Genomic DNA, 47,947 nt, shown 5'->3' with positions numbered 1-47,947 from the left:
CCCGGACCGATGGTGAGCCACCGACCTGAACCGGTGGCGAGCGGTATCCGGAACGCGCCCGGTGGCCTCGGCGCCACCGGGTGCGTTTCTTCATGGACTCTCCCTGGGCCGGGCGCGGCGGGCCGGGAAGGCGCAGGCGGAGATCCGGGCCGGGGATTAGTGGTGTCGCTTTACCGTTGAGCCGATACTCGAAAAGCCGACTCTCTAGAGTGGTCGCATGGTCGACGATCTCATGACCGGCGCCGCGCCGGACGCCTCCCCGTACGAGGAGCCCGCCGGTCCGCCCGGGGAGCCCAAGGATCTCAAGGAGGCCGGGGAGCCCGGGCCCACCGGCACCTGCCTGCTGGAGGGCTGCGGCAACCCGCTGCCGCCGCCGCGGCGCGACGAGCACGGCCGGCGCACCGGGGGACGTCCGGCCAAGTACTGCAGCGCCGCCCACAAGGACGCCGCGGCCAGGGCCCGGCGTGAACAGCAGGCCGCCGCAGTGGCCGAACCCCTGGCCGCCGCCCTCACCCTGGCCGAGACCGTGCTTCCGGCCGCCGACCGGCTCGGCACGGTGCTGGCCGAGCTGGGCACCCGCCTGCGGGAGGCCGAGAACGGCGCGCTGGCCCGCATCGACGCCGCCGAGGCAGAGGCGGAGACCGCCCGCGACGAGGCGGCCCAGGCCGTCCAGCGCGCCGAGATCGCCGAGCAGCGCCGCCGGGAGGCCCTGGCCGCCGCCCGCACCGACGCCGAGGCCCGCGGCCGTGCCGAGCGCCAGGCCGCCCGGGCCCAGACCGAGGCGGAGGCCGTACGGCGCCAGGCCTGGGAGGAGGTGGCACGGCACGAGCGCGCCCGGGGTCAGGCCGAGGCCGCCCGCACCGCCGCGCAGGCGGCCCACGACGCGCTGGCCGCGCAACTGCACACCGCCCACGACGACCTGCAGGCCCTGCGCACCGCCCACCAGCGCCAGGCCGACCAACTCGACGCCGCCCGCACCGGCGCGGACCGGGCCCAGGCCGAGGCCGCCGCGCTGCGCGAGCAGCTCACCTCGGTGAGGGAGCGCCTTCAGGCGGCCGAGACCGCCCGCGACCAGGTCCGGGCCGACGCCGAAGCCGCCCGTGACCGGGCCCGTACCGACGCCGAGGCCGCCCGCGACCAGGCTCGCGCCGCCCTGGACGCCGCCCGTGCCGAAGCCGAGGCCGCCCGGCGTGAGACCGACCGGGTACGGACCTCCCTGCAGCACCGCGACGAGCAGCTCGCACAGGCCCGTGACGATCTCACCGCCGCGCAGATCCGCGCCGCCGAAGCCGAGGCCGCCCGGCACAGCGCCCACGCCCGCGCCGAGGAGCTGCGCGCCGCCCTGGCCTCGGCCGAAGCCCGCGCGGTGCGGCTGGAGGAGCTCCTCTCCCGCCTGGCCCCGGAGCGGTGACATGACGTGGAAGGGGCTCCGGCCCGCCGCCGGTGATCGGCGGCTCGGGGTCGGAGCGCTGACGCGTGCCGTGGCCGGCTATTTCTGGTGGATCTGGATCCGGTGGCCGTCCGGGCCGTCCACATGCGCATATGTGCCCCACGGCTCTTCGGTCGGATCCGTGACCGTGACCCCCGCGTTCCGCAGTCCGTCGACCGTCACCTGGATGTCGTCGCAGGTGAAGGTGAGGTACGCCCCCTCTCCGGGCTGCTTCCCGGACGCCGCGGCATCGTGGATGGCGATGGATGTCTGGCCGTTGGGCGGAGTCACCTCGATCCAGCGCATTCCCTCGAACATCTCCGCGTCGACGGTCTTCTTGAAACCGAGCTTTTCGACATAGAAGTCCACGGACTCCTGCTGATCGCTGACGTAGAGCACGGCCACACCGATATGCGTTATCACGGCGACTCCCGAAGTCGAGATCTTCAGAGGCGCTGCCAGCGTACGACATCCATCGGTTCCGGGCAGTCTTCCCACGAGGGCTCTTCCGGCGTGGAACGCGGGCCTTTCGGCCCTGGGAGGGCTGTCGCCCCGCGCGCACACTGGCGGCATGAGGACATGGGGCGCGGGACACGGCGTACGACGCGGCCCGTCCCGCCGCCGGGCGGGGCCGGTGACCGGGCCTTCCCCGCTCTCCGGCGGATCGCGGGTCATCCAGCGGGCCTCGCCGAGTGACCTCATGGCGCGCTCCATCAGCGCCCGCGGACGTGTCCCGCAGCAGATGGGAGCCGTCCTGATCCTGGACGGCCACGGGTTCGACCCGGCGGCGGCCGAGCGCCTGCTGGCCGTACGGGCCCTCGGCATCCCCCGCCTGCGCCAGCGGCTCCGGCCGGTCCCGCCCGGATGCGGCCGCCCGATCTGGATCCACGACCCCGGATTCGACGCCCGCCGCCACGTCACGCACGTGACCTGCCCCGCGCCTGGCGACGAGCGGGCACTGCTCGGCGTCGCCGTCGAGGCGGTGACCCGGCCGCTGCCGCCGTCCGGTCCGCTGTGGTCGGCGGTCTTCGTCACCGGCCTGGCCGGGGACACGGTGGCGCTGATCCTCGTCGTCGACCACGTGCTGGCCGACGGCCTGGGCGGACTGGCCATCCTCGCGGGCCTGCTGGACGACCGGGACACCGCCGGCGGTCCCCCGCGCGCCGTACCCGATCCGCCCTCCAGCGCCCCCGGCCGATCCCCGCTCGCCGTACCCGGATCAGCCGCCGACGCTCCCGATCCGCCCGCACCCACCCTCCCCGAGCTGGCCGCCGACGCCTTCCGGGCGCGGCTGCGGGCGGTGGCGCGGCTGCCCGGATTCCTTCGGGATCTGCGGGCTGCGGCGCGTGCGCCCGGCGGGCTCCGTCCGGCGCCCGCCCAGGGATGTTCGTTGTTGCGGCCGACGGGACCCGAGCGCGGCGTGGACGTCGTACGGGTCGAGCTGGCCGGGCTGAAGGCCGCCGCGCACCGGTACGGCGGCACGCTCAACGACGCCGTGCTCACGGTTGTGACCGGTGCTCTGCACACCCTGCTCTCGGCGCGCGGGGAGTCCGTCGAGGAGATCTCCGTCGCCATCCCGATGACCCTGCGGCGCGCCGCGGACATCGGGCATCTGGGCAACGAGATCACTCCGGTGACCGTCCGTCTGCCGGCCGCCGGCGACCCCGGCCGGCGGCTGCGGCGCATCTCCGCCGTCGTCGGGGAGCAGAAGGCCTCCCTCTCGCATCCGTCGCCGATCGCCCTGCTGGGCCCGCTCTTCCGCCTGGCGGCCCGGTTCGGGCTCCACCGCCGGTGGATGACCCGGCAGCGGTTCATGCACACCCTGGTCTCCAACGTCCCCGGTCCCGATCGGACCATGGCGCTCGGCGGGTCCGCCGTCCGGCAGGTCATCCCTCTTCCGGTCTCGGAGAACGGCAACATGCCCGTCACCTTCGCGGTGCTGTCCTACGCCGGAACCGTGGTGATCAGCACCGTCTTCGATCCGGCCACCCTGCCCGACGCGCCGGTGCTGGCCGCCGCCCTGCGCGAGGAGCTCGCCGCCCTCGGCGAGCCCCGCGTCGTCGTCGCCCGTCCGTCGTCCGGCCCGCTCCCGCGGGAGGCGGCCGGGGTCAGGAGCGCTTCGGCTCGAAGTGGAACACGGTGATCCCGCAGTCGAACGGCCGGGCGGTGACCAGGCGCAGCCGGTGGTAGGCGCCGCTGTCGGGGAAGACCGGCATCCCGCCGCCGAGCGCGACCGGGTTGACGAACAGGTGGAGCTCGTCCAGCAGCCCCGCGGCGATCAGGTTCGACACCAGCGTGCCGCCTCCGTAGGCGATCAGGTCCCCGCCCGGCTGGGACTTGAGGCGGTTCACGGTCTCGGTCAGGTCGCCGCCGGCGACGACGGCGTTCTTCCACGGCGACTCGGTGAGGCTGTTGGAGATCACGACCTTGGGCGTGTTGTTCATCCAGTCGATGGACTCCCGGTCCTCGCCCTCGGGGCCGGACTCCCAGGCCGGGATGAAGCCCTCGGCGAGCCTGCGGCCCAGCACGATGCAGTCGACCGGCTTGGTGATCTCCGTGATGTAGGCGCCGATGTCGTCGGTCCAGGGGAAGGTCATCCAGTCCATCTCGCCGTTCGGACCGGCCATGTAGCCGTCGACGCTGACCTGGACCTGGAGCTTGAACCTGCGCATGAGTTGCTTCCTCTCGGGTTCGGATTCGGGTTCGGGGAGGCGGCGGGGCCGTTGCCGGTCCGCCGTTCCGCTTGTGTCCCCAGACTCTCGTGGTGCTCTTACGGGATGCTTAAGGTTCCCTTCCGGGGGCGGGCGGAGGCGCCGTAGGGACTCCGGCACCGCGGTCATCATCAAGGCGGACTCCGGAACCCTGACCCGCGGCGCGGGGGCGGCCGTCGCCCTGCCGCCCCGGGCCGGCCGGATCTCGGGGACCGCCGACGGGAGCCGTCTCCTGGCCGAACGGCCGAGACGCGCGGCTTCTTGATCGTCTTGATGGCCGATGCGGGCCGTACGGCACGGCCGCGACGCTGACCTCCATGAGAAAGATCTCCATGGCGGCCGTCGCCGCCGTTGCGCTGCTCGCCTCACCCGGATGCGCGAGCGCCCTGGCCGCCTCCGGACCCCGGCCCTCCGGCCCGGACGGCGGGCTCTCCCGGTTCGAGCAGCAGAAGATCACCTGGAACGACTGCCGGACCGGCCCCGGCGACGAAATCGGCGCTCAGCTGCACGCCGCCGGAGCGCGCTGCGCCGAGGTCACGGTCCCGCTGGACTACGCCCGCCCCGACGGGCCCACCGTCAAGGTCGCCGTCTCCCGGCTGCAGGCCGCCGACCCCGGACGCCGGCGCGGAGCGCTGCTGATCAATCCCGGCGGTCCCGGCGACCCGGGAAGGGTCTACGCGCCGCTGCTCAAGGAAGCCGAGCCCGCGCTGGCGGCCCGCTACGACGTGATCGGGATGGACCCCCGGTTCACCGGGCGCAGCACCCCGCTGAACTGCCACTGGCCCATCGGCGACTACGTGCGCTCGACCGGTCACGACCGGCGCGGCTTCGAGCGGATCGCGGCCGAGGCCCGGGACCTGGCCTCCCGCTGCGCGGGGCTGCGGGAGAGGCTGCCGCACGCCTCGGCCCGCGCCACCGCCCGCGACATGGACGTGATCCGCGCCGCTCTGGGCGAGCCGCGGCTGTCCTATCTCGGCGGGTCGTACGGCACCTACCTGGGCGCGGTCTACATGCAGCTGTTCCCCCGCCGTGTCGACCGGTTCGTCCTCGACAGCGCCCTGGACCCCGCGGCCGCCGGGCCCGGCTACGCCCGCCCGATGGGACCGTACCTGGCCGCGGCCCTGAAGAAGTGGGCCGGCTGGGCCGCCCGCCACCACGACCGCTATCGCCTGGGCTCCACCACCGCCCGGGTCCTGGCCACCGTGAACCGGATCGACCGGGTCGCCGCCCGCGACCCGCTGCGGATCGGCCGCCACCGGGTCGACACCCACGTCTTTCCGGCGATCCTGCTGCTCAGCCTGGGCAGGGACGGCGAACAGGCCTACGCCGCTCTGGCCGCCGACCTCAAGGTCCTCAACGACGCCGCCCACGGAGCCGAGATCACCTCGGCCCCATCCCTGGAGGAAGGGCTGGCCTACCTGTCCTCGCCGGAGACCGACGGGGCCGGCAGCGCGCGGATGGCGATCACCTGCGCGGACGGACCGGCCTCCCGCGATGTCGGCGACCACTACCGCGACATCCAGGCCCACCGCGCCGACGAGCCCCTGTTCGGCCCGCTGACCCGCGCGATGAACCTCCCCTGCGCGTTCTGGCCGGCCTCCCCCGCCGAGCCCCCGACCTTGATCCGCAACGACGTCCCGGCCCTGATCGTCGGGGCCTCCGGCGACCCCAAGACCCCCTATCCGGGACAGCGGGCGATGCACCGGGCCCTGAGCGGCTCCCGCATGGTCACCGTGCGCGGCGCCTTCCGTCATCTGGTCTCCCGGGTGTTCACCGCCACCCCCGACGCCTGCGTCGACGCCGCCGTCGGCCGCTACCTGCTCGACGGAGCCCTGCCCGCCACCGACACCACCTGCTCCGGCACCCCCGCCCGGTAACCGTCCGCCCGATGTGGGCGGGCATCGGGTCGATGGTGATCGGGCGTCACCTGTTCGACATGACCGACGGCTGGGAGGGCTCACCGCCGGCGGGCGAGCACGTGGTCGTGGTGTCGCACCGGCCCAAGCCCGAGGGGTGGCACCCCGAGGCGTCCTACCTCTTCGTCGACGATGTGGCGAAGGCGGTCGCCAAGGCCGGGGAACTCGCCGGGGAGCGGATCGTCGCCGTGGCGGCGGGCGACGTCGGCGGGCAGGCCTTCGCCCTGGGCCTGGTGGACGAGGTGGCGATGGACGTGGTGCCGGTGGTCTTCGGCTCGGGCAAGCGGTACTTCGGATCGGTCGACGCCCAGCACCTGCTCGAGGACCCGCACACGGTGATCCGGGGCGACAGAGTGCTGCACCTGCGCTTCCGCGTCCGCCGCCAGCCGTCGGGGTTTCCACCCCTCACGGAGGAATGAGAGCGACCCACCTGGAATGGCGGCCCGAGCTGACGGCCGGACGTCGACGGGCCGTCTTGGGGTGATTTCTGGCGGTGGTCCTGTTCACGCTCATGACGCGTGGAGGCGGTGCGCGTCGGTGATGACCATGTCGGCGAAGGCGAGGACGTCACGGCGGCGGGCCTGCGGTGTCCGATACAGCGACCGCCGCTCACCCGCCCGTCCGGAGGGCACGAACTCGGCCAGGCCCGTGATGAGTCCGGAGGCCGTGGGCCGGGCCCGGTCCGCTCGCCGGATGCGCAGGGCCTCATCGATCACGCGATGCCATCGCGCGGGAAACGTCTCCAGCGCGTGGCGACCCGCGCCCTCCTTGGAGGTGATGTCGCCGGTGGCCAGGGTGTAGTGCAGGCGGGAGACGCCGGTGACGACCCAGACGACGGCGTACGGGCTCAGGGCGGCCGGCCTCCACAGGCTGAACGGGCGGCCGGCGCGGTCGCAGAGGCGGCGCCAGTACTGGTCGAGGTTGCCGTCGGTCCAGGCCGCCAGGGCCTGCGGATCACGCCAGAGGCCCACTTCGACGAGTTCGGGGCCGCGGCAGGCCACGCCGTGACGCGCCAGAGTGTGCCAGATGACCGGACTGTCCGGGGTGGTGGCGGCCTGGAGACGGCCTTCGTGGCTGGTGGGCCGCGGGCCGATGCCGGCGGGACCACGTCGCAGGTCGTCCCATGTCAGATAGACGCCGTCGAAGAACGGGCGAGGGCGGCGGGCGCGCAGGTGCGCGTGCACGCGTTGCAGGGCGGTCAGGGCGGCGCCGTGCGGCGGGGCGGCGGTGACGGCCACGAAGTCGACGTCGCTGGTGTGCGGGCGGAACTCGCCCAGAGCCACCGATCCCTCCAGATACAGTCCCTCGACGAGGCCACGGGCCTCGGCGTCGATCGCCTGGAGATAGTCGGCCACGAGGTCGTCGACGGGGGCGGGCGGTGTCATACGACGGCAGTCTGCCGGATCATGACGGCCGAGACGACGGGAGAGCGATCCCCGGGCTCGACGGTGACAGCGCAGGCAGGCCCCGTATTCAGCGGGATGTCAGCCCGGCCGGCGCCTCCTCACGCCGGTTCACACTGGCGAACGTGATTCGGTTTCGGCCATAGTGGGCCACATGCGCGCGGTGGTATGCGAGGAACTGGGCTCCGTGGTGGTGACCGAGACCAAGCCGGTGGAACCCGGTCCGGGTCAGGTGGTCATCGCCGTCGAGGCGGCCGGGGTCAACTACGTGGACGGGCTGTTCGTCCGGGGCCGCTACCAGATCAAGCCGCCGCTGCCGTTCGTCCCCGGCGGCGAGGTGGCCGGTACGGTGGCCGCGGTGGGCGCCGGGATCGCCGAGCCGGCCGTGGGCGCCCGGGTGGTCGCGATGTGCGGCCTCGGCGGCTTCGCCTCCCGGGTGGCGGTGCCCGCGGCGGCGGCCGTACCGATTCCGGACCGGCTCGACGCGGCGCGGGCGGCGACCTTCGTCCAGAGCTACAGCACCGCCATGTTCGCCCTGCGGAACCGGGGCGCCCTCGCCGCCGGCGAGACCGTCCTGGTCCTCGGCGCCGGTGGCGGCGTGGGCCTGGCCGCCGTCCAGGTCGCGACGGCCCTGGGCGCCCGCGTGCTCGCCGCGGCGTCCTCGCCGGAGAAGCTGGCCGCCGCCCGCGCGGCAGGCGCGCACGAGATCGCCGACACCTCCGAACTCACGCCCGCCGACCTGAAGGAGTTCGCCCGCCGGTGGTCGGACGGCGGAGTCGATCTCGTCTACGACCCCGTCGGCGGGGAGATCGCCGGGCAGGCGCTGCGCGCGCTCGGCAACCACGGCCGCTATCTGGTCATCGGCTTCGCCTCCGGCACGATCCCGGCCCTGCCGCTCAACCAGGTCCTGCTGCGCAACCGGTCGGTGGTCGGCGTCGACTGGGGCGCCTGGTCGCTCACCGGCCCCCTGAAGCAGCGCGCCCTCCTGGAGGAACTGCTCGAACTCGTCACCTCCGGCCGCCTGGAGCCCGTCCCGCCGCGCACCGCGCCCCTCGACGCCGCCGCCGACGTCATGGACGACCTCCTCCACCGCCGGGTCGTCGGCAAGATCGCGCTCATCCCATAGCGAGACCTCCGGCAGCGAGTCCTCCAGCCGGCGGGTCCGGTGCCCGCCGGACTGGAAGACCGCTCATCCGGCGCCGCCCCGGTGCGGGTCTCGGCCGTCTCACCGCCGGCGGTCCACCGCATGGCGGTTCAGGACGCGGGACCGTACAGCCGGGCGACATCGGGCGAGTCGAGCCAGCCGCTGTAGGTCGGCGCCTGCGGCCAGCCCTCCGGGGAGTCCTGCCACTCCTCCTGCCGCCCGTACGGCAGCACATCGGCCAGAGCGAAGGTGTACGTTAGCTGTTCGACGCCGCGGCCCGTGGTGTGCCAGGTGCGGTAGACGGTCTCGCCGTCGCGCAGGAAGACGTTCATCGCGAACCCGCCGCCGGGAGGTGCGTCGACGTCGGCCCCGAACGGGCTGTCCGCGGTGGAGTACCACGTCATCGTGTTGCCGACGCGTTCGGCGTAGGCGAGGGCCTCCTCGATCGGGCCCTGGGTCACGATCACGAATCGCGCGTCGTAGTTGTCGAGGAAGCCCAGCCGGGTGAACGACGAGGTGAAGCCGGTGCACCCGCTGCACTGCCACTCGGCGCCCGGTTCCCACATGTGGTTGTAGACGATCAACTGCGACTTGCCCTCGAAGATGTCGACGAGCCGGACCGGTCCCCCGGCCCCGGCCAGGGTGTATTCGGGCATGCGCACCATGGGCAGCCTCCGCCGCTGCGCGGCGATCGCGTCGAGTTCCCTGGTGGCCGCCTTCTCGCGGGCGCGCAGCTCCTCCAGCTCCTTGCGCCAGGTCGCGTGATCGACAACGGGTGGCAGTGCCATGATCGACATCCCCTTCGTTCACCTTCATCTACAGTTACCCGCTCCATCGTGGATTTCCTGGACAGAACGGCCATTCGCCGGATCAGGCAGGATCGGCGCGCTGCGGCGGCCGGCTCGGCTGCTAGAGATGACCGAGCTCGCCGAGCGGTTTCGTCCAGTGGTCCAGGTCCCGGTCCTGCTCGCAGGAGGGCCCGTCGTCGGCCTCGCCGCCGAGGAAGGCGTCCGGGCCGGGGGCGGGGTGGCCGGGATCGACCGCGACGCGCAGGATCCGGTTGAAAGCCTTGAATGCCTCGTCGTCGCCGACGCGCATCCGCCCGCTGTTCAGGAGCCCGTACCAGTACTTCTGCTCGGCCTCGATGCGGGGCAGCAACTGGTTGCGGCTCAGAGTGCGGGCCTCCTCGACGGTGAGGCGCTCGAAGCGTGGCATGCGGCGATTGTCGCACCGATACGGCGGCGCGGCCCATAGCGTCGGCGGGCTCCGTCTTTGGTCGGCGGGCCGGCGCCTTTGGTCCGGACGGAGATCGCCCAAAGTTCGATGTGCGCTCCGGGCTGCGTTCCTAGCATCGAGCCCATGGTCCAGACTTCGGTACCGGCGTCCAGGCGCGTCCACGAGATCGACGCCGTGCGGGGCTTCGCCCTGGGCGGCATCCTGATCGCCAACATCGGCTTCTTCGCCGATCCCGGATACGCCGTCGGCAACGGGACCCTTCCCATCAGCGAGGGCCCCGTCGCCCTGGTGGTCAGCACGCTGGTGCTGACGAAGTTCTACGTCATCTTCTCGTTCCTGTTCGGCTACTCCTTCACCCTGCAGATGCGCTCGTGGGGTGAGAAGGTCAAGCCCCGCATGCTCCGGCGCTGTCTCGCGCTGTTCGTCCTGGGCGTGCTGCACGGGTTCCTGCTGTGGATCGGCGACATCCTCACCCTGTACGCCACCCTCGGCGTCCTGCTGCTGGCCATGCGCAACATCCGGCCCAGGACCGCCGTCAAGGCCGGCTGCTGGATCATCGGGGTGATGTCGGTGATCTGGCTCCTGCTGGCCGGGCTCGTCCTGCTCGATCCGGGCAGCGTGACGGCCTCGGCCTCCGACGCGGCGGCCGCCGCGAGGGCCGAGGCGATGGTCACCGACGGGCCGCTGGGCTTCCTGCGATTCCAGGCCGAGACCTACCCGATGATCGCGCTGCTGGTGTGGATCGGCCAGGGTCCGATGGCGATGGCGCTGTTCCTGTTCGGCCTGGCGGCGGGCAAGTCGCGGCTGCTGGAGGAGCCGGAGCGCTGGGCCCACCTGGTGCCCCGGATCCTGTGGGTGGGGTACGGCGTCGGCCTGCCCGCCGCGCTCTTCTTCACCTGGTCGTCCCAGGCCGGGGACGCCATGCAACTGGCCGGGCTGGGGATCAACAACGTGACCTCCCTGCTGCTGGCGGCCGCCTACGTGGTCACCCTGCTCCAGCTGATCAGGCGGGTCCCGGCGGTCGGCGGCGCGCTGGCCCCGGCGGGCCGGGTCGCGGCCTCCAACTACATCGGCCAGTCGGTGCTGGCCTGCCTGGTCTTCACCGGGTACGGCCTGGCGCTGGCGGGCCGGCTGGAGCCGATCGCGGTGATGGGCGTGGCCGTGGTGATCTACGTGGTCCTGCTGGCGCTGAGCGCCTGGTGGCTGCGTCACCACCGGCAGGGTCCGGTGGAGTGGGCGCTGCGGCGCTTCACCCTGCTGTCCGGGTCCCGGCCGGAGCCCCCGCGCCCGGCCGGGACCGCCTGAGAGGAGCCCCGCACCCGGGCGGGGCGCTGGGAGCGGCGGGGCCACTACAGCGTGGCCGCGACTCTGGCGACGCCCGGCCCGGACAGCGCGGCGAGCCCCGCGGCCCGTCCGGTGGCCAGCAGGAGCAGGTCGCCCACCGGCCCCCGGATGAGGTCCGGGCCCTGTCCGGCCGACCACTCCGCGTCGGTGGCGACCAGCCTCGTACCGCGGAACCGCTTGCGGGCGCCGTAGAAGACACTGGTGCGGACATGTTCGAGCGCCGCGATCGCCGGCTCGGCGGGCATCTCGCGCACGTACCCGAGCGGCCGGGCGATGTCCTGCCCGTGCACCAGGATGTCGACCAGCGGGTCGAGCGGGCCGGCGCCGGGCGCGCGGCGGGCCGATCCCGCCATCTCGCGGATCTGCGCGACGAGCTCGGCCCGCCCGAACCGCGCCGCCCGCTCCGTGGCCTCGGCGGCGACCATCCGGTTGAAGTCGCCGCGGGCCCGGATCGCCCCCCGGATCGTGCCGAGGAGCGTGGTGCGCGTGGCCGTCGTCACGTGGGCGGCCACGTCGTGCACCGTCCAGCCGGGGCACAGGGAGTCCGCCCGCCATTCGTGGTCGTCGAGTCCTTCGAGGAAGCCGGCGAGACCGAGTCGCTCGGCCTTCACCCAGGCAAGGATGGTGTCATTTCCCACGGTCGTCTCCTCAGGGTGCATGTCTTCGTGCGGAATCAGATGGATGCTGCGAAGCCGTACAGGACGGATCCGTACAGATGACTACGGGTGCCGCGTGCGCCGGGCGCCGTACGGGCGAGAGGTCACCGGCGCCCTGCGGGAGGACCCCCTCACGCTCCGTCCGGGCCGGGGGTCCCGATCGATTCGAGCCTGCGCAGCAGGTGGACGCGCTCGGGCTCGGTGCCCGCCAGATCCAGCGCCTCCCGGTAGGCCGCCGCGGCCTCGGGGAGCCGGCCGAGCCGGTGCAGCAGGTCCGCCCGGGCGGTCGGATAGGGGGCGTAGCCGCGCAGCCGCGGCTCGTCGGCCAGTTCCTCCAGCAGCGCCAGGCCCGCCTGCGGGCCGTCCCGCATCGCCACCGCCACGGCCCGGTTCAGCGCGATGACCGGGGACGGCGCGAGAGCGAGCAGGACGTCGTAGAGCGCCACGATCTGCGGCCAGTCGGTGGTCGTGACGTCGGCGGCCTCGTCGTGCAGGGCGGCGATCGCGGCCTGCACGCCGTACAGGCCGGGCGGGCCGCCGGTCAGCGCGGCCACCACCAGGGCGCTGCCCTCCTCGATCATCGTACGGTCCCAGCGTCCGCGGTCCTGGTCCTCCAGCAGCACGATCGCGCCGTCCGGGCCCGTGCGGGCCTCGCGCCGGGCGTGGATGAGCAGCATCAGCGCGAGCAGTCCCGCGATCTCCCGCTCGGCGGGCAGCAGCCGGCGCAGGATCCGCCCCAGCCTGATGGCCTCCTCGGACAGGTCGAGCCGTTGCAGCTGCGGGCCCGAGCTGGCCGCGTAGCCCTCGGTGAAGATCGAGTACAGGACCTGCAGCACTCCCGGCAGCCGCTCGGGCAGCTCGTCGGCGCCCGGCACGCGGAACGGGATGCGCGCCTGGCGGATCTTCTTCTTGGCCCGCACGATCCGCTGGGCCATCGTCGCGGGCGGGACCAGGAAGGCCCGCGCGACCTCGGGTGTCGTCAGCCCCGCCAGGCAGCGCAGGGTCAGCGCCACGCGGTCCTCGGCCGGCAGGGCCGGGTGGGCGCAGGTGAAGAACAGCTGCAGCCGCTCGTCGGGCAGGTCGCCGTCGGCGTCCGCGGGCGGGACGGGGCCGGCGCGGTCCGCCTCCACCTGCAGGATGGCCAGCCGGGCGGCGTAGGCCTGGTCCCGCCGCAGCCGGTCGACGGCCTTGCGCCGCGCCGTCGTCAGCAGCCAGGCGCCGGGCTTGGCCGGGACGCCGTCGACCGGCCAGTGCACCAGCGCCGCCTCGATCGCCTCCGAGGCGACCTCCTCGGCCAGGTCGAGGTCGCCGAAGCGGCGTACGAGGGAGGCCAGCAGCCGGCCGCGCTCCTCGCGGAACATCGACTCCACCGACGCCTCGGCGAGGCTCCCGGCGTCGGCGGCCCACTCGTCCGCCAAGGCCGGCTCGTCCGTCGCGGCCGGCTCGTCCATCCCGGCCCGCTCGTCCACCGCCGTCAGATTCCGAAGTCGGCGATCGGCCGCACCACGACGGTTCCGCCGTCCCGGGCGCCGGGGCAGCGCGCGGCCCAGTCGAGCGCGGTCTCGAGATCCGGCACGTCGATGACGTCGTAGCCGCCCAAGATCTCACGGGACTCGGCGAACGGCCCGTCGGTGACGGTCCGCTCACCGTCGGGACCGACCCGGACGGCCGTGGCGGTGGTCAGGTCCGCCAGCGGGTACCCGGAGACCCAGATCCCCGCCTCCTTCATCGCCTTGCCGTAAGCCATCCAGTCCTCGACGCTGCACCCCTCGGCCGCCTCGGCGGTGGTGTTGATCAGCAGCATGTACTTCACGGCCCGTCCTTCCACGTCCTGTCATTCCCCCGCCCGTTCCCTCTCACGGCGGGGTTGCCGTACATGATGACGACGAACGGGAGCCGGCCGTATCGACAGGCTCCGGAAACTTTTTCGAGCGGCCGGGCCGCCCTCGCACCCCTCACATCAAAACGAACAAATCATCATAAATCACTCTTTATAGGAGAAGCGGGAACTTCGCAGAGACGTCGGCAAGCGCTTGCCCTAGAGTGTGGCCGACGTTTTCGGACAAACCGGAAATTCGAAACAAGCCTTACTAAAGGGTGTAATGATGACTTTATCCAGGTTCATCCACCGAACGCGGCTCGCCGCGTCCGGCGCGGCGATCCTCACCGGCGCCCTCATCGGCGCACTGACCGCGGGCACCGCGACGGCGTCGGCCGCCGCGGCCCCGGCCGCCGGATCCTACGTCCTGGTCAACGCCGCCAGCGGCCTGTGCCTGGACGTGTCGGGCAAGAGCACCGCCGACGGCGCGGCCCTGGTGCAGAACACCTGCAACGGCGCGACCAGCCAGACCTGGAGGCTGTCGGACGTCTCCGGCGGCCGGCGCCTGACCGCCGCCCACAGCGGCAAGTGCGCCGGAATCTCGGGCGACAGCACCTCGGCGGGCAAGGCCGCCCTCCAGCAGACCTGCACCACCGGCGCCTTCCACACCTGGCGGCCGGAGACGGTCTCCGGCTCCGCCTACCGCCTGGTCAACCTCGGCAGCGCCAAGTGCCTCAACACCAAGGCCTCCTCGGCCGGCGCCGCCGTCCAGCAGAACTCCTGCGACAGCGCCTCCAGCAAGCGCTGGACGCTCAAGGCCGCGACCGGCGGGTCCGCCCCGGCCCCCACCCCGACACCCACCGTGAAGCCCACGGTGACCCCGACGCCCGCCCCCACCTCGACCGGCTCGCCGCCGCCCGGCTGGCCCACGGCCAAGGGGCGGCAGCCGGTGACCGCCACCATCGCCGTCTCCGGCACCTATGACGGCGGGCTCAAGCGCTTCTACGGCTCCGGCGCGCTGGGCGGCGACGGCCAGGACGAGGGCCAGGACCCGATCTTCAAGCTGGCCGACGGCGCCGTCCTGCAGAACGTGATCATCGGTGCGCCCGCCGCCGACGGCGTCCACTGCACCGGCACCTGCACGCTCAAGAACGTCTGGTGGGAGGACGTCGGCGAGGACGCCGCCACCTTCAAGGGCACCTCCGCCTCCCAGACGATGACCGTCGACGGCGGCGGCGCCCGCAAGGCCTCGGACAAGACCTTCCAGCACAACGGCCCGGGCACCTTCGTCATCAAGGACTTCCAGATCCAGGACTTCGGCAAGCTGTACCGCTCCTGCGGCAACTGCTCCAAGCAGTACGCGCGCCACGTCGTGGTCTCCAACGTGCTCGTGACCGCCCCGGGCAAGTCCCTGGTGGGCATCAACGCCAACTACGGCGACACCGCGAAGCTGTCGGCGATCACCATCGTCGGCGACTCCGGCAAGAAGATCGCCATCTGTGACAGGTACAAGGGCGTCACCAGCGGCGAGCCCGCCAGGACCGGCACCGGCGCCGACGGCGTGAGCTGCGTCTACTCCGCCTCCGCCATCACCTACAAGTAGCCCGGTCCGCGCGGCGGACCGGCGGCCCTTCTGATCGGCGGGGGCGTCCGTGCCGGAATGTTAACGCTCACTTCTGGAAGCCGGACCGCCGCCGCCCACCGGCCCGCCGTGCGGCCCGCGCCCCCGCGGCCGTCCCACCGGTCGCGGGGGCGACAACCGACACGCCTCAATATGCGTCATAAAGAGCAAAGCCCCCATTCACCTAACCCGTACCCGGGGCGGAAGGCGGTTGTGATGATCCGGCGGCTGCTGTCGATCCTGAGGCCCGTCCCGGCGGCCCCCGCACCGTCATGCCCCACGCCGCCCAAGCTCGTCTGGGCGGCCCCGACGGCGCACCAGGACGTCGCCATCTCCCGGCAGGAGGAGCTCGCCCTGCTGCGCGTCGAGGCCCTGTACGACATGACGATCGACAGGGAGGCCTACCGCCGGCGCAAGGCCCTCGACCAGGAGGTCGTACGGCAGCTGCGCCGGTTGCGGCCCCAGGACCCCGAAGCGATGGCCACCGACCTGGAGCACACGCTCCAGCAGGCCAAGCGCCGCTACAGCCGCCGCGACTACGAGGCCCTGCTGACCCAGGCCGGGCCGCTGCTCGAACGCCTCAGCCTCAGGAGCCGGGCCCACCTGCGGGTCGTGGACAACCGGACGAGTACGACCTGAAGCCTGGAGCCGGTACGGCGGCGCGCACCGATCTCGGCTCGTGCCGCGATCTCAGGGACGGAGCACCCGAGAGAAGGACCGCCTGCCGGACGGGCCGTCTATCCGCCGGTACGGCCGCCGCGCAGGGCGGCCAGTGAAGTGCGGCACCGCTCCCGGGTCCGGTCCAGGACGCTCTGCGCCTCCTCGATCTGCTGGAGCCGTTTCTCCAGCAGCCGCATGCGGTACGCGGCCTGTCCGCGCAGGTGACGGGAGTAGGTCAGAACCTCCTTCAGAGAGATGCGGCCGGAGGCGGCCGCCGGGGACGACGGCGGAACCTGCGCAACCGGCCGCGGCCTGCGCGCGAGGTGCGCGGAGGACCGGACGGACGCCAGGCCGCGCAGGCTCGGCGCGTGCCGGCGGTCGATCACTGCATGCGGCGGCACGTCATCGGGGTCGAGTCCCGCCGCGGCCAGCGCCTCGACCAGGCTCGCGTACACGTGCAGCGGAGGCACCGACCACCCGTTCGTCAAGGCGATCAGGCGGTGCAGCGCGGAGTCCGCCTCGGCGACGACCAGCCGGCCTCCCTTGCCGTACAGGCTCCTGTTCACCGCGTTGAGCTGCCGCACTCCGGTCACGTCGCAGAACCGCAGCCTCCCGGCCGCGGCCACCACGTGGGTGACATCGGCGACGATCAGCGGCTGCAGCATGGCCTCCAGCACGGGCGCGGTGGCGGCGTCCAGCTCCCCCTCCATGGTGATCATCATGACGGTGTCCGTCAGAGGGGTGAGGTGGAGCGAAAGATGCATGATCCCGACCTCTTCGCGTGCTCGCCGAACCGGGGCGGCGAAGCAGTGGATCAGCGATGTCCGACTGCTCCCGGTCCACACCGACCAGTACTCCCCCGGGCCGGGCCGGGCTAACGTCCGCCGGGCCTCACGCCCGTCCCCCGGGCGGCCCGGGCGATGAGTGCGGCGGTCAGGCCGCCGCGCCGGTAGGGGAAGGTGTGCGCGCCCGGCACGGTCAGCGACCGTCCCTGCGGCGCCAGGGCCGCCAGCCGGTCGGTCCACCACTGCGGGGCGAGCGTATCGTGCCGGCCGCGCGCCGCTATGACGGGACAGCCGATCCCGGTGACCAGCCGCTCGGGCTCCTCACGCTGCGCGGAACGCACGTAGCGCGCCAGCCGCGGCACGCCGTCGTACAGGTAGTACGGCACCGCCACCCTCAGCAGGGCGGGCGACTCGCGGGACAGGTCACGCAGGACCGGTGCGAGCAGCGCCGCCGGCCGCCGCAGATGCGGCGGGAACACCGGCCCCAGGAGCGCGAGCCCCCGCACCCGGTCGGGACGCGCCGCGGCCACCCGCAGGGCGAGCTGGGCTCCGGTGGAGTGCCCGGCCAGCACGACCGGCCCGTCCGGCAGCGCGTCCAGCCACGCCGAGACCGTACCGGCCAGCGCGGGGACCTCGACCGGGCACGCCCCCGGCCCGTCGCCGCCGGGGACGTCCAGCAGGAACGATCTGGCCCAGGCGCCGCAGCCCGCCAGGGTGTCCTGGAGATACCCCAGCACGCCGAGTCCCGGCAGGATCACGACGAGCGGTCCCCCGGAGCGCTCCTCGCCGGCCTCCAGGCTCCGCACCCGCCGCCCCGCCGCCTCGTCCCATCTCTCCCGGCCGAACGCGGGACGCGGTCGCGGGGTCAGCGGCGCAGGGGGGTGACGACGGACAGGTCGGCCACGGCCGGTGTGACGGAGGAGATCACGAAGCCGTCGGCCGGGCGCGCGGGGACGCGCCGCAGGGAGATGTCCATGTCCTGGGCCGGGACGTCGTAGTCCAGCTGCGCCAGCCGTACCACCAGGGCCCGCAGCAGCGCGACGGTGACGGCCTCGCCGGGGCACCGGTGGCCGCCTGCGGTGTCGCCGCCGCCCTGGGGGATCAGGTCGTAGGGGCCGATCTCGCGACCGGCGAACCGCTGCGGGTCGAAGGTGTAGGGGTCCGGCCACAGCTGCGGATCGTGGTTCTGGCCGTAGATGTCGAGCAGCACCAGGGAACCGGCGGGGATGTGCTCGCCCTGCCAGGTCAGGTCCTTGACCGCCCTGCCGCCGACGAACGGCGCGAACGGGTAGAAGCGGCGGACCTCGTGCGCGAACGCCTCGGCGAAGGAGACGTCTCCCCCGCGCAGCGTGGCGCGGTGCTGCGGCCACCGGTGCAGGGCGTGGGCGGAGAACGCCATGAACCAGGCCACGGCCGTGGTCGGGCGGATGACGTTGAGCAGCTCCACCGCGGCCACACGGGGATCGAGCAGCTCACCGCCGGCGTCCCGGTGATGGGCGACCGCGGCGAGCGCCGAGCCCTCCGGGGCGGTGACGGCGCCCTCGCGCACCTGCCGGACCAGCCGGCCCAGCCACTCCTCGCGGCGCCCGCGGGCACCGCGCGCCCGCCAGTGCCGGGGGCCGACGGTGGCGAACCCGTCGACCATGGCCACCAGGTCGGCGGCCAGGGCGGGAACCTCGGCGTCGTCCAGGGGAATGCCGGCCCACCGGGACACACCCCGGGCCAGGATCTCTGCGGCCCCGTCGAAGAGCGTCACACTCCGCCCATCGGCCCAGGAGGCGACCGCCTCGTCCCAGGCCCGGGTGGTGTGCCCGACGAGGTCGTCGACGCCCTCGCCGTTCAGCACCGACACGAACATGGCCTTGCGCACGCGGTGGTCGGCGCCGTCCAGGGTGTGCACGGCGCCCTGCCCGAACAGGGTGTTCTTGACCAGGCCCGGCAGGGCGGTGCGGCGTTCGACGTGGTTCTCGTCGTAGAAGAAGCGCACGGCGTCCGGCCCGCACAGGCCCGCGGCGCGCCGGCCCATCACCCGGGTGTGCGCGACCGGGCCCTCGGCCTCCCGGCGGCGCTCCGGCAGCCAGGCATAACCTTCCAGCAGCAGAAAAAGTGTGTGGTCCAGCATGCGCTGTTGCCTGCCCGCCGGCCACCCGGTGAAACTGCGGCCCGCGCCGCCGGGTCCGCACGATGTCCCCCCGCGAAGTCCCCCGCGAAGACTCTGTGAAGGCTCCGTGCGGAGGCTCTATGCGGAGGGCCGGTACGGCGTCCGCCTCGTGCGGAGGCCGTACCGGTTGCCCGAGGGCGCCGGTACGGCCCGTCACTCGAAGTCGTCGGGATTCAGGTCCTCCGGCCGGCTGCGGGAACCGCCCGCCGTGTCGGCGTCGTCGGGATCCGCGGCGTCGGCGGGCGGGGTGGCCGCCGGAGTGCCCGCGGGGCGCCCGGAGGTCTCCTCCTCGGTGTCCCCCTGCTCGACCGAGGAACGCCCTTCCTGTCCAGGATTGCCACTCATGTCCCCTCCTACGGGTTCGTCGGCGAGATCGCAGGCCTCCTACCCGGGAACGGGGCGTTCACGTGGCGCGGGCACCGGCGTCGTCCGGGCTTTCCGCAGGATTTACCCCGCTCACCCGGCGGCGGGCACCGCCAGGCGGGCCGGAGGAATGACGTGGCCGAGGGCGAAGACGTTCTCGGGGTCGTAGGCGGCCTTGATCCGGCTCAGGCGCCGGTGGTCCTCGCGGGTGTAGGCGGTGGCGGTCCTGGTGGTGTCGTGCAGGAAGTTGAGGAACGAGCCGCCGGTGGCGTGCGGGCGCAGGGCCGCGGCCAGGCCGGGAACGCCGGCGTCGACCACCACCGACAGCGGGGTACGGCGGTTGCCGACCGGACCGGCGTCGGGACCGGCCTCGGCCATCGCGCCGCCCCAGTGCCTGACCTCCACGGTCGCCGGCCCGCCGACCCCCACCAGGGCGTCGATGACCGGGTCGGGCAGGTCGTCGAACAGCTCGACGTGGGCGGGGCCGGTGCCCCCCATCTCCGCGCGGGCGTAGCCCACCGAACGCAGGTCCTCGGCCAGCGGGCCGCCCGCGGCCAGCCACAGCGGGCGCAGCAGCCGGCGCGCGTCACCGGGCAGCCCGGTGGACATGACCTTGATCGCCACCACGCGCCTGCCGCGCACCGGCGCCGGGACGTCGGGGGCGTCGGGGGCCGTGGTCAGCAGGACGGCCGTGCTCAGCTCGTCCGGCACGTCGTGGATCCACCGGCGATAGCGGGTCAGCAGGTCGGCCGCCCCCTCGATCGGGAAGTACGCCGTACCGGCGTAGACCTGCTCGACCGGGTGCAGCGCGAACTCCAGAGCGGTCACCACGCCGAAGGAGCCGCCTCCGCCGCGCAACGCCCACCACAGGTCGGCGTGCTCGCCGTAGGCGTCGGCGGTGACCATCCGCCCGTCGGCGGTGACCACCTGGGCGCGCAGGACGCTGTCGGCGGCGAAGCCGTACCTGCGGGCCAGCCAGCCCACCCCGCCGCCGAGGGTGTATCCGGTCACGCCGACCGAGGAGTGCGAGCCGGACAGCGGCGCCAGGCCGAACGGGGCGGCCGCGGCCAGCACCTGGCTCCAGCAGGCGCCGGGGCCCACCCGCGCCAGCCGCCGGTCCGGGTCGACCATCACATCGGACATCCGCGAGGTCCGCAGCAGCAGGCCGCCGTCGGCCGGGTCGTGCGTGCCGTGCCCGGTGGCCTGCACCGCCAGCGGCATCCCGTGCTCGCGGGCGACGGTGACGGCGGCGCGCACGTCCCCGGCGTCCGCGGCCTGGACGACCAGGGCGGGACGGGGGTCGATCGGTGCGTACAGCGGCCGGCGCTGCTCGTCGTAGCCCGGCTCACCCGGCAGGTGGACGGGGCCGGTGAAGACGCCGCGCAGGCGGAGCGCGGCGGAGGAGATGGGCGTGTGGGTGGTCATGTCGGCTTCCTCCTTCCGCCGGGCGGATCCCCCGGCTGATTCCACAATATAGTCACAGAACTTGATAGTCAAGATTCGTGACTATATTTCGGCGCGGGCCGCCTTCCGTGGAAGGCTCACGCGGCGCTCTGCGGCGTCCCCGGCTCCGGCGCCCCGGCCACCCGGATCTGGTTGCGGCCGCCGTGCTTGGCCGCGTACAGCGCCTGGTCGGCGGCGTGCAGCAGGTCGTCGGCGCTGATCCCCGGCGTCGCGGTGGCCACCCCGGCGCTGAAGGTGACGGTCAGCGGGTGCCCGCCGGCCTCCACCGGCCGGCCGGCGAGCCGTTCGCGCAGCGCGTCCATACGGGCCCGGGCCTGTTCGGCGTTCGCGCCGGCGAACACCACCACGAACTCCTCCCCGCCGTAGCGGGCCACGAGGTCACTGCGGCGCACCTGCCGCCCGAGCAGCTCGGCGAAGGCGACCAGGACCTCGTCACCGGCGCGGTGGCCGTAGCGGTCGTTGACCTGCTTGAAGTGATCGATGTCCAGCAGGGCCAGGCTCAGCGGCCGGTCGTCGTCGGCCTCGGTCATCGCCGAGGTCAGATGCCGCATCAGGTGACGGCGGTTGTGCAGGCCGGTCAGCGCGTCCCGGGCCGCCTGCTCGGCCAGGTCGGCGCGGAGCAGCTCGATGGTGCGCAGCTGCACGCGCAGCCGGGCGTTTCCGCTTTCCAGCTCCTCCTGCTTGTCGCGCAACCGGGTGTTGGTCCGCTCCAGCTCGTCCTGCTTGTCGTGCAACCGGGCGTTGGCCTCCTTCAGCTCGCCGCGCTGCGCGCGCAGCCGGGCGTTGGCCCGCTCCAGCTCGCGCCGTTGCCGGTTCAGGGCGGTGACGTCCCTGGTGATCACGGCCCAGCCCGCGTGACCTCCCCGGCGGTCGTACAGGACGCTGGAGTGCACCTCCAGATCGACCTCGCAGCCCGCGGCGTCGGTGAAGGTCACCTCGCTCTGGCCGCCTTCGGGAGACGGCAGCGTACCGAGCAGGTCCACCATCGACAGCCCGGCCAGCCGCTCGGGAAGGCCCGGCCGCAGCCGGCGCAGCATGCGCTCGGCGGCGGCGTTCAGGTCCAGGATGCGGCCGGCGGCGTCGACGGTGACCACCGTGTCGCCGATCATGTCGAAGACCCGGTCGCGCGCCACCGGCACCAGTTCGGGCAGGGATCGGCGCACCAGCGCCCAGTAGATGATGACCGTGGTGAGCGAGAAGCCGACCGAGGTCAGCCCGGTGACGGGCACCAGTCCGGTCAGGCTGGCGGCGTTGGCCGCGATCGGCGCCAGGGCACCGGCCAGGACGCTGGCGTACAGCTTGCGCTGGGCGGCGGGGCCGATGATCGACGCCCGCACCAGCTGCGCCATGGCGGCGGCCATCAGCAGGTAGCTGTAGGCGGTGTGGACCCAGAACAGCGGGCCGACCGCGGGCGTGACCACGCCCAGCGGATCGGCCGTGTCCGTGGCCCGGAAGAAGCCGTGATGCCACGGGCCGGTGAGGATCGCGATCTGGACCAGGACCGGCTCGACGGCCAGCAGCGCCACGGTACGGCTCCTGGGGTGCCACCGGCGGTCGGCCACGGCCAGCGCCAGGCACAGCAGCCCCGCCGGGACCAGGCTCACGGCCAGGAACTTCGCCGCCTGCAGCATGCGGGCCGTACCGGCGTCGACCGTCATGACGACGATCCCGTCCATCGCCGACCATCCGGCGATGGAGGCCGCCACGAACGCCAGCGCGCCGACCGCCGACGCCGACCCGCGGCGCCGCCACCCGACGGCGGCCACCCAGGCGGCCACCACCGCGGAGATCACGAACAGCAACGCCAGCAACGGCCGCCCCGCCATCCCGAGTCCTCCGTCGTGTGTCCGGTGATTCCCCACCCCATCGGCGAGTCACGTTCGGATATGAGGCATTCAGCGGCATTCATCCGACGGCACAACGGAAAAGGCGTCCGAGGCCACGGAACGCCTCGGTCTCCTCGGCGTTCCGGCTCCGGGATTCGGGCCGGAGCCGGAACGCCGGAATCCGGCCTCCCTAGAGGGCGGCCCGCTGGAGGAGAGGCAGGCGGGGGCCGGACAGCGGGCGCAGGGCCACCCGCAACAGGGCCAGGGCGTTGTCGTCCCCGGCGATGCGGTTGGCGCTGAGCTCGCCGCAGGCCAGGCAGTGGTGGATGATCACCCACTCCCCGTCCCCCCGTACCTCCACACCCAGCGCCGTCATCCGGCCCCGGCAGGTCGAGCGCCGGTCGCCGGGCACCCGGCGGTCGACGTGCAGGCTGGTCAGGCAGGTCGGGCAGTGGTTGCGGTGGGCGGTGCCCGGGGCGGCCAGCGGCACCTCCAGGCGGCAGCCGACGCAGCGGAAGGCGTCGCCCTGCCCGCCGCCGGGCCCGGGCCGTACCTCCTTGCGCCGTTGCGGTCTGTGCTGATGCGGCTTACGTCGCGGCATGGCGGTGCCCCACCTCCTCCTCGTCCGTGCTCACAGGTCACCGAACCCTTCCAGCGGGAACGGCGGCTGCGCGAGCGGCCGTACGGCCAGCCGCATGAGCAGGAGCTGGTTGTCGTCGCCGCTGAGCGGGCTGGAGGTCAGCTCGCCGCAGCGCACGCAGCGGTGGATGAGCATCCAGTCGCCGTTGCGCGGCACCGCGATGGAGATCGGGGTCATCCGCGAACGGCACTCGGACGGCCCGCCCTCGACATGGTCGAGGATGTGCCGGGAGTGCAGGCAGCTCGGGCAGTGGTTGCGCCGCCTGCCGTCCGGGGCCAGCGCGGTCACGGTGAGGCCGCAGCGCACGCAGGCGAAGGTCTCGGTCCGCAGTACAGAGCGGGAACCGGTGTCGGTCATCTCGGGTGGCTCCTTGCCGGATTCGTCGTTCAGGGCAGCAAGGGAGCGCCGAGCGCGTCTCGTGAGACGGTGGTCACGGCCTGTCCCGCCCGCGCGGCGCGCGGGCGGGACAGGCCGTCACGGCGGAGGTCAGGCCGGTACGGAGCGACGCGTACGAAGTGACGCGTGCATGTGATGCGTCAGCGGCGGGATCCGACCGCGGTGCCACGAGGCACGCCGGGCGCTGGCCAGGACCGGGGCATTGACCGCTACTTTCCAGGGCACGGGGCCCAGGGTCGTCCCGGAACGTGGAGGCCCGGGATCCGCCGACAGGACGTCACGGAGGCTAACAGCGCCCCGCCTCCGACCGCGAACGATTTTCCGGCGGCACCCGGGCCCAGGTGTGATCGTGAACGGCTCGCCGCAGGTGCCCGTCTCGGATCGGGCTCATGAGCTGTCACCCGCGCCCGTCTCGGCTCAGGGCCGGTTCGCGAAGCCGTCCAGCGCGGCCAGAACCTCGTTGCCCATGGTCGGGCTGCCGGTGTGCCCGGAGTCCTCCACCACCACCAGGCGCGCGTCGGGCCAGGCACGGGCCAGCTGCCAGGCGTTCTCCAGCGGCCCGCCCAGGTCGAAGCGGCCGTGGATGAGCACCCCCGGGATGCCCGCCAGCCGGTGCGCCTCGCGCAGCAGGACGCCTTCCTCCAGCCAGGCGGCGTTGGAGAAATAGTGGCTGCAGATGCGGACCATGGCCTGCAGCGCGGCCGGCGGGCGGTCGCTGTAGGCGTCCGGCTTGCCGTTGACCTCAAGGGAGATCACCGCGTCCTCCCAGGCCGTCCAGTCCCGGGCGGCCCTGGCGCGCACCTCGGGGTCGGGGTCGGAGACCAGCCGGGCGTAGGCGGCCAGCAGGCCGAAGATGTCGTCGTCGCCTTCGAAGCCGGGCGCTCCCGCGCGGAAGCGTTCCCACTGCTCGGGGAAGAACCGCCCGACCCCCTGGTAGAGCCATTCGATCTCGGAACGCCGGGTCATGGTGACGCCGCAGACGACCATCTCCGAGACCCGCTCGGGGTGGGCCTCGGCATAGGCGAGCATCAGCGTGGAACCCCACGATCCGCCGTACAGCAGCCAGCGCTCGACGCCGAGGTGCTCGCGCAGCCGTTCCATGTCGGCGACCAGGTGATGGGTGGTGTTGGCGCTCAGGTCGGTGGCCGGGTCGGCGGCGTGGGGCAGGCTCCGGCCGCAGTTGCGCTGGTCGAACAGGATGACGCGGTAGCGCTCGGGATCGAAACCGCGGCGCTGGTTCACGCCGCAGCCCGAGCCGGGACCACCGTGGACGACGAGCGCCGGCTTGCCGTCGGGGTTGCCGCAGACCTCCCAGTAGATGAGGTTGCCGTCACCGGTGTCGAGGTGGCCGTGGTCGTAGGGCTCGATCGGAGGATACGGAGAGGACATCGTCCCAAAATACAACAGCGCTGTCATAAATGAGCCGTCCGGCCGTCCGGCCGTCGGGGCGGGTGCGGGCGGCCGGCGCGGGGAGCGGACCCGGCAAGGCGGGACGGGGGAACACGGGCTGCGGACTAGGGAAAACCCCTGGGCGGAACCGGGACAGCCAGGATCCGCCCGGCCCCCCGTGGGAGACATCGTTGAGCTCGGCACACCGCCCGACGAACGGAAGGAAGAACACCATGGGACACATCCACCGCGCCGTGCTCGGCCTGACCGCCACCGCGACCGTGGCGACCGGCCTCGCGCTCACCTCCCCCGCCGAGGCCGCCTCCACGCCCCCGGCCTCCCCCGCCGTATCCCAGACGGCCCCGTGCGGCGGCGGGATCGCCGTCAGCGGCCGCATCGGTACCCGCTGGAACCGGCTGGGCGGGCAGGACAGCGCCCTCGGCTGCCCCGTCACCCCCTCACGCGACGTCTACCTCAACGGAGTGTGGGCGGGGCGCAGGCAGTGGTTCGATCGAGGCTCGATCACCTGGTCGCCCCGCCAGGGGACCGACATGACGGTGTCGGCCTGGAGCTCCGGCGGATACTCCTACTTCGACTGGGGCTCCACCGCGCCCTACTCCTACGACCGCTTCCTGGTCCGCTGGTACAGCGCGGCGGACCCGGGCGGGGAGCAGCGCGAGTTCGGCGGCGGCACCGGCGGGCGCATCCGGGTGCGACAGTCCACCACCGGCGCCTACCGGTTCATCGTCGAAGGCTGCGACAACGGGGTCACCGGCTCCTCCTGCCGGCAGGGCTGGACGCTGTCGGCCTCCACCCGGTGATCCCGGGCGGCCCGCCGGACGACGCCAGCCGGACGAGGAACGAGACGGCCCCCGAGACCCGGATGCGCTGCAGGTGCGCCGGTACCAGCCCCTGGGCGATCCCGGCCGTCAGGCCGCCGGCGTCGGGGAGCAGGACCACGGCCTGCCCGCCGGGCGCCAGGACCCGGCGCAGCTCCGCCCACCAGCGCGAGGGCGCGGCGGCCAGCAGCCCGCCCGCCGTGACCTGTCCTCCCCACGGCGGGTTGCACAGCACCCGGTCGACGGCGCCGTCCGGTACCGGCAGCCGGCCGGCGTCGGCCCGGCCGACGGTCACGTGCGTGCCCGCGGCGTTCTCCCCCGCCGCGCGCAGCGCCTCCCACGCCAGGTCGAAGCCGTACAGGCGGGCCTGCGGCTGCCGCCCGGCCGCCTCGATCAGCAGCGTCCCCGCGCCGCAGCAGGGATCGAGGACCCGGTGGCCGGGGCGGATGCCGGCCATGCGCGCCATGGCCGCCGCCAGCGGAGGATGCAGGGTCCCCGGGATCGAGCACCGCTTGTAGCCGCGGCGGTGCAGGGGCCGTCCGGCGACCCGCAGCATCAGGGTGGCGTGCACGCCGTCGAGGGTCACCCGCCACCCGCTGTGGCCGGCCGGGGGTGCCGTACCCGACCGCCGCGAGTGGTAGCCGGTCCCCAGCCGCCGGGCCAGGGCACGGCCGACGGCGTCCTCCGCGTCGTGGCGGTTGAAGTTGCGCCCGCCCACGAACGACGCCGACACCTCCACACCGGTGAAGGCGCCCGGACCCCCGTGCTCGCCGCGCAGCCGCAGCAGCCGGCCGGGGTCGGCCAGGTCGGCCAGCCGGGCGAGCCCGGCCGCGTCCCGCTTGGCCGTACCGACGTCCTCACAGCGCGCGGCCAGCAGGAACACGTCGTCCGCGGTACGCAGCCCGGTGACCCGCGGTTGCGGTCCGCGGGTGCGGAAGCAGACCTCCCGGGGCCCCATGCGGGTGATCGTGCCGAGCCCGAGCTCGAGGATCTCCTCGGCGAGTATCGGCTCCAGCCCGTGAACGCACCGCGCCACCAGACTCGCCGCCGTCATGGGACGGCGGGGAGGCCGGGACGCGGAGCGGTGAGAAAAGTCGCGCGAACGCGCATGGTGATCGTTCTTCTCCCGCGTCGGCCCGGAGCGGCGCTTCGCCGCCCCGTCTCGTCGGCGACGGGGTCTTCCTCGTCTCGCCGACGGGGGCTAACGGAGGTGGAAAGAGAACGCGAACGTCATAGTCGGTGATCGTAGGACGGCCCGGGATCGGGACTCAACCGGATATCCCCCGGGACCGGCGGGCGGCGACCGGCGGATGGCCGGGCGCTCCCCACCCCGCAGGGCCTGTGCCGGAGCAGGTCACAGCAGGAGTGCCTGGAAACGCTCGTCGGATCTGAGGAGCCTGAGGCGTTTGTCGGTCTTCGCCCGTCGCTTCGCGGTGCGGTCGTGACAGACCGCCCGGCGCAGGAACGCGATCGCGCGGTCGGGGTCGCCCGCGGCGCAGGCGACGGCGGCGGCGTCGCCCAGGGTCTGGCTCTGCAGTCGTGTGACGTGCTCCTCGGCGAGGTCGAGCCATTCGGTTGCCTGGTCCTTACGGACCACGCCGGTGACGAGCAGCTCGGCGAGGGCCGGCAGGAGATGCCACAGCAGGCCTGCCGCGTCGACCTCGGCGCGGGCCTGCGCGGCGGCGTCGAGGAGCCGCGGGTCCAGCGCCCCGGCCAGCCGGCCGAGGCGCTGCGTGAGCTCGAAGGATCGCTGTGCCCGGGCCTGGGCTTCGGCGTGTGCGGCGCGCCAGCCATCGACGCGGTCCGGCACCGACCCGGTGTGGCCGAGCCTGGTGAACCAGTCCTCGGTCCGCTCCACGTATCGGTGCACCAGGTCGAACGACACGGACCGTTCGGCGGCGACGGCGATCCACGGCGCGAGCACCTGATACACCTGCCGGTACGGTGACAGTTCTCCGTCATGATGGGGGCCGCCCAGGAGCGGACGGGGCCCGGCCTTGATGATCACACCGTGCCGGCACTCGATCAGCTCGATCACGCCGGGTAGCCGGGCGCGCAGTCCGGGCAGGCCGCCGAGGTCGGCCAGCAGGTCCGCACCGACCAGGGTCAGCCAGCCGACGCCCTTGATCGCATCGCTTCCCGGAGCCCGGGCGTCGGCCGGGATGCGCACCACGTCGGCGCCGGGATGGCGCATCGAGGCGTTCCAGGCGTGCGTCTGACTGTCTTCCTCGGCGTAGCGCGAGCACTCCAACGACCAGCCTGCGATGCCGGACGTGAAGGGGAAGATCTCGCCGAGCCGGCGCACCAGCGTCAGCATCTCATCCGGGTCGTCCAGTCCCCATTGCGGCGGGAAGGCCAGGGAAACGAGGTTCGCCTGCGTGCTCTGGCCGGCCCAGACCTCGTACTTGAACTGGGGCGCGTCCTGGTACCGGTCGCCGGACTTGAGCTCAAGCGCCATGCAGGCCTTGCGTCGCGCGCCGGGCTTGAGCCAGGTGTTCAGCAGACCGAGTGTCCGTTCGGTCACCGGCTTGTGGACCCGAGAGTTCTCCGTCGCGGTGAACCGGAGGTTCTCCGGCGGGCACCGGTGCAGGAACAGGTCCAGGCAGCCCAGAACCGCCTCGGGACAGTCGTAGAACGACACGCCGGTGTACAGGTTGATCCCGAAGGTCAGGGCGACCAGTTTGAGCCCGTCGCGGGTCAGGTCGAGATCGTCGAACCCGGACCGGTCGGTCGGCTCCTCGGGCTTCATGCCGGCAGGTCCTCCATCACCGTATCCGCCTTCAGCCTCGGGACTTGCTCGCCGACCCCGTCCTGCGGCGCAGGAGCCGCAGTGCGGTCCGCACGGCCGCGATGATCGCCGAGCCCACGGCGCCGACCAGGGGCTCGCGTTCCTCCTCCGCCGTGGGGCCGGGGTCGGGCCCGCTGGGCGTGGCGTCACCGGCGCGGCAGGCCTCCAGCTGGGCGGCGAAGGCCAGGCCCAGGAACAGCGCCATCGAGCTGAGGAAGGCCCACAGCAGCAGGGCCATCACGGCGGTGAGCGGGCCGTAGGTGGCGCCGAAGGTGCCGCTGCTCTCGGTGTACAGCGCCAGCAGCAGCGTGAAGACGGTCCACAGGGCCAGGGCCACCAGGGCGCCGAAGGCCAGCCAGGTGTGACCGGGCTGTCTGCGGCGCGGGGCCGCGCGGAACAGCACGGAGGTGGACATCAGAGCGAGCAGGAAGCCCAGCGGCCAGCGCATCAACGCGAAGGCGTTCCTGGCGGGATCGTCCCAGCCGTAGACCTCGGCCAGCGCACGGCCGATCGCGCCGCCGCCCACCATCATGACGAACCCCGCCGTCATGAAGGCGCCCGCGGTCACGGCCATCAGCAGGGCCCTGCCGTACTTGCGGTGGAACGGGCGGTCGCGTTCCACCCCGTAGATGCGGTTGGCGCCGCGCTCGATCTGCGCCATGGCGCTGGTCAGCGAGACCAGCGCGGTGATCAGGCCGAGCCACAGGGCGACGGCGCCGCCGGTGCTGCTCACCCGCCGGTGACTGCCGCCCAGCACGTCCTGGACCGCCTCGGCTCCCGGTCCCGGCGACAGGTGGCTCAGCGTCAGCTCCAGCACCATGCCCAGGCGTTCCTGGTCGATCACCGAGCTCAGCCCCACCAGGGCGATGGCGCCGGGGATGATCGACAGGCAGACCTGGAAGGCCAGCGCGCGGGAGTTCGTCATGCCGTCGCCGTACCGGAACCGGACGTAGGAGTCACGGGCCAGATGCCATCTGCCGTACTTGCGCAGCGTCTCCCAGGCATGATCGGCGGAGAGCTCCTCACCGCCCATGCTCCGGGTCTGCGGTACCCGTGTCGCGGTTCCCATATCGCTGAGAAGAATGCCGGAAAAATCGCGATATGCACAACGGACCGCCACACCCGGACTCCAGCCCGTCCCGGCGGGCCCGCAGCCCAGCCCCGCCCCGGGTCCCGGCGGCCCGCGGCCCCAGCGAGGTCCCGGGTCCCGGCGAGCCCGCCGTCCCGTCACCAGGCGTCGACGAACACCCCCTCACCCCTGTCCGGCGGCACGGGCGAGGCGCGCAGGGCCCGGCCCAGCCACTGCCGCGTCTCGGCGGGATCGATCACCGCGTCGATCTCCAGGTGCGCCGCGACGTTGACGGCCCTGCCCTGCTCGTAGGCGAGGGCGACCATGTCCTGGAAGAGCTTCTCCCGCTCGGCCGGATCGGCGACGGCCGCCAGCTCACGCCGCATCGACAGCCGTACGGCGCCCTCCAGGCCCATGCCGCCGAACTCCCCGGTGGGCCAGGCGACGTTCAGCTCCGGGGAGTGGAAGGCGCCGCCCGTCATGGCCTGGGCGCCCAGGCCGTACCCCTTGCGCAGGACCACGCTGAACAGCGGGACCGTCAGCTTCGCCGCGCGCAGGAACATCCGGGAGACGTGCCGCACGGCCGCCTCCCGCTCGGACTCGGGCCCGACCATGAAACCGGGCGTGTCCACCAGCGAGAGCACAGGCAGCCGGTGCGCCTCGCACAGGTTGAGGAAGCGGGCGGCCTTGTCGGCGCCCTGCGCCGTGATCGCCCCGCCGACGACGGCGGGGTCGTTGGCCAGCACCCCGAACGGCCGGCCCTCGAAACGCGCCAGCGCGGTGATCATCCCGGGGGCGAAGGACTCCCGCAGCTCCAGCACCGAACCGGTGTCGGCCAGCGCGGCGAGCACCCGGCGCACGTCGTAGACGCGTTTGCGGTCCTCCGGCAGCAGGAAACGCAGCTCGCGCTGGTCGGCGCACGACCACTCGGCGAGATCGCCCTGGAAGTACGACAGGTAGCGCCGCGCGGTCTCCACCGCCTGCTCCTCGTCGTCGACCACGATGTCGCACACGCCGTTGGGGGCCTGCACGCTCACCGGGCCGATCTCCTCGGGCAGGTAGGTCCCCAGCCCGCCTCCCTCGATCATGGCGGGGCCGCCCATGCCGATCGTCGCGCCGCGGGTGGCGATGATGACGTCGCAGCACCCCAGCAGCGCGGCGTTGCCGGCGAAGCAGCGGCCGTTGACGACGCCGACCAGCGGCACCCGGCCGCTCAGGGCCGCGAAGCGCACGAACGAGGTGGTGTCGAGGGCCGAGACCCAGGGGGCGTCGGTGTCGCCGGGGCGCCCTCCCCCACCCTCGGCCAGCAGCACCAGCGGCCACCTCCACCGGCCGGCCAGCTCGATGAGGCGGTCCAGCTTGCGATGGTTGTTGTAGCCCTGCGTGCCCGCCAGGACGGTGTAGTCGTAGGCCGCCACGGCGCAGGTCACCCGGTCGCCGAACAGGTCGGCGTTGACCGTGCCGACGCCGGTGATCAGGCCGTCGGCCGGGCTGCGCCGCAGCAGCTCCTCCTCGCTGCGGCGGCGGCGCTGGGCCGCGAGGGCGAAGGCGCCGTACTCGTTGAGGCTGCCGGCGTCCAGCAGGGCGGCCACGTTCTCCCGGGCGCTGCGGTGGCCCCGCTCGTGCCGGGCGGCCACCGCCTCCGGCCGGGCCGCGTCCCACGTCAGCTCCCAGCGGCGGCGCACCTCCTGCAGGCCGGGGCGGACGCGGTCCAGGTCCCGCTCGGGCGCGGCGGGCAGGCCGGGATCGTCTCCGTACTCACCGAGCGGCTCCAGGAACAGCACGGGCCGTCCGCCGGCGATCGTGTCGCCGGGCGCGGCGGCCAGCTCGCGGACCCGCCCGCTCACCGGCGCCTCGACCGCGAAGTGCATCTTCATGGCCTCCAGGACCGCCAGAACCTGACCGGCCCGTACGACCGCGCCCGGCCGCGCCTCGACGGCGGCCACGACGCCGGAGGTGGGCGCGCTCACCGCCACGGTCCCCGGCGGTGCGGTGATCTCCTGCCCGTTCCCGTCCCCGGTCACGGACGCCGCAGTGGACGCCGCAGTGGACGCCGCAGCGGACGGCGTCTCCTCGGTACGGCCGGCGAAGAAGCGTCCCGGCGGCAGGTCCCGGCCGGCGGCGACCAGTTCGGGCAGGTGCTCCTCCAGCCAGGCCGTCGTCACCTCCGCCCTGCGGATCTCCGGCCGGTCGAGTACGGCGCGCAGCAGGGCGATGTTGGTCGGCACCCCCTCGACGCGGAACTCGGCCAGCGCCCGCGCCGCCCGCCGTACCAGCGCCTCGAAGTCGTTTCCCCGGCGGGAGACGACCAGCTTGGCGAGCAGGGGGTCGAAGCCCGTACCGGGGGTGAACCCGGTGTAGGCGAAGGTGTCGACCCGCAGACCCGGGCCACCGGGCGGCTCGAAGGCCTGAAGCGTCCCGCCCGGGACCCCCGGGACGCCCGCCCTCCCACCGGATGACGGGTCGTCCATGGTGACGCGCAGCTGTACGGCCGCGCCGTCCGGAGGCGGCAGGGAGGGGTCGAGACGGTCGTCCAGTCCCAGCTCGCCCAGCGTGGCGCCGTCGGCGAGCCGCAGCTGGGAGATCACCAGGTCGACCCCGGTCAGCTCCTCGGTGACGGTGTGCTCGACCTGCAGGCGGGGGTTGGCCTCGATGAAGAAGAACCGGCCGTCGGGCCCGAGGAGGAACTCGACGGTGCCCAGCCCCTCGTACCGGACGGCGCCGGCCAGCCGCAGGGCCGCCTCGATCAGCTCCGCCCGCAGGCCGGGGTCGAGGGCCGGGGCGGGCGCGAACTCCAGCAGCTTCTGGTGGCGGCGTTGCACGGTGCAGTCGCGTTCCCACAGGTGCGCCACGCGGTCGCCGTCACCGACGATCTGCACCTCGATGTGCCGCGCGTTCTCGACGAGCGCCTCCACGTAGAGGTCACCCTCGCCGGAGGCGGCCAGGGCCTCGGCACCGGCCGCGGCGTAGGCCGCCGCGAGACCGGCCCGGTCCCGCACGACCCGCATGCCGCGTCCGCCGCCGCCCGCCAGCGCCTTGACCACCACGGCGCGGCCCTCCAGCGAGGCCGTGAACGCCTCGGCCTCCTCCAGCGTGGTGGCCCGCGCCGTGCCCGGCGCGACGGGAACCCCCACCCGCCCGGCCAGGGCGCGGGCCGCCGCCTTGTCGCCGAAGACCTCCAGCGTCTCCGGCGAGGGCCCGACGAAGACGATCCCCGCCTCACCGCAGCGCCGGGCGAACTCGGCGCTCTCGCTGAGGAAGCCGTACCCCGGGTGCAGGTGCGTGGCCCCCGCCCCGGCCGCCGCCTCCAGCACCCGTCCCGTGTCCAGGTAGGCCGCGGCGCCCCGCCCCGGCAGAGGCCGCGCCTCGTCGGCGTGCAGCACGTGCAGCGACCGCGCGTCATCGTCGGAGTGGACCGCGACCGAACGCCAGCCCAGGTCGGCGGCCGCACGCGCGACGCGCACGGCCACCTCCCCGCGGTTGGCGATGAGCAACGTCGGGGTACGGCGCATCGGGCTCCTTCACACGGTGTCGTCGGACCGGGCGTCCCCGGCCCCGGTGTCCTGGGGATCGGCGTGGCGCAGCCAGATGTACTCGACCGGCTGGCCGGCGTTCCACTCCGCGGCCTGAGCGTCGCCGACCGGTACGAAGTCCGCCTGCCGGTAGCACCGCAGTGCCCTGTCGTTGTCCGGGTGCACCCGCATGAAGATCTCGGTGTGGCCCGACTCCCGCGCCAGCGCGGTCAGCTTCCGCACCAGGCGCCGCCCGATCCCCCGGTCCCGGGTCTGCGGCGCCACGATGATCCGGGCGAGTTCGACCTCGCCGGCCTCCTCATCGATCCACAGCTCGCCGTAGCCGAGCAGGTCCCCGTCCTCGACGAGCGTGCGGGCCCGGACGTCCTCGGCCGTCCCCCAGCCCGCGACGACCTCCGGGGAAAGGGGGAAGCCCTCGTGCCCGCACCACATCGCGACCTCCCGGGAGGAGGCCGCCCAGCCCGCGACCACGGCCGCGTGCGCCGGGTCGAAAGGCAGCAGCTCCATCGTGCTCCGTCCGTTCCACGCGTCCGGCGGGTGCGACACCGCGGACGCCGTCGTGCGATCGCTGTCCGACCAGCGGATATCAGCGAATACCAGCAGATACCACAGGCACCCGCGGCCCCCGGAGGGCGGGGTCGCCGGGATCCGGCCTGAGTCTCAGTCGCCGGGGACCAGGCGGGCCGGGAAGCCGCCGGTCGCGATGGGCCCCCAGCGGTCGATGCGGATGCGGATCAGGGACTTGCCCTGGCGCAGCATGGCGGCGCGGTACTCGTCCCAGTCGGGGTGCTCACCGGCGATGCACCGGTAGTAGTCCACGAGCGCGTCGAGGGCCTCGGGCATGTCCAGCACCTCGGCGTGCCCGTCCACCTGCGCCCAGGGGCCGTCCCAGTCGTCGGACAGCACGCAGATCGAGGCCCGCTCGTCGCGCCGGGCGTTGCGGGTCTTGGCGCGCTCCGGATAGGTGGAGACCACGATCCGCCCCTGCCCGTCGACCCCGCAGGTGACCGGGGACAGCTGCGGCCGCCCGTCGGCCCTCGTGGTCGACAGCAGGCCGTGGTGCCGGGGGCGCAGGAAGTCCAGCAGTTCGGGCAGCTCGACCCGGCGCGCGGTCGCGATCTTCGGAGCCATCTCACATGCCTTTCCGTGCCCGGCCGGCGCGGAGACCCGGGCCGGCCGGTGGTGATTCTGGGAGCAGTCGGTGGTGGTTCTGGTAGTGCTCGGTGCTCGACCACCGATCCTCGCACCCCCGGCCGGGGAGTCACCGCGCCGGGGGCCCGGACGCACCGGCAGGATAGGGCGGGTGATCCGTCGCCCCACCGCCCAGTCCGTGCTGGACCGCTTCCATCACCCCGCCCAGATCATCGTCACCGCGTTCGCCGTCGCGGCGGGCATCGGCACCGCCCTGCTGGCCAGCCCCCTGGCCGGCGAGTCCGGCGAGCCGACGAGGCTGATCGACGCGCTGTTCACCGCGGTGTCGGCGGTGTGCGTCACCGGCCTGGTGGTGGTCGACACCGGTGGTCACTGGTCGGCCTTCGGCGAGGTGACCATCATGCTGCTGATCCAGGCCGGCGGCCTGGGCATCATGACGCTGGCCACCCTGTTCGCGGTGATGATCTCCGGACGGCTGGGACTGCGGGCCCGCATGTGGGCCCAGGCCGAGACCAAGACCCTGCAGCCGGCCGACCTGCGCCGGGTGATCCGCAACGTGGTGCTGTTCAGCCTCGCCACCGAGGCGGTCATCGCCACCGTGCTCACGATCCGCTTCGCGACCGGGTACGGCGAGCAGCTCGGCCGGGCCGCCTACCTGGGCCTGTTCCACGCCGTCTCGGCCTTCAACAACGCCGGCTTCGGCCTGTGGCCCGACAACCTGGTGCGCTTCGCCACCGACGCGTGGATCTGCCTGCCCATCGCCGCCGGCGTCGTCATCGGCGGCCTGGGCTTCCCTGTGGTGTTCGAGCTGTTCCGTTCCTGGCGCCACCCCCGCAGCTGGTCGGTGCTGACCCGTATCACCGTGGTCGTCACCGCGGCACTGCTGCTCGCCGGTTTCCTGGTGTTCACGATCACCGAATGGGGCAACCCCCGGACGCTGGGGCCGATGGACGTGCCCGGCAAGCTGCTGGCGGGGTTCTTCACCGGGGTGATGCCGCGCACCGCCGGGTTCAACAGCCTGGACGTCGCGGCGATGGAGCCCACCAGCTGGCTGGCCACCGACATGCTGATGTTCATCGGCGGCGGCAGCGCCGGCACCGCCGGCGGCATCAAGGTCACCACCTTCGCCGTGCTGGCCTACGTGCTGTGGGCAGAGCTGCGCGGCGAGACCCGCGTCAACGCCGGTCACCGCCGCCTGACCGCCGCCGTGCAGCGCCAGGCGCTGACCATCGCCCTGCTGTCGGTGGCCCTGGTCATCGTCTCCACCTACGTGCTGCTGGCCATCACCCCGCACAGCCTGGACAAGCTGCTGTTCGAGACGATCTCGGCCTTCGCCACGGTGGGCCTGTCCACCGGCATCACCGCCGCCCTCACCCCGGCCGGGCAGCTCCTGGTCGCCCTGCTGATGTTCGCCGGCCGGGTGGGCCCGGCCACGCTTTTCTCCGCCCTGGCGCTGCGGACCCGGGTGCGCCGCTACGAACTGCCCGAGGAACAGGTCATCGTCGGCTGAGCCGGCCGTCCGGGCCCCCGCGCCGGCGACGGCTCCGGATAAACCAGTTGTCCCGCCGGGTCCCGGCTTGTTGTACTCGCGATGGAGGAAGATCGAGCAAGGGGAGCTGAAATGCGGCGAGCGTACATGTCCATCCGCGAACAGACCTTCATCCATCCAGAGGACATGACGCTTCGTGCATACGCTCAACCTTGGGATCGTGGCGCATGTAGACGCCGGTAAGACCAGCCTGACCGAGCGGCTGCTGCACGCCGCCGGGGTCATCGACGAGGTCGGCAGCGTCGATGACGGCACCACCCAGACCGACACGCTGGCGCTGGAGCGCCGGCGCGGCATCACCATCAAGTCCGCGGTGGCGTCCTTCGCCGTCGGCGACGTCACGGTCAACCTGATCGACACCCCCGGCCACCCCGACTTCGTCGCCGAGGTGGAACGGGTGCTGGACGTGCTCGACGGAGCCGTCCTGGTGGTCTCCGCCGTGGAGGGCGTGCAGGCGCAGACCCGCCTGCTGGCACGCGCCCTGCAGAGACTCCGCGTCCCCACGCTGATCTTCGTCAACAAGATCGACCGCGCCGGGGCGGACCCGGTACGGGTCCTGCGGGACGTCGACCGGAAGCTGACCCCGGCCGCCGTCGCCATGGGCACGGTGCGCGGTCCGGGCACGCGCGAGGCCGCCTTCGTCCCGTACGGCCCCACCGACCGCAGATCCGCCCCGTACGGCCCCGCCGACGGCGCGCCCACCGCCTCCGGCCGGACCGGCGGCGCGCCCACCCCGTACGACCCGACCGGCGACGCCTTCGCCACCCGGCTGGCCGAGACCCTGGCCGAGCACGACCAGGCCGTGCTGGCCGCCTGCCTCGACGGCACGCCGCTGCCGTACGACCGGTTGCTCGGGGAACTGGCCGCGCAGACCGGGCGGGCCGTGGCGCACCCGGTGTTCCTCGGCTCGGCGATCACCGGTGCGGGCGTGCGGGAGCTGACCCGTGCGATCGTCCGCCTGCTGCCCGCCGCCGGTGCGGACGACGGAGCCCCCGCCTCCGGCACCGTGTTCAAGATCGACCGCGGGACCGCCGGCGAGAAGATCGCCTATGTACGCCTGTTCTCCGGAAGCGTCCACGTGCGCGACCGGCTGCGACTCGGCCGGGACGGCGAGGACGGGGAGGGCGAGGACGGGAAGGACGGACAGAACGGCGCGACCGGGAGGGGCGCCGGGGACGGCGAGGCCAAGGTCACCGCGATCCACGTCTTCGAGCGCGGCGCGGCCGTACCGCGTGCCACGCTCACCGCGGGACGGATCGCGAAGATCTGGGGCCTGACCGGCGCCCGGATCGGCGACACGGTCGGCGCTCCCCGGGCGGCCGGGCGGCGGCGCCACTTCGCCCCGCCGACCCTGGAGACCGTCGTCGTGCCCCGCCGCCCCGAGCAGGGCGCCGCGCTGCACGCCGCGCTCGCCCGGCTCGCCGAGCAGGATCCGCTGATCAACCTGCGGCACGACGACATCCGGCGGGAGACCTCCGTCTCGCTCTACGGCGAGGTGCAGAAGGAGGTCATCCAGGAGACCCTGGCCGCCGACTTCGGCCTCGACGCCGGCTTCCGCGAGACCACGGCGATCTGCGTCGAGCGGCCCGCCGGCGCCGGGGAGGCCGTCGAGATCCTCGGCCGGGCGGGCAACCCGTTCCCGGCCACGGTCGGGCTGCGGATCGAACCGGCCCCGCCCGGCACCGGCGTGCGGTTCCTGACGGACGTCAAGGTCGAGTCGGTGCCGCTGCACATCTACAAGACGACCGAGGATTTCCGCGCGGCGATGCGGGACACCGTACTGGAGACCCTGGGCCAGGGCCTGCGCGGATGGCGGGTCGTCGACTGCACGGTCACCGTGACGCACTCCGGCTACACCTCCCCGACGAGCACCGCCAGGGACTTCCGCCTGCTGACGCCGCTGGTCCTGATGAGCGCGCTCAAGCGCGCCGGCACCGTCGTGTGCGAGCCGGTCCACCGCTTCCACCTGGAGATCCCGGCCGACACGCTCGGGCTGGTCCTGCCCGTGCTGGCGCGGCTGCGCGCCGTACCGCGCACGACGGTGACCGACGGACCCGCCTGCCTGCTGGAGGGCGGGATCCCGGCGGCCCGGGTGCACGAGCTGCAGCAGCGGCTGCCGGGGCTGACCCGCGGCGAGGGCGTGCTGGAGTGCGCGTTCGACCGCTACGAGCCGGTCTCCGGCGCGGCCCCGTCCCGGCCGCGGACGGACCGCAACCCGCTCAACCGCAAGGAGTACCTGCTGCACCTGAGCGGGAGGGCCTGAGCGATGGCCGACTCCACCCGGGCCGGACGGGCCCGGTACCGGGTCCTGCGCGCCCTGCTTCCGGGGCGGCGCTCCGCGGCGGCCCTCGCCGTGGCGATCGCGGCCGCCACGGCGCTGCCGCTGGCGGCGCCCCAGTTCACCCGCCGTTTCGTCGACGACGCCGCCGCCGGGGCCGGCACCGGCCGGCTGACGCTGATCGCCCTGGGCTACCTCGCGGTCGCCGTCGCGGGGCAGGCCGCCCGGACGCTCACCGCCTGGCTGGCCGGCCGGCTGGCCTGGGACGGCACCGACCGCCTGCGGGAGAGACTCGCCGAGCACGCCCTCGGTCTCGACATGGCCTTCCACGGCCGCCACACGCCCGGCGAGATGATCGAGCGGGTGGACGGCGACGTGGTCGCCGTCACCGAGTTCGCCGTGGCGTTCCTGCTGGACGTGGTGGCCGGCGTCCTGTTGCTGGCCGGCGTGCTCGTCATCGTGTTCACCGTCGACCCGCGCCTGGGCGGCGCGCTGACGGCCTACTGCGCGCTGGCCGGGTACGGCATGGCCCGCGCCCAGCGGCTCGCCGTCCCCTCGGCCGCCCGCGCGCGCCGGGAGAGCGCGACGCTGTTCGGCGGCCTGGAGGAGCGGCTGACCGCGGTCGAGGACATCCGCGCCAACGGCGCGGGCGAGCACTCCGTCAGGCGATTCCACCAGTCCGCCGCCGCCCTGCACCGGGCGGAGTTCCGCAGCGACCGGGTCGGCAGCAGCCTGCTGGCGGGCACGGGCGTGGCCTTCGCGGCCGGGACCGCCATCGCGCTCGGCCTGGCCGCCTGGGGCCGGATGTCCGGGATCGTCACGGTCGGCACCGCCGTCCTGCTGTTCCAGTACACGCTGATGGTGCGCGCCCCGTTCGAGCGGCTGATCGACCAGCTCAGGCGGTACCAGACGGCGCTGGCCGGCATCTCGCGCATCGGCGCCCTGCTGGCCGAGCCGCGTACGCTGCCCGCGCCCGCCGACCCCCGCCCGCTGCCCGCCACCGGCCCGCTCGGCCTGCGGCTCGACGGTGTGGGCTTCGCCTACGACCGGGATGCCCGCGAGGGGGAGAAGGTCCTGTCGGATGTCACCCTCTGCCTGGCGCCCGGCGAGAGGCTCGGCCTGGTGGGCCGTACCGGCAGCGGCAAGACGACCCTCGCCCGGCTGGTGCTGCGCCTGTACGACCCCGTCGAGGGCGTCGTCCGGGTCGGCGGGCTGGATCTGCGCGAGGCCGACCCCGCCTCGATCCGCCGGAGGATGTGCGTCGTCACCCAGGACGTGCAGCTGTTCGCCGCCAGCGTCCGCGACAACCTGACGCTTTTTCGCCCCTCGGCCGATGACGACCGGCTCCGCGAGGTCCTGGCCGGGGTCGGCCTCGGCGACTGGCTGGCCGCTCTGCCCCGCGGGCTCGACACCGTGCTGGGCGGCGCCGTCCCCGCCGACGCCCCTGCCACCGGTGTCCCCGCCGACGCCCCCGCCGGGGTCTCCGCCGGTGAGGCGCAACTGCTGGCGCTCGCGCGGGCCTTCCTCGCCGACCCCGGGCTCGTCGTGCTGGACGAGCCCTCCAGCCGGCTCGACCCGGCCACCGAGCGCCGGATCGAGCGGAGCGTCGAGCGGCTGCTCACCGGCCGGACCGCGGTGCTCATCGCGCACCGGCTGTCCTCCCTGTCCCGGGTGGACAAGATCGCCGTCGTCGGCGACGGCCGGATCCTCGAGTACGGCCGCCGCGAGGACCTCGCCGCCGACCCCGACAGCCGCTTCGCCCGCATGCTGCGCCTGGCGGGGGCGGCCCGATGAGCTCCGGTGAGATCCGTCCGGGTGAGGGCGAGACGACGGGACGCGGAAGGGACGATCGGGGAAGGCTCGCCGAGGCCCGGCCGGGCGAGGGCGGCCGGGTGAGGCGCGCACTGCGGGTCGCCGCCCGGCTGGCCGGATTCGACCTGCGCCGCTATCTGGTCGGCGCCCTGCTGTGGATGCCGGCCGGCGTCATCCCGATCGGCGGCGGGCTGCTGCTGCAACGGCTCTTCGACCAGATCGGCGGGTACCGCGCCGCCGACCTGGAGCAGTCGCTGTGGCTGTGCGCGGCGTTCGTGGGCGTGGAGGCGGTCCGCGGCCTGACGATCGTCGTCGCCTGGTCGTACGGGGACTACTGGTGGAACGCCGCGGCGACCGTCCTGCGTGCCAACGTGCTGCGCTCGCTCCTCACCGCGCGCGGTCCCGCCGCGGCCCGGTTGCCGCACTCCTCCGGGGAGTCCCTCTCGCGGTTCCGCGACGACGTGGGCGACCTGGTCGACTTCACCGACGAGAGCGTCTCCCTGGCCGGTGCGACGCTGTTCGGCGTCGCGGCTCTGGCGATCATGGGGTCGATCGACCCCGTCATCACCGTGGCGCTCGTCGTCCCGATGATCGCGGTCGGCCTCGTCAGCCGGCTGGCGAACGAGGCGGTCCGGCGGCTGCACCTTCGCGCCAGGACGCTCGGCGCGGCCGTCACGGCCTCCATCGGCGAGATCTTCGGCGGCATCCTGGCGATCAAGACCGCCGGGGCCGAGGAGGCCGTGCTGGAGCGCCTGCGCGAGCACAACCGCAGGCGGCGCACGGCCGCCGTCAAGGACCGGCTGGCCACCGGCCTGATGGAGACCACGACCGGGGCGACCGTCGAGATCGGCATCGGCCTGATCCTGCTGCTCGCCGCTCCGGCGATGCGCCGCGGCGACTTCACGGTGGGCGACCTGGCGTTGTTCACCGCCTACGTCAGCTGGCTGACGGCGCTGCCGCGCACCGTCGGCGCGGTGCTCCACCGCCTGCCCCGGGCCGTGGTCGCCACCGGGCGGCTCAGCCGGCTGATGGCCCCGCACGAGGACTCCCGCGACCTGACCCGGGACACCGCCGTCTGGTTCCGCGGCGGGTCCCCGCCCGCCGTGCCCCCGCCGCCGGAACACGACGACCCCCTCGACGCCGTCGAGGGGCGCGGGCTGACCGTGCGGTTCGGCGGGAGCGGCCGCGGCCTGCACGGGGCCGGTCTGCGGATCACGCGGGGGTCGTTCACCGTGGTCACCGGCGCCGTCGGGTCGGGCAAGACGACCCTGGTGCGCGCCCTGCTCGGCCTGGTGCCGCTCGACTCCGGGACGATCACCTGGAACGGCCGTCGCGTCGACGACCCCGGGACGTTCCTGGTCCCGGGCCGGGCCGCCTACGCCGGGCAGGTCCCCCGGCTGCTGTCGGCCTCCCTGCGGGAGAACCTGCTGCTCGGCCGGTCCGAGGAGCATCTGGACACCGCGCTGAGGCTGGCGGTCCTGGACGGGGACCTGGCCGAGATGGCGCAGGGGCTGGACACGGTCGTCGGACCCCGCGGGGTGCGGCTGTCGGGCGGTCAGATCCAGCGTGCCACCGCCGCGCGGGCGCTGGCGCGGGCGCCGGACCTGCTCGTGGTCGACGACCTGTCCTCCGCGCTGGACGCCGGGACCGAGCGGCTGCTGTGGGAGCGGATCGCCGGCGCCGCCCGCGACGGCAGCGGCCCCGGCACGCTCCTGGTGGTCTCGCACCGGCGGGCGGCGCTCGAACGGGCCGACCAGATCATCGTGCTCGACCGCGGCCGGGTCGTCGGCCGGGGCCGTCTCGGCGAGTTGCTGCGCGACTGCCCGGAGATGCGGCGGTTGTGGGGCGAGGAGCTTGTTCTCGAGGCCGGGGAACAGCAGGATGATTGATCTTTGGATTTTTCCTGAAAGAGCGCCTTTACAGTGTAGATTAACAATCTGTCGCCGTTCCCGGCGAGCCGTACGGCCGCTCCCCGGGCCGATCCGATGTGACAGCGCAGGAGGACGCCGCCACAGTGGCCGACCACAGCACAGGACGTCCGGGCTGGCTGCACGTCGGCCCCCTGGAGCCCCGCCTGAGACGCCACTGGGACCCCGGCACCTTCCCGCCGGCCGAGACGCTCCTGGCGGTCCTGACCCTGTCGGCCCTGCCCCGCGCCCTGTCCGTACGGCTGGCCGTCCACCTGAGCGGCGGCGTCGTCATCGGCCCCGGGGCCGTCCCGGACCTTCCCGGCTTCGGATGGCTCCGGGGCGTGCCGCTGCCCGTGCAGGCCGGGGCGTGGGAGCGCTCGTCGGGGGTGTACGACCCCCGGCGGCGCCGGATCGGCGTGGGCAGCGCGCCCTCGCCGTCGGTGTCGGTCTGCGGGCACGAGCTGGGGCACGCCGTGGACCACATGGAGGACAGGCCCTCCGGCTCGGAGTGGTGGAGCCGGCTGCACTCCCGCAGGGGCCCGTACCTGCACCCGCCCTACCGCCAGGACGCCGGGGAGCTGTTCGCCGAGTCCTTCGCCTGCGTCCTCACCCGGCGGGTGACCCGGCTGATCGGCCTGGTCGAGGACGAGGCGGCGGCCGAGGAGATCTATCACTGGATGGCCGGCCGGTACGGCATCGGCTGAGGGGGCAGGACATGACGGAGGGGAGATCGACGGACAGGATCTTTTGGCCTCCCCCGCGACCCGGCGACTATGCTGAGCCGGGACCGGCGGGATCGAGGGCGGAAAGGACGGGGTCATGCGGGTGACCAAGCTGCCGGGCGGCGCTCTCCGCGTCCCCACCACGACCACGCTGGCCGACGGCGTCACGCTCGACGGCACCCGTGACATCGCCCCCGGCGACCCCGAATACGCCTCGTGGCTGCCCCTGGCCCGCAGCGAGGAGGAGCAGCTGCGCCAGGAACCCGCCGAGCGCGCCTCCGACCGGGAGATCCTCGCCCGGTGGCGCACCCGGCAGAGCGCCTGACCCGCGCCGCGCGAGCCGTACGGCGGGAAAGACCCGCGCGGCGCGTCGGACGTCAGGCGTGCCCGTCGAGGATCGGGATCAGCTGTTCCTCCTCGTAGTCCAGGTGGCGCTCCAGCTCGTCGATGAGCCGCTCGACCTCGGGGAGCAGCGTCGAGGAGTCCGCGGTCTCGGCGGACAGGATCTTCTGCAGTTCGTCGAGGCGGGCGGCGATCTGCTCGTGCTCCCGGCCCAGCCGCTCCAGGATCGGAGCGAGGTCGGGACGGCCCTCGCCGAGCGAGGGGAACATCATGGTGTCCTCGCCGGTGTGGTGGTTGTGCAGCCCCTGGCAGAGGGTCAGGCAGTTCACCCTGAGCTGGGCGCCCAGGCCGGGACCGGCCTCGGCGACCTCCTTGCGGATCAGGGCCAGCTCCCGCCGGAAGGCGCCGTGGATCAGCTTGAGCGCCGCTCCCCACGACGTCGCGCTCGGCGGCCCGCCCGCGATCTGGTGGAGGGCGACCACGGGCAGGGCGCGCCCCGCCCTGGTCTCGTAGTCGCCCCAGGCGGGGTCGGCCTCGACCGCACGGGCGAAGACGCGGTCGCGTTCCCCGCCCCGCAGGACGACGGCCCGCGCCTGGTAGGTGAAGACGCCGTCCTCGACCGTGACCTCGGGGTTGGCCACCACGTTGTGGAACCAGGCCGGGTCCTTCGGCGCGCCTCCGGCCGAGGCGATGACCAGGACCCGCTCGCCGCCGTCGGGCAGGTACCCGAGCGGGACGGTGTGCGGGGCGCCGGAGCGCGCCCCGGTGGTGGTCAGCAACAGCAGGCGGCTCCCTTCGAAGTAGCCGCCCACGCGCCCGCCGTTGGCGCGGAACTCGTCAATGACCTGCTGGTTGAAATCGTTGGGCAATTGTCTGCTTTCTGTGTGGGTTCGGGGAAAGATCGGTGATCCGCGGGCCGTACGCGGGCATGACGGACTCACCGCGGGACGGCCTGGACCGCGGCGTGGAGAACCGGGAGGGGCTTCCGGCACGGCCCGAGGGTCCGGACGGCCGGAGAGATCGGCGGTGGACGGCACCGCCGGATGAGTGCAATGCCCGCGCGGGCGTGCGGATGCTCTCACGGATGCGCGGAGACGACGCGCGGATGCCCGGCGTGGGCGCGCGCGGCAGGCGGCGCGGACACGCGGGGGAGGAAAACGACGACGCGAGGCGGGAGCACGGCACGCGCGGACGGGAAGGCGGGCCTCTGGCCCGCCCGGCGCTCACGCGGCGGCCGGGTGCCCCACTCGCTCTTGGCCCATGGCCGACCCGGCAGTCACGGGTCCCACCCTAGTGCCGTGATCACGGGAGGACAACATCGTTTCCCGGACACCGGTCCGCGGCGCCCGGTTCAGCGGGCGTCCGATTCAGCAGGCGCCGTAGACGTAGCCCCGCTGCCCCGCCTTGCGCAGCCGCACATCGCGCAGCATCACCGACAGGCGGGAGCCGTACTGCTCGCACGTCTCGGCGAAGTCCGCGCGCCGGTACTCCACGACGATCACATCGGCCCCGTACACGCGGACGTAGGCGCCGCACTCGTCGTAGCGGCCGCACTCCTCGGCGACGGCGAAGTCGAAGCCCGCCCTGCGGCCCGCCGCGGCGATACCGGCCGAGTTCTTCTGGGCGATCGCCAGGCCCTCGGCGTGGGCGCTCCTGATGAGCAGAGCGGCGAACGCCAGCGCGTGCTCCTTCCTGATCAGCCCGCCCGACCGGGAGAAGGTGTCCAGGTTGTCGATCTCGACGGCGTCGTACCCCTTGGCGGCGCAACCGCCGATCCAGCCTCCGACGATCCGGGCGAGGGCGGCCCGCTTGGCCGGGGTCCGGATGTCGAACATCAGCTCGCCCCACTCCTCGTCCTCGACGTAGGCGCCACCCCTCTTCAGCAGCAGGGCCGCGTGGTTGCGCTTCCACCAGCCGATCTCGTGGGGCTGGGTCTGCAGGCCGTTGACGTAGCAGATGTTGTAACGGCCGGCGGCCGGCGCCTCGGTCCGGTCCCGCGACACGATCCGCGTCCCGGCCGGCGGCGTGTAGCCGCCGCCGAGCTGGTAGTCGGCCTTGGCGTTCGCCGGGGGAGGCTCCGGGGCCGCGGCGCCCGCCGTACCGGTGAGCAGGCCGAGCAGGACCGCTGCCGCGGCCGGCAGGGCGAGGCCACGACGGAAACGGAAGCGGCGTGTCGTCGCGCGGGGGAAGGGCACGGGGATTTCTCCTGTACGAAGCGGGACGCCGTCCGGTTGCGATCATCGGGTACGCCGGCACGCTAACAGCCACCCGACCTGACATTTTGCCCGATTAGTCATTTTTAGCCGCTTCATAGGCATACACTGCCGCGCCCGGTGCACCGGCGAGCCCCGTGTCACACTCCGAGGCCTCGATCCCGTCTTTGCAGCATGAGTCACGACCACAAGACGACCGATCACTCCGTCCGCGCCCCCGCCTCTCCCCCTCCGGCCGGGCGGGCCCGTAACGATCTCGCTCTCACCAAGGTCGGCGCGGGACCCCCGCTGGTGCTCCTGCACGGCCTCGGATCATCCCGCTCGGCCTGGGGGCCGGTGCTCGACCGCCTCACGGCCTCGCACACGGTGTACGCGGTGGACCTGCCGGGCTTCGGCGACTCCGGGGGGCTGGACGGCGGCTCCGCTCCGACGCCGCGACGCCTGGCCGAGGCCCTGGCCGCGGCCCTGGACGAATGGGGCCTCGACACGCCGCACGTCGCCGGGCACTCGCTCGGCGGGTGGGTGGCGCTGGAACTGGCCGGCCTCAGGCCGGTCGCCTCGCTGACCCTGCTGGCCCCGGCCGGTCTGTGGAGGAGGCACCAGCCGGTGTACTGCACCGTGAGCCTGTTCCTGACCTGGGCCGCGTGCCGGTTCGGCGCGCGGCCGGTCACCGCGCTGGCGCGCCGGGCATGGGGACGCAGGCTGCTGTTCTGGCAGCTCTTCGCCCGGCCCGAGGCCGTCGGCCGTGAGGACGCGATCCGCGACGTCGCCGTCATGGGGCGCTGCGCGGGCTTCCTGCCGACGCTGCGGGCCACCGGGCCCATCCGCTATCGCGCGGCGCGGGAGGTGGCCGTGCCGGTGACGCTCGCCTTCGGGGCCTCGGACCGCGTACTCCTCGCCCGGCAGTCCCGGTTCACCGACCAGCTCCCGCCGCACACCCGGCGGCTCGTCCTGCCCGGCGCCGGTCATGTGCCGATGAACGACGCCCCCGGGCCGGTCTCGCAGGCCATTCTCACGACCACGGGGGCGGCGGCATCCTGATGTCACACGCGGACAGCCGAGTCCCGTGCCGTCAGGCGACCGCCGGGAGGGGGAACCCATGAGGATCGCCCTGGCCGGAGGCGCTCAGGCCGTGGACGCGCGGCCGGGCGCCCGGTGACCGGGCCGGGCGGCGACCGGGAGGCCGAGCTCTCGGTCGGCTACGCCGCGGCGCGCTCCCATCTGGTCCGGGTGGCCTACGCGATCCTGGGAACGGTGTCCGAGGCCGAGGACGTGGTCTCCGAATGCTGGTTCAAACTCGTCCGCGCCGACCGGCGGCGCCGCGTCCACGACGTCGGGGCCTGGGCGACCGTGGTGGTCGCGCGAGCGGCGACGGACGTGCTGCGGTCGGCGCGGGTACGCCGGGAGACCTACACCGGTCCCTGGCTCCCCGAACCCCTGCTGACCCCCCTGCCGGACCCCGCGGACCGGGTCGCGCTCGACGAGTCCGTCAGCTTCGCGCTGCTCGTCGTCCTGGAGTCGCTCACCCCGGCCGAACGCACCGCGTGGGTGCTCCACGACCTCTTCGGCATGACCTTCGAGGACGTCGCCGCCGCCGTCGGCCGCACCCCGGCGGCGGTCCGCCAGCTCGCCGCCCGTGCCCGCAGGCACGTCGGCGCGGCGCGCGTCGACGTCGACCGTGAGCACCACCGTCAGGTCGTCGAACGGTTCCTGGCCGCCGCGGCGGGCGGGCGGCTGAGCGCCCTCGTCGCGGTCCTCGACTCCGACGCCGTGCTCACCAGCGACGGCGGCGGCGAGGTCAACGCCGCCCGCAGACCGGTCCACGGCGCCGAACGGGTCGCCCGCTTCCTGCTCGGCCTCGTGAGCAGGGCCGGACCCGGGCAGGTCCTCACTCCGATCACCGTCAACGGCGCCCTGGGCGTGGCCGTCTACGACGGCGGCGAGGTCGACACCGTCATCTCCTTCACCGTCACCGGCGGGTTGATCCGCCGGATCGACTTCGTCCGCGCTCCGGGCAAACTCCGGTGACCGGAGGGCTCACCGGCCGACAGGCGCCTCGGACGCCTCGGACGACGGCGGGCGCGTCAGACGCCGGCGGGCTCGGACAGCGGAGTGGACAGCGCGCCGAGACGGGCCACGGCCGCGGAGACGATCCGGTAGTAGACCCAGGTGCCGCGACGCTCGCTGCCGATCAGACCGGCGGTGCGCAGCACCTTGAGGTGGTGGGAGACCGGGGGCCGGTCAGGTCGAAGGCGGCGGTCACGGCGGCACCCCTTACTTCGATATCGGTCTAAATAATAGACGGCGGCGAAGGCCGGGCGCGATCACGGCGGGCCGTACCGCGCCGGCCTGGCCGGGTGAGGACGTGGCGGCGATGCACGCGTTCATGGAGGCCCGGAACAAGGAGCTGGTCGAGTCCGGGGAGTTCGTCGACGCCCGGGGGCTGGCCGCTCCCGTGCACACCAGGAGGCTCCAGCTGCGTGACGGGGTCCCCGTGGTGACCGACGGACCCTATCCCCAGACCCAGGAGGTTCTGGCCGGCTACACCATCGTCGAGTGCGAGAGCTTCGACCGGGCCGCCCGGATCGCCGCCCGGCTGTCGGAGTGCCCGGCTCCGGGGCGCTCCGCCTCCCGGGCCGCCCGCCTGACCGGCGGCGGATGAACCCCGGCGGAGGCGCAGCTCCGGCGGGACCCGGACCTCCGGGACGACCGCACCCGGACACGCCGGTGCCCCACCCCGGTGCGGGGTGGGGCACCGCTTCCGGGGCCGTGGCGTC

44 protein-coding genes are annotated in these 47,947 nt (G+C 73.6%); 18 read left to right on the top strand and 26 right to left on the bottom strand.

Going from position 1 to position 47,947, the window contains the following annotated elements; translation table 11 throughout:
• Positions 1 to 217: 217 nt before the first annotated feature.
• Positions 218 to 1,411, top strand: a complete 1,194-nt coding sequence (locus Pta02_RS36910; RefSeq protein ID WP_203879662.1) for a hypothetical protein — start codon at positions 218 to 220, stop codon at positions 1,409 to 1,411.
• 78 nt (positions 1,412 to 1,489) lie between these two features.
• Here the strand turns inward: Pta02_RS36910 and Pta02_RS36905 are convergent, their stop codons facing one another.
• Positions 1,490 to 1,927, bottom strand: coding sequence for a VOC family protein (locus Pta02_RS36905; protein ID WP_239131522.1), 438 nt, complete (start codon positions 1,925 to 1,927; stop codon positions 1,490 to 1,492).
• Positions 1,928 to 2,129: 202 nt separating this feature from the next.
• Here Pta02_RS36905 and Pta02_RS36900 point away from each other — a divergent pair, with 202 nt between their 5' ends.
• Entirely contained in the window at positions 2,130 to 3,572 is a 1,443-nt protein-coding gene (locus tag Pta02_RS36900) for a wax ester/triacylglycerol synthase domain-containing protein (RefSeq protein WP_203879661.1), read from the top strand.
• On the opposite strand, the gene Pta02_RS36895 is transcribed toward Pta02_RS36900, so the two are convergent.
• Positions 3,538 to 4,101 carry a dihydrofolate reductase family protein gene (locus tag Pta02_RS36895; protein ID WP_203879660.1) on the bottom strand — a complete coding sequence of 188 codons (564 nt, stop codon included), beginning with the start codon at positions 4,099 to 4,101 and terminating at the stop codon, positions 3,538 to 3,540. The genes Pta02_RS36900 and Pta02_RS36895 overlap by 35 nt on opposite strands.
• Before the next feature lie 356 nt (positions 4,102 to 4,457).
• Here Pta02_RS36895 and Pta02_RS36890 point away from each other — a divergent pair, with 356 nt between their 5' ends.
• On the top strand, positions 4,458 to 6,017 hold the full coding sequence (locus Pta02_RS36890) for an alpha/beta hydrolase (RefSeq protein WP_203879659.1): 1,560 nt from the start codon (positions 4,458 to 4,460) through the stop codon (positions 6,015 to 6,017).
• Between the two features lie 11 nt (positions 6,018 to 6,028).
• Positions 6,029 to 6,475: a dihydrofolate reductase family protein gene (locus Pta02_RS36885; protein WP_203879658.1), complete on the top strand. Its 447-nt coding sequence runs from the start codon at positions 6,029 to 6,031 to the stop codon at positions 6,473 to 6,475.
• A gap of 90 nt (positions 6,476 to 6,565) precedes the next feature.
• Here Pta02_RS36885 and Pta02_RS36880 read toward each other — a convergent pair whose 3' ends face one another.
• Positions 6,566 to 7,441 (bottom strand): aminoglycoside adenylyltransferase domain-containing protein, encoded by an 876-nt coding sequence (locus Pta02_RS36880; protein ID WP_203879657.1) that lies wholly within the window; start codon positions 7,439 to 7,441, stop codon positions 6,566 to 6,568.
• A 172-nt stretch (positions 7,442 to 7,613) separates the two neighbouring features.
• Here Pta02_RS36880 and Pta02_RS36875 point away from each other — a divergent pair, with 172 nt between their 5' ends.
• Positions 7,614 to 8,585, top strand: a complete 972-nt coding sequence (locus Pta02_RS36875; protein ID WP_203879656.1) for an NADPH:quinone oxidoreductase family protein — start codon at positions 7,614 to 7,616, stop codon at positions 8,583 to 8,585.
• Positions 8,586 to 8,713: 128 nt separating this feature from the next.
• On the opposite strand, the gene Pta02_RS36870 is transcribed toward Pta02_RS36875, so the two are convergent.
• Both Pta02_RS36870 and Pta02_RS36865 read right to left on the bottom strand, forming a co-directional pair.
• Positions 8,714 to 9,391, bottom strand: a complete 678-nt coding sequence (locus tag Pta02_RS36870) for a DUF899 domain-containing protein (RefSeq protein WP_239131521.1) — start codon at positions 9,389 to 9,391, stop codon at positions 8,714 to 8,716.
• A gap of 121 nt (positions 9,392 to 9,512) precedes the next feature.
• Positions 9,513 to 9,818, bottom strand: coding sequence for a hypothetical protein (locus tag Pta02_RS36865; RefSeq protein ID WP_203879655.1), 306 nt, complete (start codon positions 9,816 to 9,818; stop codon positions 9,513 to 9,515).
• Between the two features lie 144 nt (positions 9,819 to 9,962).
• Here Pta02_RS36865 and Pta02_RS36860 point away from each other — a divergent pair, with 144 nt between their 5' ends.
• On the top strand, positions 9,963 to 11,144 hold the full coding sequence (locus Pta02_RS36860; RefSeq protein ID WP_203879654.1) for a DUF418 domain-containing protein: 1,182 nt from the start codon (positions 9,963 to 9,965) through the stop codon (positions 11,142 to 11,144).
• A gap of 44 nt (positions 11,145 to 11,188) precedes the next feature.
• Here Pta02_RS36860 and Pta02_RS36855 read toward each other — a convergent pair whose 3' ends face one another.
• The 3 genes from Pta02_RS36855 to Pta02_RS36845 all read right to left on the bottom strand — a co-directional run bounded on the left by Pta02_RS36855 (position 11,189) and on the right by Pta02_RS36845 (position 13,643).
• Positions 11,189 to 11,821 (bottom strand): maleylpyruvate isomerase family mycothiol-dependent enzyme, encoded by a 633-nt coding sequence (locus Pta02_RS36855; protein WP_203879653.1) that lies wholly within the window; start codon positions 11,819 to 11,821, stop codon positions 11,189 to 11,191.
• 149 nt (positions 11,822 to 11,970) lie between these two features.
• Positions 11,971 to 13,308, bottom strand: coding sequence for an RNA polymerase sigma factor (locus Pta02_RS36850; protein WP_307837519.1), 1,338 nt, complete (start codon positions 13,306 to 13,308; stop codon positions 11,971 to 11,973).
• A 5-nt stretch (positions 13,309 to 13,313) separates the two neighbouring features.
• Positions 13,314 to 13,643: a YciI family protein gene (locus Pta02_RS36845; RefSeq protein ID WP_239131523.1), complete on the bottom strand. Its 330-nt coding sequence runs from the start codon at positions 13,641 to 13,643 to the stop codon at positions 13,314 to 13,316.
• Positions 13,644 to 13,944: 301 nt separating this feature from the next.
• Here Pta02_RS36845 and Pta02_RS36840 point away from each other — a divergent pair, with 301 nt between their 5' ends.
• Both Pta02_RS36840 and Pta02_RS36835 read left to right on the top strand, forming a co-directional pair.
• A complete protein-coding gene (locus Pta02_RS36840; protein WP_203879651.1) occupies positions 13,945 to 15,261 on the top strand; it encodes a pectate lyase in 1,317 nt (438 codons plus the stop codon).
• Between the two features lie 234 nt (positions 15,262 to 15,495).
• Complete coding sequence (locus tag Pta02_RS36835) at positions 15,496 to 15,918, top strand: hypothetical protein (protein ID WP_203879650.1); 423 nt, start codon at positions 15,496 to 15,498, stop codon at positions 15,916 to 15,918.
• A gap of 98 nt (positions 15,919 to 16,016) precedes the next feature.
• On the opposite strand, the gene Pta02_RS36830 is transcribed toward Pta02_RS36835, so the two are convergent.
• From Pta02_RS36830 to pip, 9 genes are all read right to left on the bottom strand, one after another.
• Positions 16,017 to 16,703, bottom strand: coding sequence for an STAS domain-containing protein (locus Pta02_RS36830; RefSeq protein ID WP_203879649.1), 687 nt, complete (start codon positions 16,701 to 16,703; stop codon positions 16,017 to 16,019).
• A 110-nt stretch (positions 16,704 to 16,813) separates the two neighbouring features.
• The gene (locus Pta02_RS36825; protein ID WP_203879648.1) at positions 16,814 to 17,530 is read right to left on the bottom strand and encodes an alpha/beta fold hydrolase; all 717 of its coding nucleotides are present in this window, start codon (positions 17,528 to 17,530) and stop codon (positions 16,814 to 16,816) included.
• A gap of 59 nt (positions 17,531 to 17,589) precedes the next feature.
• On the bottom strand, positions 17,590 to 18,846 hold the full coding sequence (locus tag Pta02_RS36820) for a cytochrome P450 (RefSeq protein ID WP_203879647.1): 1,257 nt from the start codon (positions 18,844 to 18,846) through the stop codon (positions 17,590 to 17,592).
• Positions 18,847 to 19,038: 192 nt separating this feature from the next.
• Entirely contained in the window at positions 19,039 to 19,230 is a 192-nt protein-coding gene (locus Pta02_RS36815) for a hypothetical protein (protein ID WP_203879646.1), read from the bottom strand.
• A 111-nt stretch (positions 19,231 to 19,341) separates the two neighbouring features.
• Positions 19,342 to 20,673, bottom strand: a complete 1,332-nt coding sequence (locus Pta02_RS36810) for an FAD-binding oxidoreductase (protein ID WP_203879645.1) — start codon at positions 20,671 to 20,673, stop codon at positions 19,342 to 19,344.
• A gap of 116 nt (positions 20,674 to 20,789) precedes the next feature.
• Positions 20,790 to 22,538, bottom strand: coding sequence for a diguanylate cyclase (locus tag Pta02_RS36805; RefSeq protein WP_203879644.1), 1,749 nt, complete (start codon positions 22,536 to 22,538; stop codon positions 20,790 to 20,792).
• A gap of 190 nt (positions 22,539 to 22,728) precedes the next feature.
• Positions 22,729 to 23,139 carry an RNHCP domain-containing protein gene (locus Pta02_RS36800; protein ID WP_203879643.1) on the bottom strand — a complete coding sequence of 137 codons (411 nt, stop codon included), beginning with the start codon at positions 23,137 to 23,139 and terminating at the stop codon, positions 22,729 to 22,731.
• A gap of 30 nt (positions 23,140 to 23,169) precedes the next feature.
• On the bottom strand, positions 23,170 to 23,535 hold the full coding sequence (locus Pta02_RS36795) for an RNHCP domain-containing protein (RefSeq protein ID WP_203879642.1): 366 nt from the start codon (positions 23,533 to 23,535) through the stop codon (positions 23,170 to 23,172).
• 456 nt (positions 23,536 to 23,991) lie between these two features.
• Positions 23,992 to 24,963: a prolyl aminopeptidase gene (pip, locus tag Pta02_RS36790; protein ID WP_203879641.1), complete on the bottom strand. Its 972-nt coding sequence runs from the start codon at positions 24,961 to 24,963 to the stop codon at positions 23,992 to 23,994.
• Between the two features lie 233 nt (positions 24,964 to 25,196).
• On the opposite strand from pip, the gene Pta02_RS36785 reads away from it, so the two are divergent.
• The gene (locus Pta02_RS36785; RefSeq protein ID WP_203879640.1) at positions 25,197 to 25,784 is read left to right on the top strand and encodes an LGFP repeat-containing protein; all 588 of its coding nucleotides are present in this window, start codon (positions 25,197 to 25,199) and stop codon (positions 25,782 to 25,784) included.
• Here Pta02_RS36785 and Pta02_RS36780 read toward each other — a convergent pair.
• From Pta02_RS36780 to Pta02_RS36755, 6 genes are all read right to left on the bottom strand, one after another.
• Positions 25,732 to 26,856, bottom strand: coding sequence for a methyltransferase domain-containing protein (locus Pta02_RS36780; protein WP_203879639.1), 1,125 nt, complete (start codon positions 26,854 to 26,856; stop codon positions 25,732 to 25,734). The two genes, Pta02_RS36785 and Pta02_RS36780, sit on opposite strands and share 53 nt — an antisense overlap.
• 300 nt (positions 26,857 to 27,156) lie before the next feature.
• The gene (locus Pta02_RS36775; RefSeq protein ID WP_203879638.1) at positions 27,157 to 28,551 is read right to left on the bottom strand and encodes a type VI immunity family protein; all 1,395 of its coding nucleotides are present in this window, start codon (positions 28,549 to 28,551) and stop codon (positions 27,157 to 27,159) included.
• Positions 28,552 to 28,582: 31 nt separating this feature from the next.
• The gene (locus tag Pta02_RS36770; RefSeq protein ID WP_239131520.1) at positions 28,583 to 29,659 is read right to left on the bottom strand and encodes a YihY/virulence factor BrkB family protein; all 1,077 of its coding nucleotides are present in this window, start codon (positions 29,657 to 29,659) and stop codon (positions 28,583 to 28,585) included.
• 158 nt (positions 29,660 to 29,817) lie between these two features.
• Complete coding sequence (locus tag Pta02_RS36765) at positions 29,818 to 33,171, bottom strand: acetyl-CoA carboxylase family protein (protein ID WP_203879637.1); 3,354 nt, start codon at positions 33,169 to 33,171, stop codon at positions 29,818 to 29,820.
• A gap of 9 nt (positions 33,172 to 33,180) precedes the next feature.
• Positions 33,181 to 33,699, bottom strand: coding sequence for a GNAT family N-acetyltransferase (locus tag Pta02_RS36760; protein ID WP_203879636.1), 519 nt, complete (start codon positions 33,697 to 33,699; stop codon positions 33,181 to 33,183).
• A 153-nt stretch (positions 33,700 to 33,852) separates the two neighbouring features.
• A complete protein-coding gene (locus tag Pta02_RS36755) occupies positions 33,853 to 34,323 on the bottom strand; it encodes a PPOX class F420-dependent oxidoreductase (RefSeq protein WP_203879635.1) in 471 nt (156 codons plus the stop codon).
• A 172-nt stretch (positions 34,324 to 34,495) separates the two neighbouring features.
• On the opposite strand from Pta02_RS36755, the gene Pta02_RS36750 reads away from it, so the two are divergent.
• From Pta02_RS36750 to Pta02_RS36725, 6 genes are all read left to right on the top strand, one after another.
• A complete protein-coding gene (locus Pta02_RS36750) occupies positions 34,496 to 35,854 on the top strand; it encodes a TrkH family potassium uptake protein (protein ID WP_203879634.1) in 1,359 nt (452 codons plus the stop codon).
• A 175-nt stretch (positions 35,855 to 36,029) separates the two neighbouring features.
• Positions 36,030 to 38,156: an elongation factor G gene (locus tag Pta02_RS36745; protein WP_203879633.1), complete on the top strand. Its 2,127-nt coding sequence runs from the start codon at positions 36,030 to 36,032 to the stop codon at positions 38,154 to 38,156.
• Positions 38,157 to 38,159: 3 nt separating this feature from the next.
• Entirely contained in the window at positions 38,160 to 39,965 is a 1,806-nt protein-coding gene (locus Pta02_RS36740) for an ABC transporter ATP-binding protein (protein ID WP_203879632.1), read from the top strand.
• A gap of 98 nt (positions 39,966 to 40,063) precedes the next feature.
• Positions 40,064 to 41,872 (top strand): ABC transporter transmembrane domain-containing protein, encoded by a 1,809-nt coding sequence (locus Pta02_RS36735; RefSeq protein ID WP_203879631.1) that lies wholly within the window; start codon positions 40,064 to 40,066, stop codon positions 41,870 to 41,872.
• A gap of 125 nt (positions 41,873 to 41,997) precedes the next feature.
• Entirely contained in the window at positions 41,998 to 42,597 is a 600-nt protein-coding gene (locus Pta02_RS36730; protein ID WP_203879630.1) for a hypothetical protein, read from the top strand.
• Between the two features lie 115 nt (positions 42,598 to 42,712).
• Positions 42,713 to 42,940 (top strand): hypothetical protein, encoded by a 228-nt coding sequence (locus tag Pta02_RS36725; RefSeq protein WP_203879629.1) that lies wholly within the window; start codon positions 42,713 to 42,715, stop codon positions 42,938 to 42,940.
• A gap of 52 nt (positions 42,941 to 42,992) precedes the next feature.
• Here Pta02_RS36725 and Pta02_RS36720 read toward each other — a convergent pair whose 3' ends face one another.
• Both Pta02_RS36720 and Pta02_RS36715 read right to left on the bottom strand, forming a co-directional pair.
• On the bottom strand, positions 42,993 to 43,826 hold the full coding sequence (locus Pta02_RS36720) for a nitroreductase/quinone reductase family protein (RefSeq protein ID WP_203879628.1): 834 nt from the start codon (positions 43,824 to 43,826) through the stop codon (positions 42,993 to 42,995).
• 498 nt (positions 43,827 to 44,324) lie between these two features.
• Positions 44,325 to 45,152, bottom strand: coding sequence for an endo alpha-1,4 polygalactosaminidase (locus Pta02_RS36715; protein ID WP_203879627.1), 828 nt, complete (start codon positions 45,150 to 45,152; stop codon positions 44,325 to 44,327).
• 192 nt (positions 45,153 to 45,344) lie between these two features.
• On the opposite strand from Pta02_RS36715, the gene Pta02_RS36710 reads away from it, so the two are divergent.
• Positions 45,345 to 46,211, top strand: a complete 867-nt coding sequence (locus Pta02_RS36710) for an alpha/beta fold hydrolase (RefSeq protein WP_203879626.1) — start codon at positions 45,345 to 45,347, stop codon at positions 46,209 to 46,211.
• Positions 46,212 to 46,325: 114 nt separating this feature from the next.
• A complete protein-coding gene (gene sigJ / locus Pta02_RS36705) occupies positions 46,326 to 47,198 on the top strand; it encodes an RNA polymerase sigma factor SigJ (protein ID WP_203879625.1) in 873 nt (290 codons plus the stop codon).
• Between the two features lie 56 nt (positions 47,199 to 47,254).
• Here the strand turns inward: sigJ and Pta02_RS36700 are convergent, their stop codons facing one another.
• Positions 47,255 to 47,383 carry a hypothetical protein gene (locus Pta02_RS36700; RefSeq protein WP_307837518.1) on the bottom strand — a complete coding sequence of 43 codons (129 nt, stop codon included), beginning with the start codon at positions 47,381 to 47,383 and terminating at the stop codon, positions 47,255 to 47,257.
• A 152-nt stretch (positions 47,384 to 47,535) separates the two neighbouring features.
• On the opposite strand from Pta02_RS36700, the gene Pta02_RS36695 reads away from it, so the two are divergent.
• Entirely contained in the window at positions 47,536 to 47,832 is a 297-nt protein-coding gene (locus Pta02_RS36695) for a YciI family protein (protein WP_275423647.1), read from the top strand.
• The last annotated feature ends 115 nt before the right edge of the window (positions 47,833 to 47,947 follow it).

Source organism: Paraplanobispora takensis, assembly GCF_016863195.1.
GTDB lineage: Bacteria > Actinomycetota > Actinomycetes > Streptosporangiales > Streptosporangiaceae > Planobispora > Planobispora takensis.
Note: the sequence above shows the minus strand (reverse complement) of the source record. Positions and strands in the feature narration are given on the sequence as shown.

Excerpts from the sequence above, each read along its gene's own strand:
- Pta02_RS36900 (WP_203879661.1), top strand. The coding sequence starts at position 2,130 with ATGGCGCGCTCCATCAGCGCCCGCGGACGTGTCCCGCAGCAGATGGGA.
- Pta02_RS36775 (WP_203879638.1), bottom strand. The coding sequence starts at position 28,551 with ATGAAGCCCGAGGAGCCGACCGACCGGTCCGGGTTCGACGATCTCGAC.
- Pta02_RS36725 (WP_203879629.1), top strand. The coding sequence starts at position 42,713 with ATGCGGGTGACCAAGCTGCCGGGCGGCGCTCTCCGCGTCCCCACCACG.
- Pta02_RS36910 (WP_203879662.1), top strand. The coding sequence starts at position 218 with ATGGTCGACGATCTCATGACCGGCGCCGCGCCGGACGCCTCCCCGTAC.
- Pta02_RS36710 (WP_203879626.1), top strand. The coding sequence starts at position 45,345 with ATGAGTCACGACCACAAGACGACCGATCACTCCGTCCGCGCCCCCGCC.
- Pta02_RS36770 (WP_239131520.1), bottom strand. The coding sequence starts at position 29,659 with ATGGGAACCGCGACACGGGTACCGCAGACCCGGAGCATGGGCGGTGAG.
- Pta02_RS36890 (WP_203879659.1), top strand. The coding sequence starts at position 4,458 with ATGAGAAAGATCTCCATGGCGGCCGTCGCCGCCGTTGCGCTGCTCGCC.
- Pta02_RS36880 (WP_203879657.1), bottom strand. The coding sequence starts at position 7,441 with ATGACACCGCCCGCCCCCGTCGACGACCTCGTGGCCGACTATCTCCAG.
- Pta02_RS36895 (WP_203879660.1), bottom strand. The coding sequence starts at position 4,101 with ATGCGCAGGTTCAAGCTCCAGGTCCAGGTCAGCGTCGACGGCTACATG.
- Pta02_RS36875 (WP_203879656.1), top strand. The coding sequence starts at position 7,614 with ATGCGCGCGGTGGTATGCGAGGAACTGGGCTCCGTGGTGGTGACCGAG.
- Pta02_RS36815 (WP_203879646.1), bottom strand. The coding sequence starts at position 19,230 with ATGAGTGGCAATCCTGGACAGGAAGGGCGTTCCTCGGTCGAGCAGGGG.
- Pta02_RS36795 (WP_203879642.1), bottom strand. The coding sequence starts at position 23,535 with ATGACCGACACCGGTTCCCGCTCTGTACTGCGGACCGAGACCTTCGCC.
- Pta02_RS36830 (WP_203879649.1), bottom strand. The coding sequence starts at position 16,703 with ATGCATCTTTCGCTCCACCTCACCCCTCTGACGGACACCGTCATGATG.
- Pta02_RS36860 (WP_203879654.1), top strand. The coding sequence starts at position 9,963 with ATGGTCCAGACTTCGGTACCGGCGTCCAGGCGCGTCCACGAGATCGAC.
- pip (WP_203879641.1), bottom strand. The coding sequence starts at position 24,963 with ATGTCCTCTCCGTATCCTCCGATCGAGCCCTACGACCACGGCCACCTC.
- Pta02_RS36865 (WP_203879655.1), bottom strand. The coding sequence starts at position 9,818 with ATGCCACGCTTCGAGCGCCTCACCGTCGAGGAGGCCCGCACTCTGAGC.
- Pta02_RS36870 (WP_239131521.1), bottom strand. The coding sequence starts at position 9,391 with ATGGCACTGCCACCCGTTGTCGATCACGCGACCTGGCGCAAGGAGCTG.
- Pta02_RS36780 (WP_203879639.1), bottom strand. The coding sequence starts at position 26,856 with ATGACGGCGGCGAGTCTGGTGGCGCGGTGCGTTCACGGGCTGGAGCCG.
- Pta02_RS36810 (WP_203879645.1), bottom strand. The coding sequence starts at position 20,673 with ATGACCACCCACACGCCCATCTCCTCCGCCGCGCTCCGCCTGCGCGGC.
- Pta02_RS36755 (WP_203879635.1), bottom strand. The coding sequence starts at position 34,323 with ATGGCTCCGAAGATCGCGACCGCGCGCCGGGTCGAGCTGCCCGAACTG.
- Pta02_RS36885 (WP_203879658.1), top strand. The coding sequence starts at position 6,029 with ATGTGGGCGGGCATCGGGTCGATGGTGATCGGGCGTCACCTGTTCGAC.
- Pta02_RS36800 (WP_203879643.1), bottom strand. The coding sequence starts at position 23,139 with ATGCCGCGACGTAAGCCGCATCAGCACAGACCGCAACGGCGCAAGGAG.
- Pta02_RS36765 (WP_203879637.1), bottom strand. The coding sequence starts at position 33,171 with ATGCGCCGTACCCCGACGTTGCTCATCGCCAACCGCGGGGAGGTGGCC.
- Pta02_RS36820 (WP_203879647.1), bottom strand. The coding sequence starts at position 18,846 with ATGCTGGACCACACACTTTTTCTGCTGCTGGAAGGTTATGCCTGGCTG.
- Pta02_RS36785 (WP_203879640.1), top strand. The coding sequence starts at position 25,197 with ATGGGACACATCCACCGCGCCGTGCTCGGCCTGACCGCCACCGCGACC.
- Pta02_RS36835 (WP_203879650.1), top strand. The coding sequence starts at position 15,496 with ATGATCCGGCGGCTGCTGTCGATCCTGAGGCCCGTCCCGGCGGCCCCC.
- Pta02_RS36740 (WP_203879632.1), top strand. The coding sequence starts at position 38,160 with ATGGCCGACTCCACCCGGGCCGGACGGGCCCGGTACCGGGTCCTGCGC.
- Pta02_RS36840 (WP_203879651.1), top strand. The coding sequence starts at position 13,945 with ATGACTTTATCCAGGTTCATCCACCGAACGCGGCTCGCCGCGTCCGGC.
- Pta02_RS36760 (WP_203879636.1), bottom strand. The coding sequence starts at position 33,699 with ATGGAGCTGCTGCCTTTCGACCCGGCGCACGCGGCCGTGGTCGCGGGC.
- Pta02_RS36845 (WP_239131523.1), bottom strand. The coding sequence starts at position 13,643 with ATGCTGCTGATCAACACCACCGCCGAGGCGGCCGAGGGGTGCAGCGTC.
- Pta02_RS36805 (WP_203879644.1), bottom strand. The coding sequence starts at position 22,538 with ATGGCGGGGCGGCCGTTGCTGGCGTTGCTGTTCGTGATCTCCGCGGTG.